Annotated in this window: 45 protein-coding genes and 1 pseudogene; 23 read left to right on the top strand and 23 right to left on the bottom strand. The window is 52.4% G+C overall.

Annotation, left to right across the window (positions count from 1 at the left end):
* The 3 genes from ACF8D4_RS02805 to ACF8D4_RS02795 all read left to right on the top strand — a co-directional run.
* Positions 1–729, top strand: a 729-nt coding sequence (locus tag ACF8D4_RS02805) for an IS4 family transposase (protein WP_392465359.1), incomplete at its 5' end; no start/stop codon positions are given.
* A 141-nt stretch (positions 730–870) separates the two neighbouring features.
* Positions 871–1,962, top strand: coding sequence for an efflux RND transporter periplasmic adaptor subunit (locus ACF8D4_RS02800; protein WP_044734007.1), 1,092 nt, complete (start codon positions 871–873; stop codon positions 1,960–1,962).
* Positions 1,962–5,081, top strand: coding sequence for a multidrug efflux RND transporter permease subunit (locus ACF8D4_RS02795; protein WP_208172116.1), 3,120 nt, complete (start codon positions 1,962–1,964; stop codon positions 5,079–5,081). Before ACF8D4_RS02800 ends, ACF8D4_RS02795 begins: the two co-directional genes overlap by 1 nt.
* An 83-nt stretch (positions 5,082–5,164) precedes the next feature.
* Here ACF8D4_RS02795 and ACF8D4_RS02790 read toward each other — a convergent pair whose 3' ends face one another.
* Both ACF8D4_RS02790 and ACF8D4_RS02785 read right to left on the bottom strand, forming a co-directional pair.
* On the bottom strand, positions 5,165–5,518 hold the full coding sequence (locus tag ACF8D4_RS02790; protein WP_025887599.1) for a DUF1428 domain-containing protein: 354 nt from the start codon (positions 5,516–5,518) through the stop codon (positions 5,165–5,167).
* A 209-nt stretch (positions 5,519–5,727) separates the two neighbouring features.
* Complete coding sequence (locus ACF8D4_RS02785) at positions 5,728–6,153, bottom strand: OsmC family protein (RefSeq protein ID WP_144132413.1); 426 nt, start codon at positions 6,151–6,153, stop codon at positions 5,728–5,730.
* A 301-nt stretch (positions 6,154–6,454) separates the two neighbouring features.
* On the opposite strand from ACF8D4_RS02785, the gene ACF8D4_RS02780 reads away from it, so the two are divergent.
* Both ACF8D4_RS02780 and ACF8D4_RS02775 read left to right on the top strand, forming a co-directional pair.
* Positions 6,455–7,207: a substrate-binding periplasmic protein gene (locus tag ACF8D4_RS02780; protein ID WP_392468296.1), complete on the top strand. Its 753-nt coding sequence runs from the start codon at positions 6,455–6,457 to the stop codon at positions 7,205–7,207.
* A gap of 60 nt (positions 7,208–7,267) precedes the next feature.
* Positions 7,268–7,690, top strand: coding sequence for a thioesterase family protein (locus ACF8D4_RS02775; protein WP_025887595.1), 423 nt, complete (start codon positions 7,268–7,270; stop codon positions 7,688–7,690).
* A gap of 31 nt (positions 7,691–7,721) precedes the next feature.
* Here the strand turns inward: ACF8D4_RS02775 and ACF8D4_RS02770 are convergent, their stop codons facing one another.
* Entirely contained in the window at positions 7,722–9,215 is a 1,494-nt protein-coding gene (locus ACF8D4_RS02770) for a bifunctional diguanylate cyclase/phosphodiesterase (RefSeq protein ID WP_025887593.1), read from the bottom strand.
* Positions 9,216–9,262: 47 nt separating this feature from the next.
* Positions 9,263–10,105, bottom strand: a complete 843-nt coding sequence (locus ACF8D4_RS02765; RefSeq protein ID WP_025887591.1) for an HDOD domain-containing protein — start codon at positions 10,103–10,105, stop codon at positions 9,263–9,265.
* 332 nt (positions 10,106–10,437) lie between these two features.
* Here ACF8D4_RS02765 and yegQ point away from each other — a divergent pair, with 332 nt between their 5' ends.
* Positions 10,438–11,874: a tRNA 5-hydroxyuridine modification protein YegQ gene (gene yegQ, locus ACF8D4_RS02760; RefSeq protein ID WP_392468293.1), complete on the top strand. Its 1,437-nt coding sequence runs from the start codon at positions 10,438–10,440 to the stop codon at positions 11,872–11,874.
* 129 nt (positions 11,875–12,003) lie between these two features.
* Here yegQ and ACF8D4_RS02755 read toward each other — a convergent pair whose 3' ends face one another.
* Together ACF8D4_RS02755 and ACF8D4_RS02750 are read right to left on the bottom strand one after the other, a co-directional pair.
* Complete coding sequence (locus tag ACF8D4_RS02755; protein ID WP_025887589.1) at positions 12,004–13,185, bottom strand: MFS transporter; 1,182 nt, start codon at positions 13,183–13,185, stop codon at positions 12,004–12,006.
* A gap of 85 nt (positions 13,186–13,270) precedes the next feature.
* The gene (locus ACF8D4_RS02750) at positions 13,271–13,939 is read right to left on the bottom strand and encodes an SDR family oxidoreductase (RefSeq protein WP_392465354.1); all 669 of its coding nucleotides are present in this window, start codon (positions 13,937–13,939) and stop codon (positions 13,271–13,273) included.
* A gap of 112 nt (positions 13,940–14,051) precedes the next feature.
* Between ACF8D4_RS02750 and ACF8D4_RS02745 the strand changes: the two genes are divergently transcribed.
* The 3 genes from ACF8D4_RS02745 (at position 14,052) to ACF8D4_RS02735 (ending at position 15,649) form a co-directional block, all read left to right on the top strand.
* Positions 14,052–14,990 (top strand): LysR family transcriptional regulator, encoded by a 939-nt coding sequence (locus tag ACF8D4_RS02745; protein ID WP_071237895.1) that lies wholly within the window; start codon positions 14,052–14,054, stop codon positions 14,988–14,990.
* Between the two features lie 199 nt (positions 14,991–15,189).
* Positions 15,190–15,441 (top strand): YfhL family 4Fe-4S dicluster ferredoxin, encoded by a 252-nt coding sequence (locus tag ACF8D4_RS02740; RefSeq protein WP_025009446.1) that lies wholly within the window; start codon positions 15,190–15,192, stop codon positions 15,439–15,441.
* 7 nt (positions 15,442–15,448) lie between these two features.
* The gene (locus ACF8D4_RS02735) at positions 15,449–15,649 is read left to right on the top strand and encodes a hypothetical protein (RefSeq protein ID WP_025009447.1); all 201 of its coding nucleotides are present in this window, start codon (positions 15,449–15,451) and stop codon (positions 15,647–15,649) included.
* 62 nt (positions 15,650–15,711) lie between these two features.
* On the opposite strand, the gene ACF8D4_RS02730 is transcribed toward ACF8D4_RS02735, so the two are convergent.
* Together ACF8D4_RS02730 and ltaE are read right to left on the bottom strand one after the other, a co-directional pair.
* Entirely contained in the window at positions 15,712–16,080 is a 369-nt protein-coding gene (locus ACF8D4_RS02730) for an acyl-CoA thioesterase (RefSeq protein WP_025009448.1), read from the bottom strand.
* Positions 16,081–16,246: 166 nt separating this feature from the next.
* Positions 16,247–17,263, bottom strand: a complete 1,017-nt coding sequence (ltaE, locus tag ACF8D4_RS02725) for a low-specificity L-threonine aldolase (protein WP_071237897.1) — start codon at positions 17,261–17,263, stop codon at positions 16,247–16,249.
* Between the two features lie 362 nt (positions 17,264–17,625).
* Between ltaE and ACF8D4_RS02720 the strand changes: the two genes are divergently transcribed.
* A complete protein-coding gene (locus tag ACF8D4_RS02720) occupies positions 17,626–18,267 on the top strand; it encodes a trimeric intracellular cation channel family protein (protein WP_025887582.1) in 642 nt (213 codons plus the stop codon).
* A gap of 59 nt (positions 18,268–18,326) precedes the next feature.
* Here the strand turns inward: ACF8D4_RS02720 and tpx are convergent, their stop codons facing one another.
* The 4 genes from tpx to ACF8D4_RS02700 form a co-directional block, all read right to left on the bottom strand.
* Complete coding sequence (tpx, locus tag ACF8D4_RS02715) at positions 18,327–18,917, bottom strand: thiol peroxidase (RefSeq protein ID WP_025009450.1); 591 nt, start codon at positions 18,915–18,917, stop codon at positions 18,327–18,329.
* A gap of 108 nt (positions 18,918–19,025) precedes the next feature.
* Positions 19,026–19,850, bottom strand: a complete 825-nt coding sequence (locus ACF8D4_RS02710) for a mechanosensitive ion channel family protein (RefSeq protein ID WP_044733996.1) — start codon at positions 19,848–19,850, stop codon at positions 19,026–19,028.
* A gap of 30 nt (positions 19,851–19,880) precedes the next feature.
* Positions 19,881–20,456, bottom strand: coding sequence for an OmpA family protein (locus tag ACF8D4_RS02705; RefSeq protein WP_052678492.1), 576 nt, complete (start codon positions 20,454–20,456; stop codon positions 19,881–19,883).
* Positions 20,457–20,669: 213 nt separating this feature from the next.
* On the bottom strand, positions 20,670–21,095 hold the full coding sequence (locus ACF8D4_RS02700; protein WP_025009453.1) for a PACE efflux transporter: 426 nt from the start codon (positions 21,093–21,095) through the stop codon (positions 20,670–20,672).
* 85 nt (positions 21,096–21,180) lie between these two features.
* Here ACF8D4_RS02700 and ACF8D4_RS02695 point away from each other — a divergent pair, with 85 nt between their 5' ends.
* The gene (locus tag ACF8D4_RS02695; RefSeq protein ID WP_025009454.1) at positions 21,181–22,065 is read left to right on the top strand and encodes a LysR family transcriptional regulator; all 885 of its coding nucleotides are present in this window, start codon (positions 21,181–21,183) and stop codon (positions 22,063–22,065) included.
* 63 nt (positions 22,066–22,128) lie between these two features.
* Here ACF8D4_RS02695 and ACF8D4_RS02690 read toward each other — a convergent pair whose 3' ends face one another.
* Entirely contained in the window at positions 22,129–22,686 is a 558-nt protein-coding gene (locus ACF8D4_RS02690) for a DUF4136 domain-containing protein (protein ID WP_025887570.1), read from the bottom strand.
* A 178-nt stretch (positions 22,687–22,864) separates the two neighbouring features.
* Between ACF8D4_RS02690 and ACF8D4_RS02685 the strand changes: the two genes are divergently transcribed.
* The 4 genes from ACF8D4_RS02685 (at position 22,865) to ruvX (ending at position 24,711) form a co-directional block, all read left to right on the top strand.
* Entirely contained in the window at positions 22,865–23,179 is a 315-nt protein-coding gene (locus ACF8D4_RS02685) for a hypothetical protein (protein ID WP_025009456.1), read from the top strand.
* A 181-nt stretch (positions 23,180–23,360) separates the two neighbouring features.
* Positions 23,361–23,690, top strand: a complete 330-nt coding sequence (yciH, locus tag ACF8D4_RS02680) for a stress response translation initiation inhibitor YciH (protein ID WP_025887568.1) — start codon at positions 23,361–23,363, stop codon at positions 23,688–23,690.
* Positions 23,691–23,717: 27 nt separating this feature from the next.
* Positions 23,718–24,278 (top strand): YqgE/AlgH family protein, encoded by a 561-nt coding sequence (locus ACF8D4_RS02675; protein ID WP_062793315.1) that lies wholly within the window; start codon positions 23,718–23,720, stop codon positions 24,276–24,278.
* A gap of 13 nt (positions 24,279–24,291) precedes the next feature.
* A complete protein-coding gene (gene ruvX, locus ACF8D4_RS02670) occupies positions 24,292–24,711 on the top strand; it encodes a Holliday junction resolvase RuvX (RefSeq protein WP_025009458.1) in 420 nt (139 codons plus the stop codon).
* Positions 24,712–24,829: 118 nt separating this feature from the next.
* Here the strand turns inward: ruvX and ACF8D4_RS02665 are convergent, their stop codons facing one another.
* The 7 genes from ACF8D4_RS02665 to ACF8D4_RS02635 all read right to left on the bottom strand — a co-directional run bounded on the left by ACF8D4_RS02665 (position 24,830) and on the right by ACF8D4_RS02635 (position 31,943).
* Positions 24,830–25,960 (bottom strand): aminotransferase class V-fold PLP-dependent enzyme, encoded by a 1,131-nt coding sequence (locus ACF8D4_RS02665; RefSeq protein ID WP_392468290.1) that lies wholly within the window; start codon positions 25,958–25,960, stop codon positions 24,830–24,832.
* 10 nt (positions 25,961–25,970) lie between these two features.
* Entirely contained in the window at positions 25,971–26,705 is a 735-nt protein-coding gene (locus tag ACF8D4_RS02660) for a tryptophan 2,3-dioxygenase family protein (RefSeq protein WP_071237900.1), read from the bottom strand.
* A gap of 175 nt (positions 26,706–26,880) precedes the next feature.
* The gene (gene hemH, locus ACF8D4_RS02655) at positions 26,881–27,894 is read right to left on the bottom strand and encodes a ferrochelatase (RefSeq protein WP_208138224.1); all 1,014 of its coding nucleotides are present in this window, start codon (positions 27,892–27,894) and stop codon (positions 26,881–26,883) included.
* Between the two features lie 34 nt (positions 27,895–27,928).
* The gene (locus tag ACF8D4_RS02650; protein ID WP_081737044.1) at positions 27,929–28,510 is read right to left on the bottom strand and encodes a glutathione peroxidase; all 582 of its coding nucleotides are present in this window, start codon (positions 28,508–28,510) and stop codon (positions 27,929–27,931) included.
* 39 nt (positions 28,511–28,549) lie between these two features.
* Entirely contained in the window at positions 28,550–29,659 is a 1,110-nt protein-coding gene (locus ACF8D4_RS02645; RefSeq protein ID WP_062793317.1) for a hypothetical protein, read from the bottom strand.
* A 124-nt stretch (positions 29,660–29,783) separates the two neighbouring features.
* Positions 29,784–30,896 carry a PilT/PilU family type 4a pilus ATPase gene (locus ACF8D4_RS02640; protein WP_025887558.1) on the bottom strand — a complete coding sequence of 371 codons (1,113 nt, stop codon included), beginning with the start codon at positions 30,894–30,896 and terminating at the stop codon, positions 29,784–29,786.
* A 9-nt stretch (positions 30,897–30,905) separates the two neighbouring features.
* Entirely contained in the window at positions 30,906–31,943 is a 1,038-nt protein-coding gene (locus tag ACF8D4_RS02635) for a type IV pilus twitching motility protein PilT (RefSeq protein ID WP_025009461.1), read from the bottom strand.
* A gap of 36 nt (positions 31,944–31,979) precedes the next feature.
* On the opposite strand from ACF8D4_RS02635, the gene ACF8D4_RS02630 reads away from it, so the two are divergent.
* The 8 genes and pseudogenes from ACF8D4_RS02630 to ACF8D4_RS02595 all read left to right on the top strand — a co-directional run bounded on the left by ACF8D4_RS02630 (position 31,980) and on the right by ACF8D4_RS02595 (position 39,019).
* On the top strand, positions 31,980–32,675 hold the full coding sequence (locus ACF8D4_RS02630; RefSeq protein ID WP_144220311.1) for a YggS family pyridoxal phosphate-dependent enzyme: 696 nt from the start codon (positions 31,980–31,982) through the stop codon (positions 32,673–32,675).
* Between the two features lie 132 nt (positions 32,676–32,807).
* Entirely contained in the window at positions 32,808–33,626 is an 819-nt protein-coding gene (proC, locus tag ACF8D4_RS02625; protein WP_144159109.1) for a pyrroline-5-carboxylate reductase, read from the top strand.
* Positions 33,627–33,649: 23 nt separating this feature from the next.
* Entirely contained in the window at positions 33,650–34,201 is a 552-nt protein-coding gene (locus tag ACF8D4_RS02620; protein ID WP_044733985.1) for a YggT family protein, read from the top strand.
* Entirely contained in the window at positions 34,201–34,488 is a 288-nt protein-coding gene (gene yggU, locus ACF8D4_RS02615; RefSeq protein WP_037467122.1) for a DUF167 family protein YggU, read from the top strand. Before ACF8D4_RS02620 ends, yggU begins: the two co-directional genes overlap by 1 nt.
* Before the next feature lie 62 nt (positions 34,489–34,550).
* Positions 34,551–34,985 carry a DUF4426 domain-containing protein gene (locus ACF8D4_RS02610; protein WP_025887551.1) on the top strand — a complete coding sequence of 145 codons (435 nt, stop codon included), beginning with the start codon at positions 34,551–34,553 and terminating at the stop codon, positions 34,983–34,985.
* A 219-nt stretch (positions 34,986–35,204) separates the two neighbouring features.
* The gene (gene rdgB, locus ACF8D4_RS02605) at positions 35,205–35,807 is read left to right on the top strand and encodes an RdgB/HAM1 family non-canonical purine NTP pyrophosphatase (RefSeq protein ID WP_025009467.1); all 603 of its coding nucleotides are present in this window, start codon (positions 35,205–35,207) and stop codon (positions 35,805–35,807) included.
* The gene (gene hemW / locus ACF8D4_RS02600; RefSeq protein WP_096141507.1) at positions 35,807–36,943 is read left to right on the top strand and encodes a radical SAM family heme chaperone HemW; all 1,137 of its coding nucleotides are present in this window, start codon (positions 35,807–35,809) and stop codon (positions 36,941–36,943) included. The genes rdgB and hemW overlap by 1 nt, the downstream gene beginning before the upstream one ends.
* 216 nt (positions 36,944–37,159) lie before the next feature.
* Positions 37,160–39,019: pseudogene (locus ACF8D4_RS02595) on the top strand (DUF885 domain-containing protein).
* 441 nt (positions 39,020–39,460) lie between these two features.
* Here ACF8D4_RS02595 and ACF8D4_RS02590 read toward each other — a convergent pair.
* The 3 genes from ACF8D4_RS02590 to ACF8D4_RS02580 all read right to left on the bottom strand — a co-directional run.
* Positions 39,461–40,408, bottom strand: coding sequence for a LysR family transcriptional regulator (locus tag ACF8D4_RS02590; RefSeq protein ID WP_025009469.1), 948 nt, complete (start codon positions 40,406–40,408; stop codon positions 39,461–39,463).
* Positions 40,409–40,723: 315 nt separating this feature from the next.
* On the bottom strand, positions 40,724–41,527 hold the full coding sequence (locus tag ACF8D4_RS02585) for a YggN family protein (RefSeq protein ID WP_071237907.1): 804 nt from the start codon (positions 41,525–41,527) through the stop codon (positions 40,724–40,726).
* Positions 41,528–41,640: 113 nt separating this feature from the next.
* Positions 41,641–41,823, bottom strand: a 183-nt coding sequence (locus ACF8D4_RS02580; RefSeq protein WP_392468284.1) for a hypothetical protein, incomplete at its 5' end; no start/stop codon positions are given.

The following is a 41,823-nucleotide window of genomic DNA, read 5'->3' as shown; positions in this document are numbered from 1 at the left end:
AATAACAGCCTGACGCTGTTTGACAGAGGCTTCTATTCGTTAGGGCTTTTGCACGCCTGGCAACAGGCTCAACCGAACAGTCACTGGCTGCTGCCATTGAAGAAAGGGACGCAATATGAAGTGGTACGCTCTTTAGGAAAACACGACCAACTGGTGCGGTTAACCACCACGCCTCAAGCCAGAAAGAAGTGGCCTATGCTGCCAGAGAATATTGAAGCCCGCTTACTGACGAAGACGATAAAAGGCAAGTCGGTTTCCATTTTGACCTCATTAACGGACCCATTGCGTTATCCGGGGGCAGAGATAGCGGATTTATATGCCCATCGATGGGAGATAGAAGTGGGCTATCGGGAGATGAAGCAGCATCTTCTGGAGAGTCGCTTTACGTTGCGTAGTCAATTGCCAGAGTTGGTTATCCAAGAATTGTGGGGGGTACTATTGGCCTATAACCTCATCAGATACAAGATGGTGTTGATGGCTAAGAGCTTACCGTCGTTACATCCGAACCAATTAAGCTTTAGAGATGCGTCGAGTTATATCATTTTTAAATTGACTCAGCTGTCATCTCAAACGCCTGGGAATGTCCCGAGAGATGTCTTGGACATAGTGCGTAATGCGAGGCAGTTCAAGCTTGATGGGAAACGGGATAGAGCCTATCCACGTGCGTTAAAAATGAGTAAAAACAAGTATCCCATTAAGCCTAAGAAAAATGCCGTTCACATTAAGTGAACGGCATTACGCCATCGGTCACATTTTCACACTGGAATTTGCGCTTTTTTACACTCATTTACCAGCTTTATGCTTGAGGCTCCCGTAAAATAGGCAACCTTCAGATCCTAGCGGATCTCTACCGGCATCAGATGGGACACAATGAAAAAACCTTATATCGGACTCCTGGTCCTTGGCCTTTGTGTGGCCGCCTATCTCCTCTTGACTCCGACGGCAGATAAAGCCGGCAACAAACCTGGCTCAGGCATGGGGATGGGCAAAGCCGCCGTTCCCGTAATTACCGCCACAGTCACAGAGCAATCCCTGGCGCAATCCCTGACTCTGATAGGCAAGCTGGAAGCAGAACGCTCGGTCACTATAGCGCCTCAAGTCGCCGGCAAGATAGACGCTATCGCAGTGCGCTCCAACCAGGAGGTGAAGGCGGGGGAACTCTTGCTGGTTTTGGAAGAGTCCAAGGCCAAGGCAGCGGTGATGGAAGCTGAATCTTATCTGGCCGATGAGCGGCGTAAGTTGGGCGAGTATGAAAAACTGATCGGCCGCAACGCCATTACCCAGACAGAAATTGATGCCCAACGCGCCAGCGTCAGTATCGCCGAAGCCAGGCTGGCCTCGGCCAGGGCCGAACTTTCCTACCATCATCTGCGGGCTCCCTTTTCCGGTACAGTGGGCCTGGTGGATTTCAGCAAGGGTAAGCTGGTGAGCCAGGGAACCGAACTCTTGAGTCTCGATGATCTGAGCTTATTGCGGCTCGATCTGCAGGTGCCCGAGTCTTATCTGTCGCAACTGAGTGTCGGCATGCAGGTACAAGGCAGCAGCAGTGCCTGGAACGGCCAACTGTTTCAGGGCAAGGTGGTTGCCATAGATCCCAGAGTCAACCCGGATACTCTCAATGTCAGAGTGAGGGTAGAATTCAACAATAAAAACAAACACTTGAGACCTGGTATGATGTTATCGGCCACCCTGACCTTCCCACCAATTCATCAGGCGGTAGTACCTGTACAGGCGTTGGAGTATTCCGGCACCAAGCGTTATGTCTATCGCATCGATGAAAACAGCATAGCCCACCGCACCGAAGTGCATTTGGGCGCCCGGGTCGACAATCTGGTGCTTATCACAGATGGCGTCAGCCTGGGGGATCGCATTGTGGTGCAGGGGCTGGTGAATATTCGTGATGGCGCCAGCGTCAAGCCCTTGACCGCCGAAGCAGTACAGCAGACCGGGGAGCTTCACTGATGTTGTTATCCGATGTCTCGGTCAAACGGCCGATCAGCGCCATAGTGCTGAGCCTGCTTTTGTGTGTCTTTGGTCTGGTGTCTTTCAGCAAGCTGTCGGTGCGGGAAATGCCGGATGTGGAGAGCCCGGTCGTCACTGTGATGACCACCTATGAAGGGGCCAGCGCCTCTATCATGGAGAGTCAGGTCACCAAAAACCTTGAGGATGAGCTGACAGGCATCAGCGGTATCGATGAAATCACCTCGGTGAGCCGCAACGGCATGTCGCGGATCACTGTGACCTTCAAATTGGGCTGGAACCTCACCGAAGGGGTGAGCGATGTCCGTGATGCCGTGGCCAGGGCGCAGCGCAGGCTGCCGGAAGAAGCCAACGACCCGATAGTCTCCAAAGACAACGGCTCGGGCGAGCCCTCCATCTATGTCAACTTGAGCTCCAGCGAGATGGATCGTACCCAGCTCACTGACTATTCCCGCCGGGTACTGGAAGATAAGTTCAACCTGATCACAGGGGTCAGCTCTGTGGATATCTCAGGTGGCCTCTACAAGGTGATGTATGTGCGCCTCAAGCCTGAGCAGATGGCCGGCCGCAATGTCACTGTGCAGGATATCCTTGCAGCTCTCAAGGCGGAGAATATGGAATCCCCCGGTGGTGAGCTGCGTAACGACACCACTGTGATGACAGTGCGCACCGCCCGCCTCTATCTGAGCCCTGAGCAATTCGACTATCTGCAGGTCAGCAGCGCAAACGGCTCGCCGGTTTATCTCAAGGATGTGGCCGAGGTGTTTGTCGGCGCCGAGAATGAGAACTCCACCTTCAAGAGCAACGGCATAGTCAACCTCAGCCTGGGGATAGTACCGCAATCGGATGCCAACCCGCTGGATGTCGCCAAAGATGTCTACAAGCAGGTGGATGCACTGCAAAAGTTTCTGCCGGCCGGTACCCAGCTATATGTGGACTACGACTCGACCGTGTTTATCGATCAGGCCATAGACGAGGTGTATTACACCCTCTATATTACGGCGGCGCTGGTACTGCTGGTGCTGTATATTTTCATCGGCCAGCTGCGGGCAACGCTTATTCCTGCTGTGACTGTGCCGGTATCGCTGATCTCGGCCTTTATGGCCGCCTACTTCTTGGGCTTTTCCATCAACCTGCTGACCCTGATGGCACTGATCCTGGCCATAGGCCTGGTGGTGGATGACGCCATTGTGGTGGTAGAGAATATCTTTCACCACATAGAGCGCGGGGAAGACCCGCTGCTGGCCGCCTACAAGGGCACCCGCGAAGTGGGCTTTGCCGTTATTGCCACCACGGCGGTATTGGTGATGGTATTTCTGCCCATCTCCTTTATGGAAGGCATGGTCGGCTTGCTGTTCACCGAGTTTTCCGTGCTGCTGGCGGTGTCTGTACTGTTCTCATCCCTGGTCGCGCTGACACTGACACCTGTGCTCAGCAGCCAGTTGCTCAAGGCCAATGTCAAACCCAACGCCTTCAACCGCGCCTTGAATCGCTTCTTTGCCGCGCTCGAGCTTAAGTATCGCGCCATGGTGGCCATTGCCATACGTCACAAGGTTGCGGCGCCCTTGGTGATCCTCGCCTGTATCGGCGGCAGTGCCTTGCTGGTAAACCATATTCCCGCGCAGCTGGCACCGCAGGAAGACCGCGGGGTGATCTTCGCCTTTATCAAGGGCGCCGAAGGCACCAGCTATAACCGCATGACAGCCAACATGGACATAGTACAGGACAGACTGATGCCGCTGCTGGGCCAGGGCGTGCTCAAGTCCTTCAGTGTGCAGGCGCCGGCCTTTGGTGGCCGCGCCGGTGATCAGACAGGTTTTGTGATCATGCAGCTCGAGGATTGGGAGGACAGGGATATCAACGCCGATCAGGCGCTGGTGATGATAGCCCAGGTATTGAAAGATATTCCCGATGTGATGGTGCGTCCCATGTTACCCGGCTTCCGTGGCCGCTCCAGTGAGCCGGTGCAGTTTGTTATCGGCGGATCCGACTATAAAGAGCTGTTCAAATGGGCACAGCTGCTGCAACAGGAGGCCAACAGCAGTGGCCTGATGCGCGGCGCCGATCTGGATTATGCCGAAACCACCCCTGAGCTTCTGGTCACGGTTGACAGACAAAGGGCGGCAGAGCTTGGTGTCAGTGTTGCCGATGTTTCGGAAACCCTGGAAGTGATGCTCGGCGGCCGCAAACAAACCACCTATGTGGACAGGGGTGAAGAGTATGATGTCTACGTGCGCGGGGATGAAAAGCAGTTCAGCAGCATGAGCGACCTCAGCCAGATCTATATGCGTACCACCAAGGGCGAGCTGGTTACCCTCGACAGCCTGGCGCATATCGAAGAAGTGGCCTCGCCACAGCGACTGAGCCATACCAATAAGCAAAAATCCATCACCATCAAGGCTAACCTCATGGATGGCGCCACTCTGGGAGAAGCGCTGGATTTCCTCGACGCCAAGGCGATTGAATCCCTGCCCGGTGATATCAGTATCAGCTATACAGGTGAGTCGAAAGACTTCAAGGAAAACCAGAGCAGCATGCTGCTGGTATTCGGTTTGGCTCTCTTGGTGGTTTATCTGGTGCTGGCGGCTCAGTTCGAAAGCTTTATCAACCCACTGGTGGTGATGTTGACCGTCCCCATGGGGGTATTCGGCGGCTTCCTTGGCCTGTGGCTGACACAACAAGGGCTCAACCTCTACAGCCAGATAGGGATGATCATGTTGATAGGCATGGTGACCAAGAACGGTATTCTGATAGTCGAATTTGCCAACCAACTGCGAGACAAGGGGCTGGCCTTCGAACAGGCGGTTATCGATGCCTCGGCGCGGCGTTTGCGGCCTATCCTGATGACCTCCTTCACCGCGATTGTCGGCGCGATTCCGCTGATCTTCTCCACCGGTGCCGGCTCTGAGAGCCGTATTGCCGTGGGAACCGTGGTGTTCTTCGGTATGGCGTTTGCGACCTTTGTCACCCTGTTGGTGATCCCGGCCATGTATCGACTCTTGTCCTATAACACCAAGTCGCCCGGCCATGTCAAAGACAGGCTCAATGCCGCTATCGCCCGGCAGCAGGCGCAGATAAACATAGGCTCAGCTTCAGATTGATTCTGCCTGGCTCAATAGAAAGCCTCAATAAAACACGGGATGCCAAGCGGCATCCCGTGTTTTATTGAGGAGTCAAAGAAAGGCTACTCCTTGAGCAGCATCTCAAAGCCGCCCCAGATCATCCTCTTGCCATCGAACGGCATATCGCCGAGAGTCTCGGGAACAGAAGGATCTGTCATGATAAACTGCATACCTTTATCGCGCGTGGCCTTGTCCGGCCAAACGATCCAGGAAACCACCACAGTCTCGTCGTCCTGGCGCTTTATCGCCATAGGCATGGAAGTAAGCTTACCTTCCGGGACATCATCCCCCCAGCATTCTACCAGCTCCAAAGCCCCCTGAGACTTGAACAGACCCGCCGCCCGGCGTGCATGCTCAAGATACTGCTGTTTCTTGGCGCTGGGAACCGGAGCAACCATCACATCGATATAACTCATTCTCGCCTCCTTTGCTATGTTATCCCTGAACTTGCATCTTCCCTTGCAAGTGTAGGAGGCGAAACGGCATTTTGCCGTCTGATTCAATGGCTATCTGTCAGCCTGTCAGTATTCACGGCAGCAGGCCTGGTTCAGCGCTTTACTTTATTTAGCCCAGGTTTGGCAAGGACTGACAGCGCTCAAGCCAAGAGCATTTGAAGCTTCAGGCATCAGACGCTTTGATGCTCTACTCTGGAGGCGCTCAACAGGTTGTCATGCACGGGACAACGATGGCAGACAGTATCGAGAAACTGCTGCTTTTGTTCTAGAGTCATGTCGGCGTCAATATCGGCATCCAGGGTAATACGGCGAAACCCGACAGGATCCTCGCTGACTTTCCCCAGCAAACCGTCGGAATTCATCTCGCCACGCACCTTGATATTCATCCCCCGGAGATCGATTTTCTGCTCTCTGGCTACCATTCTGGCAATGGCAGAAATACAGCCCCCCAGAGAAAACAGGAAGGTCTCAAGCGGATTGGCTCCTTCGTTACCGGCCGTCGGTTGGTCAATGACCAAGGTATGCTCACGCACCTGCGCTGTCACTTTCCAGCCTTTACCCATTTTGGTTTCAAGTTCAATAATCTTTTCTGGCATGGTACACCTCTATCCATTAGAAAAATTTCATTGAGAATAATCTAATGATATATAGAATGCAAACCACCACAATAATAAACGCCAACTGATTCACAATCGAAAACCCGGGCTTAGCGGCACTCGCTATGAGGGGATGCAATTTAAGCAAAAACACACACCCTTTGCGGAAGGTGTGGCCCGTGTATTTGCTGATTTCAGTGGCCTGTGATTCGACTCAGGGCACAGATGGGACTTGCTCGCATCTTCCCTAAGACTCAGGTACTATTTTTAACCTTTCCAAACCAGGCGACTCAATCAAAGGATGAGAATGAGATCTGGAATAATAGCTGTATTAACTTGTTTTATTTACATGTTTTCTTCAACACTGGCTTGGGCCGAAGCAGAGAAAAAAGTCTTACTCGCCGCCGAAGACAGCTGGCCACCTTTTGCCGACAGAACCGGGCAAGGCTTATCCCACCAACTGATAACCGCCGCTTTCTCTATTGAGCATATTCAAGTGGAAAGCTTGGTAGTGCCCTATTCCAGAGCCTTGATGATGGCCCGTAAGGGACAGGTGCAAGGGGTGTTCAATGTGACCCGTGAGCGCAGTACCGAGCCGGATTTTCTGTTTGGTGAAGAGCCGCTGTTTGTTGCCAATGCCTCCTTCTACTACAACAGAAATCGGCCACTGAATGCCCAAAATAAATGGCAGCTACCCAAGGGCAGCGTCGTTGGGATAATCAAGGGTTACGAATACGGCGATGAATTTGCCAAACTGAGCCGACAGTTACACTTGGTACCGGTAGCCAGCCAGGAGCAATTACTCAACCTCTTGCTGCTTAACCGCATAGATGCAGCCATTATGTTCGACAAGGTGGCCGAAGGTTTTATCAAACGTATGGGGGTTGAAGAGGAGATCCTACCGGCATTTTCCAATCACCAGAGCCGAATATTTCTGGCTTTTTCGCTGCAAAATGCCTCTTCTCCAAAGCTGGCCAAGGCACTGGATGAAGGACTGAGACAGATGAAACAAAGCGGTCAATACCAGCAGATCATCAGTAGCAGCCGCCTCTGAGCTGACCTTTGCCGGCGCGAGTGCTAAACTGCCTGGCGCGACTCAATTACAGGTATTTGCATGCAACTCAGCTTCAGCCCTTGGTTTCATTTTCAATTGCAGATCTACTACGAAGATACGGACTTTTCCGGTGTGGTGTATCACCCCAATTTTCTGAAGTACTTCGAGCGCGCCCGTGAACAGGTTATAGGTGCCAACGAACTGAAACACCTGTGGCATTCGGATGGAATAGGTTTTGCTGTCTATCGCTCCGAGCTCACCTGTCAGGAAGGGGTCGAGTTTGCCGATATCCTGGATGTCCGTACCCGTTTTGCCTTCGAAAGCAAATACCGCACAGTGTGGGAACAGGAGATCTGGCGCGAAAACGCCGCCAGGGCGGCAGTCAGTGGCCGGGTTGAAATGGTGTGCATGAATAGCCAGCGCCAGCTTTGCCCTATGCCGGCGACACTACTCGAACAGTTGGGGACACAGTTAAGGGCATAGCAGCAACAAGATTAGGCCTATAGCCAATAGTTCAGCTCACCGTCTTGGTTTGCATGCTGTGCTTGGCGTACCAGTATTCAAGCTCAGGCGCCGTCTTGGGTTTGGCGACAATATCACCCTGCAGCTGATCGGCCCCCAGGGAGATCAGCATCTGTTTCAGCGCCATAGATTCGACCCCCTCGACAGTGACCTCAAAACCCAGTGACTTGGCCATCTGGATGCTGGCACGCATAATATGCTTGGCATTGCTGTTGCTGAGCAACTCTTCATTGAACGCCTTATCGATTTTGACTTCATCTACCGGCAGATTTTTCAAATAGGCCAGCGACGAGTGCCCGGTACCAAAATCATCTATCGCCAGACGAATGTCCAGTTGCCGCAGCCGCTCCAGGATTTTTATCGCCTGCTCAAGATCGGCCATCAGGCTGCTCTCGGTGATCTCTATCGCCAGTACCTCACCCGGCAACTGATACTCCTGCAGTTGGCGTTCAATCTCCTGCAGCATGCAGCCGTTGTTGAGATCCTGCGCCGAAAGGTTAAGCGCTATCCGCACCTTGAAGCCACCGCTGCGCCACTTGCGCTGCTGCATCATCACCTGCTCCAGTGCCCACTGACTCACCAGGCCTATCATGCCGGAATACTCGGCCAGTGGAATAAACTCGGCCGGAGAAATGGTGCCGAATTTGGGATGTTCCCAACGGATGAGCGCTTCAACCTGGCGACAAAGGCCGCTGCTCACCTCTTCTTTGGCCTGATAAACCAGATACAACTGCCCAGTCTTCAACGCCTTGGGCAGGCTGTTGATGATCTCCAGCTCGCGCATTTGGATACTGTCTTCACCCGTCTGATAACCGGCCAGCAGATCACGACTATTGCGGGCTTTTTTCAGCGCCAGATCCAGGCGGCGCAACATCAGGCTGAGATCGGTATGATGGGCATGCAAATCCAGATAGCCCATCTGAATGCGGATACTCACAGGCGTACCTTCAATATCAAAAGGCACCTGTAACCTGCCCCGCAGCCGATGCAGATCTTCTTCTGTCTGTTGCTGCTCAAAGTACAGCAGAAACTCATCTTCATTCATCCGCGCCAGTAACCTGGGCGCCTGCTGCAATCCCAGCAGGCGGTCTGCCATCTGCTTGAGCAGCTGATCGCCAAAGGCAAAGCCAAACAGGTCATTGACGTAACGGAAACGGTAGATGTCCAGCAGCACCATGGTGCCCTGTTGCAGCGGCATCAAGGCGGTAACGCTGCGCTTGAGCCCTACCCTATTGGCAAGACCTGTGAGTTTATCTTTCCCCACAGGTGGCGGAAGGGCCTGCAGCAACTTCTCCAGGCTATTGACCAGCTCATAGAAGGCGACCGGCACCCAAGGCAGTTCAAGTGGTGCGCGCGCTTTTATCTGATTGTCGAGTTGTTTGCCGAGCAGCTTGATAAAGCGCCGCTCTTTTTGACGTTGGCGACGCCACAAAAGGAGAATAAACACTGTGATTAACGCGATAGAAAGCAACCATGGGCCTATCATCAAAGCGGTATTCTCCCGTGAACGACAAAGATGGGTTAATTCAATACTTACTCATAGCTTTGCTTGATTGAATGGTACTTGTCCAGAAACTCATCACTGCCTAGCAGTTCGGCACTGACGGGCAAGCCCCTGTCGACAAAGACTTCCAGACGCTGTTCAAGCTCGGCGCCGGCTCGCAACTCCCCGGCATAGAAGGCCGCCGAGCGAATGAAGTCCAGGTAAGTCACATGATCCGGCAGATAGGGCAAATCAGCCCAGCGCTCGACCACTTCCATCACATCCGGGGCAAAGTCCCAGCTCTTAAGTACCGCCCGCCCTATGGGCCCTTGCATCTTGCGCACCAAGGCTCTTAGCTGATCTATGCTGCCAAAGAGCTCCGGGTGAGCCTCGGCCTCGGTCAGTACCGGCAAGGCACCGATATTATGCACCAGCCCCGCCAGGGTTAAAGTATCATAATTCAGGCCGCTGCCCGGATGGGTCTTGTTATAGATAAGCAACATGGCGCCGGCCGCGGCGGTTACATCTATGGAAGTGCGCCACACCTCATCCATGACTTCCCACACCATCTCGTTGGTGGAGATGAACAACTGCTCCATGGCAATAGAGGTGGCGATGGATTTGATCTGCGCCAAGCCTATACGGGTTACGGCGCTGTTGATGTTTTCCGCAGGAATACCCCGGCTATAGAAAGCACTGTTGGCTACCTTGATCAAACGCGCCGATATGGCGGCATCCTGACCTATGATATCGGCAACTTCCCTCAGGCTTGAGTCGGGACGACTGACCACCTCCTGCACCCGCATGGCCACTTCCGGCAAGGTTGGCAGCACCAGGGTATCGTTCTTGAGTTTCCGCAACAAACCAACCAAGAGTTGATGTTCGGTAGACATGCACTCTCCAATGTAAAAAAACTGTTCAGATACTGTGACTCAGTATATCAGCAACCCCGGCAGCCGTGAGCGTAAAAAAACGCCAAGTGATATCAAGTTGCCGTAGTTGGCTACTGAAATCGACTGCCGGTCACTGTTTAATCGCCACCTTGTCCCAAATGGTACCAGAAGTCGCACCTTCCTTTGATAAGGCAAGGTTTCTTGTTGTTATGCCCGTTGTGATTGACAGCCAATGTTTGGGATATTTGCATACCCCTACTTTAATTAAGTAAAATGCCGCCCCTGCTGCCAAGTCGTGCAACCGCCGGACTGCCGTTAATTGAGAGTAAATTATGTTTAAACCAGAGCTTCTGTCTCCCGCCGGGACCCTGAAAAATATGCGTTATGCCTTTGCCTATGGTGCAGATGCCGTATATGCGGGCCAACCCAGATACAGCTTAAGGGTACGTAACAACGACTTTAAGATGGAAAACCTGGCTACGGGGATTCAGGAAGCCCATGCTCTGGGCAAGAAACTCTATGTGGTCAGCAATATCGCTCCCCATAATGCCAAGCTCAAGACCTATATCAAGGACATGGAGCCTGTGGTCGCCATGCAGCCGGATGCCCTTATCATGTCAGATCCCGGTCTCATCATGATGGTTCGTGAAGCCTTTCCCGAGCAGGTAGTGCACCTGTCGGTACAGGCCAACGCCATCAACTGGGCCTCGGTTAAATTCTGGCAGTCCCAGGGGATCAAGCGCGTGATCCTCTCCCGCGAGCTATCGCTGGATGAAATCGAAGAGATACGCCAGCGTTGTCCGGACATAGAGCTGGAGGTGTTTGTTCACGGCGCACTGTGCATGGCCTATTCCGGCCGTTGCCTGTTGTCCGGCTATATCAATAAACGCGATCCCAACCAAGGCACCTGCACCAATGCCTGCCGCTGGAAGTATGATGCTCACGAGGCCAAGGAAAATGAAACCGGCGACATAGTCGCAGTCAATCCGGTGCAGATAGAGCAGCCGACTTTGGGCCAGGGCCCAAGCAGCGATCAGATTTTCCTGCTGCAAGAAGCCAACCGTCCCGGCGAATATATGCCGGCCTTCGAAGACGAGCACGGCACCTACATAATGAACTCCAAAGATCTGCGCGCCATTCAGCACGTAGAGCGCCTGAGCCGTATCGGCGTGGATTCATTGAAGATTGAAGGCCGCACCAAGTCATTCTACTACGTGGCCCGTACGGCGCAGCTTTACCGTCAGGCCATAGATGATGCCGCAGCCGGAAAGGACTTCGACCGTAGCCTGATGAACCGCCTGGAAGGCTTGGCCCACAGAGGCTACACCGAAGGCTTCCTGCGCCGTCATGTTCACGATGAGTACCAGAACTATGAATACGGCCACTCTATCAGTGACAACCAGCAGTTTGTCGGTGAGTTTACCGGTCAGCGTAACGCCGAAGGCCTGGCCGAAATCGAAGTGAAGAACAAGTTTTTGCTGGGCGACAGCCTGGAGATGATGACACCGCAGGGCAACATCAACCTGACATTGGAAAGCCTGCAAAACCGTAAGGGTGAAGCCATTGAGGCCGGTTTAGGTTCGGGCCATACCGTCTATATGCCGGTACCGGCCGATTTGGAACTGGACTCAGCCATCTTGCTGCGTAACTTGCCGGAGGGGACGGACACCCGCAATCCCCATGCCGAAACAAAAGCCGAAACCAAAGCCGAAACCAAAGCCGAAACCAAAGCCGAAACCAAAGCCGAAACCAAAGCCGCAACAAAATAAACCAGGCTTGATTGAAAACAGAGAAAGGCTGCCTTGGCAGCCTTTTTTGTATGCTTTTTGCACACATTCACATTACCGAATACCACTGTGTTCTATATCGAATAATCTCCTGCTACAGGGCGAGGCTTATCAGGAGATCTCGGCAGCCGGTATACGGGCATTTTCACGGCGATTGGTCGCTGTGATAAACAGCAGGCCAATCACGGGAACCAAAATGGCAGCGAATGGGATCATATCGGCACCCACTTGGCTATCGAGCACCATGCCGCCGAGAAATCCGCCGAAGGCATTGGCCAAATTAAATGCCGAGATATTGGCGGTCGCTGCAAGCTCCTGACCATCGCCACCGTGATTCATGACCCTTAGCTGCATGGCGGGCACGTTGGCAAAAGAGGCGATACCGAAGATGAAAGTCGTCACGATAAACATCAGTTTGCTCTCAACCGTCAGGCCAACCAGCAGCAGAGAAACTATCATCGCCAAGGTCCAGAACACAGATGCCTTCTGCAGATCCTTGTCAGAGGAGCGCCCACCCAAGGTATTGCCCACAATCAAGCCGACACCCACCACAACCAGGATCCAGGTCACCGCGCTTTCACCAAAACCGGTAACATGCATGGCAATGGGAGCCAGATAGCCGTAGAGGGTCATGAATCCGGACCAGGCAAAGACGGTTATCGCCAGACTGAGCAGCAACATGGGATTTTTAAAAGCCGCCAGTTGCGCCCTGACATCTTTGGCCTGACTGCTGCCTGTGGACTGGATCACTGTCAGGATGAAAAACAAGGCAACCAGACCCAATGCGGCAACGGTCAGGAAAGTGGTATGCCAACCAAATTGCAAACCAATCCAGGTTCCTCCTGGGACGCCAAGCACATTGGCCAGAGTCAGGCCGGCGAACATCTGCCCCACGGCTCGGCCGGCCATTTTTTCGGATACCAGATTGGTGGCCACCACGGCCCCTATGCCGTAAAAAGGACCTTGCACCAGGCCGCTGACAATGCGGCTTATCATCAAGACTTGATAGTCAGGGGCAAATGCCGACAACAGGTTGCCGGCAATGAACAACACCATCAAACCGGCCAGAACTTTCTTTTTGTTGAAACGTGCCAGGTAGATGGTGAGTATCGGCCCACCAAATACTATGGCCAGGGCATAAGCACTGATGAGATAGCCTGCCTGCCCTTCGGTAATTGACAATGAAGCGGCCACCTGGGGAAGTATACCGGCGATAACAAACTCGGCTGTGCCTATGGCAAATGCTGCAAGTGTCAAGATCCAGACCTGCAGCGGCATTTTTTGCTTGTTCATAATGAAATTTCCTGAGCTTTGAACGATGTCGGCTTGGCGCAGACACCGCACTATTGTTGTTGGGAATCGCTTTGGTAAAAGACGCTTAGTTGAGCAGCGCCCCGCCGTCGACATCGATAACCACGCCCGTCATATAGGGGTTTTGCAGCAATAACAGGTAGGCCATGGCGATATCTGCAGTCTGGCCAGTCCTCTTTACCGGCAAGGCCGCTTCGGCGCGCTGATACATGGTGTTTCTGGCTTCGTCTGACATGCCATGGTGCGCTTGTGTGTCAGTCAACCCGGGACTGACGGCATTGACACGAATCGGAGCCAACTCCTTGGCAAGCACTCGGGTTACGGCTTCTAAAGCGGCATTGATTGCCGTTTTCACATAAGTCGCGGCAACCACTTTGCGCGCCAACATTCCGGAAGTCAGAGTGATGGAACCACCGTGTTTGATGTATCGTGCAGCCTGTTTGGCAGCATTTATTGCGCCCCAAAACTTGGTATCGAAGGCGGCTTTGGCCTGAGCCAGCTCAACATCAACCACCCTGCCTGCCGGAGCGAAGGAACCTGCGGTAATGATCAGGTGATCGAAGGCACCTACTGATTCAAAGAAGTGATAAACAGATTGCTCATCGCTGATATCCAGCCCGGTTCTACGACTCGCAACATGAACCTGTGCCCCTTCGGCCCTCAATTGCCCTGCGAGTTCTGCGCCTATGCCGGATGTTCCGCCTATAACCACATAAATTTGGTTGTCTGTTTGCATTGTGTCTGTCTCCAATTACTAAGATGGAGCCAGTATATTTGTTGGATAAATTTTGATAATTGGTTAGCATTTGAATTAATTATTCAGCTCAACCAAATAATAAGCGGGACAAGTGGACAAATTTGCAGACATGACCTTGTTTGTCAGTATCGTCAAGAATCAGGGCCTGGCCGCCGCCGGTCGGGAATTGGGCTTGTCGCCGGCGACAGTCACCGCCAGATTGCAATCCCTTGAGGAGCGCTATGGTGTCAAGCTGCTGAATCGCAGCACTCGTCATATCTCCCTCACAGATGCCGGCGCCCTCTATCACCAGGCCAGCCTTGAAATAATCAACAGTGTCAAAGAGACGGAAAACCTGTTGCAAACCGGTACCAAAGAAGTACGGGGGCCATTGAAAATCTCGGCGCCGCGGGACATAGGCAAACAATATGTGTCGCCGATACTGACGGCCTTTACTGAGCTTTACCCGGATGTCATCCCCTACCTCTATCTGAACGACAATCTCACCAACCTGGCCGAATCCGGATTGGATATAGTGATACGTTATGGTGAACTGGCCGACAGCAATCTGATTTCCCGCAAGCTGGCTTCCAGCAGAAGGGTTTTGTGCGCCTCGCCCGACTATCTGGCCAAAAAAGGCACACCCATTACGCCGCAGGATTTGGTCGGCCATGATTGCCTGGCCATGATCCGCAGTAATGAAGAGCTGAAAACCTGGCATTTTCAGGATGATGAAGGCTACAAGGCCATCACAGTTGTGCCCAAACGCTTCTCGGACGATGGTGAAGTGATCCGCCAGTGGGCGCTGCAAGGTGCCGGCATTGCCCTGAAATCAATTCTCGATGTACAGCAAGACATCAAGCAGCAACGTCTGGTTACTGTGCTGAATGGCTATATGAAAAACTTCAGTGCTTCCTCCTCGGCAACTGGGGCTGATTTGAATGTTATTTACTTGAGTCGACAATACCAACCCAAGCGCATTCGCCTGTTTGTGGATTTTTTGATTGAAAGATTTCGCACCCAAACCCAAGAAAGTTCGCTGTCGAATTGAGACTTCAGGCAGGCAAAGCCTCAAACCTATCTTTGCGGTGCCGCCCGGCTCACACTAATAGTGTTGCTCACAGGCACAGGCCCTGTGATAAAATCTGTGCTATGACTTAGTTTGGGCTGCACCTGCTACTGTTTTGTGCGCCAAGCGTTGACCGAAAACCTGCTCGGCAGGATAAGTAATTCCGAGGTAATACAAGGCAATGGCCTTAATCATTGATGACAGCTGCATTAACTGCGACATGTGTGAGCCCGAGTGTCCCAACCAAGCCATCACTATGGGTGAAGAGATCTATGAAATAGATCCGACGCGCTGCACCGAATGTGTTGGCCACTACGACAACCCAACCTGTGTTTCTGTCTGCCCTATAGACTGTATCGACAAGGATCCCGAACATCAGGAAACCCAAGACGAATTGCTGGTAAAATACGCTCAACTGACCGGCAAGCTATAAGGATAAAATGATGAAAACATTACTGCTTCTTGCTGCATTACTCAGTCTTGGCGCCTGTGCCGAGCTCAAGGAAACCGGCCGTACCATAGGCCATACCACCAGAGACGTGACCAAGGAGATAGGCCACACCACCCGGGATGTGACCCGTGAAATCGGCCACGCCTCCCGTGATGCCGCCAAATCAGTCAAGGAAGAATTGAAAGACTGAGCGCGCCAGCCAACCGGGCAAAGCTCAGCCTGGTTGGCAAGCGCATTCAAACATCAGAGTTATCAGGCGGCATTGGCCCGCATACCGTGAGGCACGGGCAAGCCGGCTTCATTCACATTGACGAAGACCATCTTGTCAATGCTGACAATAGGCGCCAGATTCAGTTTATTGCGCACTTCGCAGCGAATGGTGATGGAAGTATGCCCCAGGCTGATAAGCTCAAGGCCAAATTCAATCACATCCCCAAGCTTGGCCGGGGTCATAAAGTTGATTTCCGAGATAAGCTTGGTCACATGGCTGACACTCTTCATCTGGCATGCGGCGAAGATGGCCGCTTCCTCATCGATCCAGCTCATCAACTGTCCACCGAACAAGGCTCCCGCCGGGTTGAGATGTTCGTGTTTAACCAAACGCCGACTGTAGTATTTCATGTTTGCGTCCTCGCATTCGCCTGTGATTGGAATTCTCAATTGAACTAAAGCAAATTGGACGCCAAACATTCAATCAATATAATTCAATAAGTTACACCACACTTATGCTCATAACTGCCATTGCGATGCACCAGGATCACTCCTGCTGCACCGTAATGGACCGTGTTCAAACCTGGCTGAGCACCCGCTTGAAAGCCTGCAGAGTCTTATCGATATCGGCAGCGCTGATATCTTTGTGAGTCACCAGGCGTAGTTGCCGAGCGCCGCTGATACGCACTCCTTCCTGCAACAAGCCTTTGACCAGAGCTTCAATATCCACTTCATCGGCCAAAGTGGCAAACACCATATTGGTTTGTACCTGGCTCATATCCAGTGCCAGCTCATCCAACTGACTCAAACCTTCGGCCAAAGCCTTGGCATTGGCGTGATCTTCCGCCAAACGCGCCACCTGCTCAGTCAAGGCCAACTCAGCTGCAGCAGCCAGGATCCCGGCCTGGCGCATCCCGCCACCCAGCATCTTCCGCCAGCGACGCGCCTTATGAATAAGCCGCTCATCCCCGAGTAATAAAGAGCCAACCGGCGCCGCCAACCCCTTGGAGAGACAGATGGATACAGAGTCGAAATACTGGGTTATATCGGCTATCTCCAGTCCTTGCGCCACGGCGGCATTGGCCACCCGGGCACCATCGAGATGGATTTTCAAACCGTGATTGAAGGCCAGCTGCTGCGCCCTGGCCAGATATTCCTGCGGCAATACCTTTCCGCCTATGGTGTTTTCCAGGCTTAATAGACGAGTGCGGGCAAAGTGAAAATCATCGGGTTTGATGGCAGCACGAATATCTTCGAGCGCTATGCTGCCGTCGGCCTGATTATTCAGTGGTTGAGGCTGAATACTGCCTAACACGGCCGCGCCACCGCCTTCAAACTTGTAATTGTGGGCTTGTTGGCCACACAGGTATTCATCGCCCCGCTCGCAATGGGACATGAGTGCCAACAGGTTGGCCTGAGTGCCCGAGCTGGTAAACAAGGCACTGTCAAAGCCGAACATCTCGGCGGCCATGGCTTCCAGGCGGTTAACCGTCGGGTCATCGCCGTAGACGTCATCGCCCACCTGCGCGGCCGCCATGGCCTGGCGCATTGCGGCAGTAGGTTGGGTCACGGTATCGCTTCTGAAATCTATCATCTCTCCCCCATATCACATCCAGTTGCCCCGCATTAAGATACATGGGGCCAAAACACTCTAGCGCCGCTCGGCTTGACTGTACAGCACCAGGAGGGCAAAGCTAAATAACTGGACTTTTTACCAAACTGACACATCCAAACACCCCAAACAAAACGAGATAAAGATAAGCACACACACCAATCAGTAATCCTCATACCATATAAAAAATAAAACCATTTAAAATCATTAAAATACACAAACAATGCACAAAAAATACCAATCAACAATAAATAAAACTAATCCAAAAATTTAAATAAAATCACTATTAAACTGCGGTATTTTCCGGCAAAATTCTGATCCTTTGTTATTTTGATGCGAATATTATGCAAGAAGCTCAGTTTATCGCCATACTTTGGCTGATTGGTGTACTGGCCGAAGCAATGACCGGCGCATTGGCGGCGGGTAAAAAACAGATGGATCTCTTTGGCGTGGTAATTGTGGGGTGCGCTACCGCCATAGGCGGCGGCACGCTCAGAGACATGCTATTGGGTAACTACCCACTGATCTGGGTAGAAAACTGGCATTATCTGGTGGCTATCGGCTTTGCTTCTCTGCTGACTGTGATAATTGCCCCTGTAATGCGTTACCTGTCAAAGCTGTTTCTGGCAATCGATGCCCTTGGCCTGGCTGTGTTTTCCATTGTCGGAGCCCAAAAGACCCTGCTGCTGGGTTTCAGTCCCGTAGTGGCTGTGGTAATGGGGGTGGTTACCGGGGTTTTCGGCGGTATTATTCGCGACATTCTCTGTAATCAGATGCCGCTGATCTTTCGCAAGGAGCTGTACGCAGTGATCTCCATCATCACTGCCGGGCTCTATGTATTTTTGTCACAGTGGCAACTGGCCGAATGGATCAATCTCAGCCTGTGTCTCACTCTGGGTTTCAGTTTGCGGATGCTGGCCATCAAGTATCACTGGGCCATGCCAACCTTCGACTACCAAACCGGCTCAGATCCACATCTGGACTAAGTGAGCAGAGTCGCCCTCTAAAACTGAAAACGCCGGCACACAAGCCGGCGTTTTTACATTCAGCCCTTGCTGATTTCGCTCAAGGCCTTGAGCGCCGCGTCGTAATCAGGATGGTGAGACACATCTGCCACCAGCTCACGGTACTTGAGCTGGCCATTGGCATCTATAATAAATATCGCTCTGGCCAGCAAGCCTCGGTTAGGGATCAACAGACCATATTTATTACCAAAATCACGCCAGACTGAGTCTGATAATACCTTGATTTTATCGACATTCTCCACCTTGCAGAAACGTTTCTGGGCAAAGGGTAAGTCCTCACTGACTGTCAACATGACCACTGAATCATCAAACTTGCTGAACTCCTTATTGAATCTCTTGGTCTGCAGGGCACAGACGCCGGTATCCAGACTGGGAACCGCGCTGATAAGTACTGTCTTACCCTTGAAGTCACTTAAAGTCACTGGGGCAAACTTGTCATCCACCACCTTAAACCCTGGTGCAAGCTGGTTAAGCTCGGGCAACTTACCCATCAAGGTGACACTCTGGCCGCCCATTTTGACTTCAGCTGCCACTTTCCCTTCTGTCGCCATAGCCGAGGCGCTCGCCAAGGCCAATACACACACGGCACTCCACTTTGTCAGTTTCAACATAGTTTTCTCCCTCAATTCTGGTTCAAATTCATCCTGGCTAATATAACGCATTGTCAGAATACAGGTAAAAAAAGACCGGCATCAGCCGGTCTTTGTCCAAAGCTGAACTTACTTGGAAGGCAGCTCTTTGACATGCAGATCCATCTGAGGATATGGAATGCCAATGCCGTTTTCGTCCAGAGACTGTTTAATCTGCTCCATAAGTTCAAAGTAGACCCCCCAGTAATCAGCGGACTTCACCCAAGGGCGAACCACATAGTTAACCGAAGAGTCAGCCAGTGTGTGCAGACCCACAGTATAGCCAGGCTCTTTCAGTACTTTCTCGTGGTTATCGAGAATGCCTGTCAGTATTTGCTTGGTATGACGGATATCGGCATCGTAAGAAACCCCAATCACCAGATCGATACGGCGCTTGTCCATAGCAGAGTAGTTGGTGATGCTACCATTCATGATAGTGGAGTTGGGCACTATGATGACCTTGTTGTCCGGCGTTTTCAGACGGGTAGAGAAGATGGTGATTTCATCTACAGTACCGGCAACACCTGCGGCTTCAACATAGTCACCCACACGACAAGGGCGGAACAGTACCATCAAGACACCGGCGGCAAAGTTGGACAGTGAGCCCTGCAGCGCCAAGCCCACGGCCAAACCGGCGGCACCGAGAACTGCAACCAGAGAGGCAGTCTGAATGCCTAGCTGCCCCAAGGTAGCGATAACGGTAAATACAAACACCACGGCCCAAGCCATGTTGGCGACGAAGGAAACCACTGTCTGATCTATCTTGCGCTTGCCCAACATTTTAGCCGTGACTTTCTTGGCCACATTGGACAGATACTTACCGACAAAGAAAATGACAATGGCAAGCAGTATCTTGATGCCATAGGCCGCGATTAACTCGGGCGCTTGTTTGAACAGCCCTTCGAGATTTTCCATTGAAATACTCCCTTAAAAACCTTATTTAACTTACTTTTTTAAATCGACCACAAACTCAACCCTACGGTTAAGGCTGCGACCCGAGACACTAGTATTATCGGCGGCAGGCTGCTTACTGCCATATCCGCGGGTACTGAATTGCGCCCCCGGAAAACCATAATCTTCAATCAGTACCATTTTGGCACTTTCGGCCCTGGCTTCAGACAAAGGTTGATTTATGGCATCTGAACCGCTGATGTCGGCATGTCCTTCAATGCACAAGTTTACCTTATATTGATGAAGAAAAGCTTTCATTCTGGCAAGTTGCGGCCACTGAGCCAGGGGGATCTGCGCCGAACCCAAGTCAAAATACAGCCTTACTGGATTGGCTGTACCGCATTTGGGGGGATAGACACCACCTGACGTTGTCGGTAAACAGATATCCGTCAGGGAGACGGCCTTGTCCAAGACACAACCATTGGCGCTCACAGCTACCTGTGCCGGGGTATCGGGACAGGCATCTTTAGCGTCAGGGACACCATCACTGTCAGAATCTTCCCAGGCAAGTACAGCGCTGCTCAGCAACAGCAGAGGAATAAACCCCGCCAAGCCCAAATAACGGTTCACTCAGGCCTCCCTAACTATCAATCCTTCATCTGTATAGATGAGTTCCAGGCAGAACACAATCCGCCGCCGGTTCACTTGGCTTTAGTGCGCCAAGTCACAGGTCACTTGCTAACGCATTGTATAATCGTCTGTAATTTTAGCCAAGATAAACCAGTATCTGCGGTAAAGAGTCGCTACTACAGCAGAAATCTCCTACATATAGTTGCCTTTTTATTAAACACCTTGCTGATATGGGCCGACATACTTGAGCCGCAAACTGTCATAGAACCAGTTAAACAAGGGGTTGTAGCAAAAGAAGAACACCAGAATACCGGCCTCGATAAAGAAAGCGTTGAGCAAGCTGGTTTCCAGCGCCCAAGCAATAGCGGGAACCGTCACCAGAATGAGTCCGCCTTCAAACCCCAGGGTATGCAATAACCTGAGCCCAATACCACGGGCATCACGGTTATTGCCATAAAGCCGGTCAAACCCCAGGTTGTACAAGTAGTTCCACACAATGGCACACAAACTTAAGAAAACACTCACGCCTGCCATGGTGCCCACTGCGCTGCCTGTGGCCCAGGAGGCAACCGGGATTAATAGAATAAGGGCTATGGCTTCGAATAGCAGCGCCTGAAAAATACGTTCTTGAGTAGTCATGCTTATTTCCATTCTGATTAACAGGCCGCGGATTATCATCTATCATCAAGATACATAAAAGTTAGATACCATCACCAATAGTGATATGTTAACCACAGAACAATTAGAAGCTTTTGTCGCCAGTGTCGAGACGGGCTCCTTTTCAGCCGCCGCCAGACAACTGGGTAAAGTGCAATCCGGTATTAGCCAGCAGATAATGAATCTGGAGCTGGATACCGGGCTGCAACTCTTTGACCGCAGCGGTCGTTATCCCCAATTGACCGCGGCTGGGCATCACCTGTTGCCCTACGCCAAAGCCGTGTTGGCTCAGCACCGCAGATTGGCTCAACAGGTATCCGGTTTGGGCAGTGACACATCAATGGAAGTGATTCTGGCGGTTGATGAAGGGATCCCCTACAACCGCCTCGGCGATCTGCTCAGGCAACTGGAGCTAGAGTTTCCGCAAATTTGCCTGAGTTTGCTGTGCGCCTCGAGCAAAGATGTGATTGCTCTGGTCAAGGAAGGCAAAGCCACTGTGGGCCTGCTGTTTAGTGAACCGGTTTACCCCGAAACCCTGGACTTTGAAACCATAGGCACTGTGACTTTTGAGTTACTGGTCAGCCCCAAACACCCCTTGGCCGAGATACGTGCCATGCATACGGATATTCTCAAACTGCACAGACAACTGGTCATAGGCAGCAAATACTCGAGTAATTTCTGGTTCGATCAGGTGCACTCGCCGGATGTTTGGTTTGCCGACAACTATTACGTCCTGTTGGAGCTGGCCAAACAAGGGTTTGGTTGGGCACTGCTGCCAAGGCCTTTGGCTCAGGAAGCAATGAGTAAGGGGGAATTACAGGCCGTAAAGCTGGATTTTGAAGTAGGCGGCTGGCAGGCCAATGTGGATGTACTCCAGTCATCGGCCAGTCAGGTGTCTAGAGTCAATGTCAGAATGCGGCAACTACTGCGTGAACTGCTTAAAAAACAATAAAGCGGCTTTATGCCGCTTTATTCCAATATTGAATTCCCACATTGTGCCCGTGTGGATCAGAGGTTATTTTTCCACCTTGGGCGGGAAGTTGCTCATTACACTGGCTACCGCCTCGTTAACCTTGGCAATTCGCTTTTGCGGAGTATCGCTATCGCGAATAGTGTCAGCCACTGAGCCACGCCAGATGAGCTTGCCGGACTTGGCGTCGACCAGATCCACAATCAAGGTACCGACTTCATATTCGCGTACTGTGGTTTGGGTCTGCATATTGCCGCCCCAGCCCCAACCCGGCCCCCAATATGGGTTGTAACCATAGTTGGTGTTGAAAGTGTCGACATTGATTTTCTTGTCTACCTTGGTCAGATAGTTAACCAGGATATCGGCGTTTTCCTTGGTAGCAATCTGCAGGCCCTTTTGTGCCAACTGCCGATCCAAGGCATCACGTACTCGCTGATCCATCAAACCATCCAGATGATAGCTGGTGTCTTCGGATTGCTTTTCCACCCAGGCATAACTCTTGTACTGGCTGAAGTTCACACCCGGGTCATAATCCCAGCCAGTATTCAGTGTACTACAAGCACTTAGCACCAGTGCCATTGCGGCTGTTATCAGATACTTCATCGAAATTTCCTCGTTTACCCAGGCCAGGAAACGGCCATAAAAACCCATGAAATCAGCTTACATTTCAATCTTCTGCTCTACAACCGAATTTAACAAAATTTAGTTTACCGATTCAGCTTGACTTCAGCATAGCACCAAATGATAATGATTATCATGTAGATTAAATAGTGAATGACTCATGCTTTGGTATCTCGCATTCTTTATTATTGCCAGTGGCGTTTTGCTGACTCGAAATTCTCTGCTGCAACAGGCGCAGGAACTGGCCGGAATAGGCAGCATCAATCAAGCCAGGCGTTTGCTTATCCTGCCGCTGCTCATTCTCGGTTGGCTCGGTGCCAGATTGGTCGAGCAACAGATTTCACCTTTTGATCTGGCCGCTTTCGGCTTCGTCCTGACGACACTGACACTACTGGTGCCCAAGCTAAGAATACTGATGCTGCCCTGCGCCTTTTTATCTGTGGTGGCAGTGCTTGGCGGAATACTGCTTTCCTGACATCTTCTTGTGATTGCCGGCTTCCAAGCCGGTGGCTGATATTGTTCCCTGCACAATTTCAGTTTTTTACCAGCCACCTTAATGGTGGCTTTTTTTTGATTTCAGCGGCTTGGAGCAAGCCATTGGGCGCTTAGGCTAAATCTGCTAGACTGCGCCCATAAGCCATAGATCAGCATCAACAATGAAAACAGATCCCAATGTCAGTTTGGTATACAGTACCGACAAAGGCCGTATTAGCCAGCCCAAGGAACAAGCCACAGTCCCGACATCCGATGGTATCGTCCGGATCCACAAGGACAGCAAGGGCCGCAAAGGCAAAGGTGTTTCAGTAATCAAGGGGCTGGGACTGGACGCCAAGGCGCTGAAAGATCTGGCGCAAAAACTCAAGAAGCAATGCGGTTGCGGCGGCACAGTAAAAGCGTTCGACATCGAGATCCAGACCGACAATCGTGAGCAACTCCAGGGCCTGCTGGAGAAGCTGGGCTACAAGGTGAAGCTGGCCGGCGGCTGACAGGCAACAAGTACCAGGAGCAGTATGATGGACAGTTTGCAAAATCATTTTCTTATCGCCATGCCTTCGCTCGATGATACTTTCTTCGAGCGTTCGCTCATCTATGTGTGCGAGCACGACAGCAAGGGCGCCATGGGACTCATGGTCAATCGTCCCATAGGCATTGAGGTTGATGAGTTACTGCTGCAGATGGAGCTGGCAGAAGAGGTATCTCTCAAGCCTTCAATAGACAACAGCGTACTGGTAGGCGGTCCGGTGAACCCGGAGCGGGGCTTTGTACTGCACAGCAGTCAACCCTATTGGGCCAACAGCACTGCCATCAATGACGAGATAATGTTGACCAGCTCACGGGATATTCTCACCTCTCTTGGCACCTCAAAGGCGCCGGAGCATTTTCTGGTGGCGCTGGGATACGCTGGCTGGAGCCGCCACCAGCTGGAACAGGAACTGGCGGAAAACAGCTGGCTGACCATTCCCGCCACACCCGAGATACTGTTCAATACTCCCCATGAGCATCGCTGGCTCAAGGCCACCCAATCACTGGGATTCGATATCTGGCAAATGTCCAGCCAGATGGGACACGCTTGATTACAGAGGCAAAATGACTGCAAAAACCGTACTGGGCTTCGATTTCGGCACCAAAAGCATAGGCATAGCCATAGGTCAGCAGTTGACCGGCAGTGCCAGCCCACTGACATCCATCAAGGCAGTGGATGGTATTCCCGATTGGCAGCAGATAGCGGCTTTAATCGAAGAATGGCAACCGGATCTCGTGGTGGTGGGACTGCCACTCAATATGGATGGCACAGAGCAGGAGATGACCCAGAGAGCCCGTAAGTTTGCCAACCGTATTGCCGGGCGCTTCGGTGTCAAGGTGGCCACCCAGGATGAACGTCTGACCACGGCCGATGCCAAGGCCAGATTATTTGAACTCGGTGGCTTCAAGGCGCTGACCAAGGGCCAGATCGATGCCGTCTCTGCTGTGCTGATCATCGAAAGCTATTTCGAGAACCAGTACTGAAACCTCTGCGGCTTAAAGACCCCCGGGGAGTTCAAGCCGCAGCTGGTCCAATCTTATTTCGGCTTCCTCAGGAATGAGTCTCATCTGGATCGGCCCTAGATCCTGCCCCCACAAGCTATCAGGGCCTTTTGCCGGCCAACTGTCTGAGCCCCTGCAGCAAAACCTCCATATCCTCACCATCGGTATAGATATGCGGCGAAAAGCGAAAGCCAAATCTTGGGCGCAAGTCTGTCTTGATCCCCAATCTGTTGAACACTTGCTGCGCCGCCTGCCTATCGGCGAAATCGACTACCACAGTGCCACTGCGCTCGCCGCTGATATTGGGCGTCACCACCTTGAGTTCATGACTCAGGGCACAATCCAGGATCCCCTGCCTCAGGCGCTGATTGTGTTGATAAATTTGACTATCGCCGAAAGCGCGCAGCTGCTGTAGTGACGCCGCTGCCAGCATGTAAGGCAATACGGAAGGCGTGCCCCCCCAAAACCTTTTTGCTCCCTTGGCATAGCGGAAGTCATGGATATCGAACTCAAACGGCGCCTCATGGGAGAACCATCCCAGATCCACAGGCTCCAGCGTCTGGGCCAACCTATCGCTGAGCCATAAAAAGGCCGCCCCCGGGCCAGCGCAACACCATTTAACGCAGGACCCCAAGACAGCATCAGCCTGCCACTGCCCCAAATCTATCGGTATGACTCCGAGAGACTGGGCAATATCCACCACAGTCATTACTCCTAAGCTTCGGGCCAAAGCGCAAATTTCACTCACTGACTGTAACTGACCGGTTTCAGAAATGGCATGGGTGATAAAGGCCAGCGCCACATCCTCTCCCAAAGCCTGTTGCCACTGACTCAAAGACACCAGCCCGGCTTGCGGCTCAAGCAACTGCAGGCGGTAGCCCTTCTTCTCGGCCTGTTGCAGTACAAACCCCATGGAGGGGAAATCCAGTTCAGTGGCCAAGATCCGCTGACCGGGCTTGGCATTCGGCAGGGCGCCGACCAGCTTGGATAAAGCCGAAGAGAGATTCAGCTGCGGGCAAAAGCCACTGGCGGGAACTCGGGTAAAAGCCGCAAGTTGCTGCAAAAACAGCTCAACCCCCTCGAGCCACACAGGCCAGGCGTCACCGCCTTGATGCTTCCAGGCGCCGAGAAACTCGCTGACCGCAGCTTCGCAGCCCTTTGGCATGGCGCCCACAGAGTGGGACAAAAAATAGTGCCCTTCGGGCAGATGAAAACGCGATTTCAACGACATTCCAGGCTCCTCAGTCGGCAATCGAGTCGCGTTTGACACCGTAAACACCGCCCCAGATATCTGTCATCTGACCGCGAATTTGCCACAGTTTAGGGAAAAACTGCATCTTCATACCTGAGTTAAGGATTTCAGTGCTGCGCCCCTTCAGCGACATGCTGTCTATGCCTATGCTTCTGTGGATGAGTTTGATGTGATGGTAACGGAAGTGCTGAAACAGCTGGTCGTACTCTATCATGGCCTCGGCCACCATATAGCTTTCATCATGACGGTATTCACTGTTGTATATCTGCTCGACCGTCAGCCCCTTTTGCTCAAGGTAGACTCGCTCAAAGGTGAGCCACAGCGGCTTATAAAGCTGCAACAGGGTTCTGAATCCCGGTGATTCCTGACCGCTGCCGTTGCCCAGTTGCAGTCGAATGGCCTGATAATCCTTGATGGACATAGTGTCGAGAATACTCAGTTGCTCGATAAGAAACCCCATCGCCTTATGTACCCTGGCAAACAGGGTCAACACCTTGAAGGTCTCCCCTGCGGCCATACGCTCATCAATCTCCAGCAGGGTGTAACAGATGAGCTTCATCCACAACTCCTCCGACTGATGCACTATTTGAAACTGCAGCTCATCGGCGTTACACAGCTGCTCATAGGGCTTCTGACAGCTGAGCAATTTGGGAGTATTGAGGTACTTTTCATAATCCAGTCGACCCTCTCCGGCCATGCTGGCATATATCTGCTCGCGATCCATGATGCCTTATCCTTATTATTGTTTTGTTAACCATAAATTAACATTCAACTTGCCAAGCTAAGGCATAGCGTGGCAGGCAACAAGGGCAGCGAAGCGATCCGCAAAGAACAGCAGTGTCAAATATTGTTGGCAGGGCTGCCGGACTGCAGCCCTGATTAGGGGGGAGGAAGAATGCTTACAGATAGGGACGAACCAACTCCGCCATCATCTCTATATGGCGCGGTCTGTCGTTGAGCGCCGCTATATAGCGGAATGACTTACCACCGGCCTGTTCGAAAAACTCACGGTTCTGCCCGGCAATCTCCTCCAGAGTTTCCAGGCAGTCGGCGCTGAATGCAGGACAGGCAACGGCTACATCTGTGATCCCCTGCTTTGGCAGAGCCATCATGGTTTCATCCGTGTAAGGGCCCAGCCATTTGGCCTTGCCGAAACGAGACTGGAAGCTGCTGATCACATCATCCTCTGCCAGCCCAAGACGTTCGGCCAACAATCTTGAGGTCTTGATACAGAAGCAGTAGTAAGGGTCGCCCAGCTTGAGATTCCGCTCCGGCATACCATGGTACGACAGCACCAGTTTCTGCGGTTTGCCGTGTTGGGCAAAGTCTGCTTCGATGGACTCGGCCAGCGCATCGATAAACAGCGGATTATCGTGGTAGGTATGGATAAAGTGCAGCGACGGCAGGTAACGCCATTGAGTCAACTCTTTGGCTATGGCATCAAATGCAGAGCCCGTGGTAGGGCCGGCATATTGAGGATAAAGCGGCAGCACAACCAGTTTATCAACCCCTTGATTGTGCAGGCGTTTGAGCACATCGCCCACCGCCGGGTTGCCGTAACGCATCGCCAAGGCAACTTCGGCTTCAACGCCTTCGGCCTTGAGTTTTTCTGCCAAGGCCTGGGTCTGGCGCTCACTGATATCCATCAGTGGCGAGCCCTTATCAGTCCACACCTCACGGTAAAGGGCCGCCGATTTGGCCGGCCTGACCCTGAGAATAATGCCATGGAGAATAAGCTTCCACAGCGCCTTGGGGATCTCCACCACCCTGGGATCGGAGAGAAATTCGGCCAGATAACGCCTCACCGCCGCGGGTGTCGGTGCGTCCGGCGTCCCCAGATTCAACAGCAATATCCCGGTTTTACCACGCCCGGCGTGGCCCTTGTCTTTATCAAGACCGATAAACTTAGCCAAAATCACCTCAGATAGAAAACGAATAAGTCAGATATTAAAGCACAGATTCAATCGCTTTGATCAATTCATCACTATCGGGTTTGACTCTGGAGTTAAAGCTCTGCACCTGTTTACCGTCGCCACTGACCAGGTACTTGTAGAAGTTCCACTTGGGCGCGCCGGCCTGCTGCCCCAGATAGGCAAATACCGGGTTCACATCACTGCCACGAACCGCAGAGGTAGCCACCATGGTAAAGGTCACGCCATAGTTGATGTAGCACACCTTGGCGGTATCTTTCTCTTCGTTTTCTTCCTGGAAGAAGTCATCGGATGGGAAACCTATCACCACCAGCCCGCGCTCGCGGTAGTCCTTATGCAGGGCTTCAAGCGCTTTGAATTGAGGCGTAAAACCACAATTGCTGGCGGTATTGACCAGAAGCACAGGTTTACCTTGGGTGAGTTCACATAGGTCGACAGACTCCTGGGAATGGAGCTTTCTCAACTTGATATTGAGGTAATCGGGGCACTGACCGGCAACAGCCGCCGTGGGCGCTAAAGCCAATGCTGTAAAAGCCAGCCTCTTCAATGCAGGCCCGGTTAAATTCAATCTTGCCAAGGGCTTGAACACCTTCACCATAACACCTCCATTTGTTTTTATTCTTACCAGCTTCAGCCGTTAAAAGTAGAAGCCAACATTGATATTCAGCCTTGAATGCCAGCTGCTGTCGCCTTCGGCAATACCTATGCCGGGGCCGTTGACAAACCACATGTTTTTACCGGCGATCCAGTCCACGTAGGAGTAAAACTTACCGGCGCTGATGGCGCATCCTGTGACATTCTGCACCGAATCATCCAACCCGGTACCCGAGGCAAATACCTGGCTGTAGTCGTTATAACAGTTGAGCTGAGTGATAGGGCCCCAATCAACATCTATGGTGCGCGAAAGGTTAAATGTGAGCACATCGGCCTCGGCCGCTATCTCAAACGGGTAGGCAAAGGCCGACAGTGCCAAACGCTCGCCTGGCATGTCATAGTCATAATGCAGATACTGCACCTGAGTCTGCCAGGCGTGCCAATCCATTTGCCAATGGGCTGCTACCGCCAAGCCATCTGTGTCTTCACCGGCAACGGCGCCGGCCATTGGCTTGTAGTCCAAACGGCTATATTGCACAGAAGCGCCCAGTTTATGGGCAAACTCGCCATACTTCAGGCTGCGCTCGACTCTGGCGTTAAACTGCCCTGCCTCTTCATAGGGGGCGTTTTCTGTGGTGGCGACATCGAAGGAATAGCGCTTGAAGCGGCTACCGTCGCCATATTCATCATTGGCAAACCAGGCGAGATCGTAGCGCCAGCCGTCCTTGTTGTACTGCCAGTGAATACCAGCATCATAGTCGTCTTCAAAGCCGAGATAATAAGTCGCGCCGAACCAGAAGGAATGAGCCGCATAGGGCAGCAAACCGAAAGGCACCTGGGTGACCCCGAGGCGAATGTCCGAGTTTTCTGAAAAGCGATAGCCAAAGAAGGCATGCTGGATCACATCCTGATCCTGATACCAGCGGTACTGAGCCGACGCGAACAGTTCTCCGTTATCGTATTTGACATCGGCGCGAAACAGCTCGAACTCCAACTTGGCATCGTCATCATAGTCTTTCCAGCCATAGTTGACTCGTACCGCCCCGCCGATATCCAGCTCGTCGGAAACCGGCACGGCCGCGGCCGGCAGAGTGAAACAACCGGCCAGAGCCAGACCCAAAGCTGAAAATAAAGTGGTTTGCTGCAATTGCATTCCCCTTCCATCCTTTTCACAAAACAGGCGCAACACAATAACAAAAAGATAGCTCTTTTTCGAACAATCCACTCAATACAAACAAAAAAGGCGTCATTCCGACGCCTTTTGCAGTGCTTTCCCACTAATCCATATCCAGGGTAACTCCCTCCATGAAACCTGAGTTGCCGGTGTCATTGCTGTGGAGTTTAATCATGAGTCGCAGGTCGTTTGGCGAGTCGGCATGATGCAGTGCATCGGCGTAGCTGATCTCCCCTTCACAGTAGAGCTTGAACAACGCCTGGTCGAAGGTTTGCATCCCCTGCTCGTTGGACTTGGCCATGGTATCCTTGAGCACGTGCAGTTCGTTCTTTTGAATAAGACTGGCCACCCTGGGGGTGTTGATCAGCACTTCGATGGCGGCGCGCCGGCCGCTGCCGTCCACCTTGGGCACCAACTGCTGGGCCACAATACCGCGCAAGTTAAGCGACAGGTCAAATAGCAGTTGTTGGTGCTTACTCTCTGGCACCAGGTGCATGATGCGATCCAGCGCCTGGTTGGCGTTGTTGGCGTGCAGGGTTGCCATACACAAGTGGCCGGTTTCGGCGAACGACAGGGCAAACTCCATGGTTTCCTGGGTACGGATCTCACCGATAAGGATAACGTCCGGCGCCTGGCGCAATGAGCTCTTGAGCGCCGCATCAAACGACTCGGTATCTATACCCACTTCCCGCTGGGTGATAATGCTCTTGCCGTGTTGGTGAACAAATTCCACCGGATCTTCGATGGTGAGTATGTGTCCCCTAGCATTAGCATTACGGTAACCGATAAGTGCCGCCAGCGAGGTGGACTTACCCGTACCGGTTCCCCCGACCATGATCACCAATCCGCGCTTGCTCATTACCAAGTCTTTGAGAATGGGCGGCAGGTACAGCTGCTCCACAGTAGGGATCTTGGTTTCGATACGCCGCATCACGCAGCCCGCCGACTCCCGTTGCCAGAAGGCACTGACCCGGAAACGCCCCAGCTCTTTGGCGCCCACGGCAAAGTTACATTCGCGGGTCTCGTGAAACTCCTTTTTCTGCTCCGGCGTCATCAAAGACTCAACAAACTCCAGCGACTGCGCCGGGGTAAAGGCGTTTTCCGCCAGCGGCCTGAGTTCACCGTCCACCTTGGCACTGGGAGGAAAGGCGGCGGTAATAAAGAGATCCGAGGCCTTGCGATCCACCATGGCTTTGAGAAAAGGTCTGACTTCCATGGGAACTCCTTAGAAATTCGCTTGTTTGTTGGAGCTCTTGGCCATGGCATCTTCCCGACTGATCAAGCCGCGATTCACCAGGTTCTGCAGGCTCTGCTCCAAGGTTTGCATACCATGGGCCATACCGGTTTGGATAGCAGAATACATCTGTGCCACCTTGTCCTCACGGATAAGGTTTCGGATAGCCGGGGTTCCCATCATGATCTCATGGGCCGCCACCCGGCCGCCGCCAACTTTCTTGATCAGGGTCTGGGAGATAACCGCCTGCAACGACTCAGACAACATGGTACGCACCATGTCTTTCTCGCCTGCGGGGAATACGTCAACCACACGGTCAATGGTCTTGGCCGCCGAGGTGGTGTGCAAGGTACCGAACACCAAGTGGCCGGTTTCTGCCGCGGTCATCGCCAGGCGTATGGTTTCCAAATCCCGCATCTCACCGACCAGGATGACATCCGGGTCTTCACGCAGGGCGCTTCTGAGGGCGGCGTTAAAGCTGTGGGTATGGCGGTGCACTTCCCGCTGGTTGATAAGACATTGCTTGTTTTGGTGCACGAATTCGATAGGGTCTTCAATGGTGAGAATATGATCGTGACGGTTCTCATTGACGTAATCTATCATCGCCGCCAGGGTGGTACTCTTACCCGAACCTGTGGGGCCGGTTACCAGCACCAGGCCGCGAGGATATGAAGCGATTTTCTTGAAGATTTCCGGCGCGCCCAGTTGTTCCAAAGTCAAAATGTCGCTGGGAATAGTACGAAAAACCGCTGCGGCGCCGCGGGACTGATTGAAGGCATTGACACGAAAACGCGCCAGATTGGGAACTTCAAAGGAAAAGTCGATTTCCAGAAACTCTTCATAATCCTTACGCTGCTTGTCATTCATTATGTCGTAGACAAGTCTGTGAACCCCTTGGTGATCAAGCGCAGGGACATTAATCTTTCTGACCTCGCCGTCGACGCGTATCATGGGAGGCACACCGGCCGACAGGTGCAGATCCGAAGCGTTATGCTTTACACTAAAGGCCAATAATTCAGTGATTTCCATAGTTTGGGATATCCGTTCAACCAAAAAGTTTACATCATGACAACAATAGCAGACAGACTGGCGCTAGCCCAGCGCAGGATAGCTCAAGCGGCGCAAATTTCGTCCCGAAATGCAAGCGAGATCAAGCTGCTGGCTGTCAGCAAGACCAAGCCGGTCGCCGACATTGAACAAGCTTATGCCGCCGGGCAACGTTGCTTTGGCGAAAACTATGTCCAGGAGGGGCAACAGAAAGCCATGGAACTGGCGCAGCGCTGTCCCGATATAGAATGGCACTTTATCGGCCCGCTGCAATCCAATAAATCAAGAATTGTCGCCGAGCACTTCCATTGGATGCACACCCTGGAGCGGGAAAAAATTGCCCGCCGCCTGTCGGAGCAGCGCCCAGAAGGCATGCCACCACTGGAAATCTGCATCCAAATCAATGTTTCGGGTGAAGATTCCAAAGCAGGAATAGCAACACAGAGCGAGATGTTTCAGTTGGCAAGCCTGGTGGACTCATTGCCCAACCTCAAACTCAGGGGACTGATGACAATTCCCAGTGCCGGTGAAGGCCCAAGGCTTGAGGCGGAGCTGTCGCACATGCAGCAACTGTTTGCCGAGCTGAAGCTCAAGTTTCCACAGGTGGATACCCTGTCCATGGGTATGAGTCAGGATCTTGAGCTCGCCATAGCCAAGGGCTCTACCATGGTCAGAGTCGGTAGCGCTATTTTCGGCGAGCGGAACTACGGCTGATAAACCAGTCAATAAGATCTGAGATTGGCCGCTGAGACCTTGTTTTTGATAGTATTGGCCCAAATACTAATATCTCCCGCACGGTCAAACCCGATGCGGGATACACTCCAATCACAAGTGACAGGGGACAGCATGGCTCAAAAGAAAATCTGTTTTATCGGCGCCGGCAATATGAGCCGCAGTATCATCAGCGGGCTGGTGGGCAGCGGTTATCCGGCTGAATTGATCCAGGCCAGCAACCCAAGCACAGGTAAACTCGATGCCCTCAAGCGCGATTTCGGCATCCTCACCACCACAGACAACCAAGCCGCCTGTGACTGGGCCGATATCATAGTGCTGTCGGTCAAACCGCAACTGATGCAGCAGGTGTGTGAGCAACTGGCAACACTGCCGCTGGCCGACAAACTGTTTATTACCATAGCGGCAGGGATCCCGGCCGCCAGATACAATGACTACTTCGGCCAGCAGATTAAGCTTATCCGCACCATGCCCAACACCCCAACCCAACTTGGCTATGGCATGACAGGCCTTTATGCCGCAAGTGGGGTTGAGCAGGCGGATAAAGATCTTTGCCAGCAGATTATGGCCAGTGGCGGCGAGACCCTGTGGGTAGACAAAGAAGCGGATCTCAATTTGGTGATCGCCTTGGCGGGCAGCTCTCCGGCCTATTTTTTCCTGTTTATGGAAGGCATGATGGATGCGGCCAAAGAGCTGGGGCTGGATGAATCCAAGGCTCGGTTACTGGTGCAGCAGGCGGCTCTGGGGGCCTCACAGATGGTGATTCAAAATCCTCAGCTGAGCGCCGGCCAACTGCGGCAGAATGTCACCTCCAAGGGCGGTACCACCCATGAGGCGGTGGAAACCTTCCAGCGAAGTGATCTCAAGGGACTGATCAAGCAAGCAATGAATAACTGTATTGCCAGGGCTGAAGCCATGGCCAAAGAATTCTAAACGACCCAAGGGCGAAACTTTTCATGAATGAAGCATTGATTTACCTGATTACAGTCGTATTCGACCTCTATTTTATGGTAGTCATACTGAGGATCTGGCTGCAGCTGGTGCGGGCAGATTTTTATAACCCCTTCAGCCAGTTTATCGTCAAGGCCACCCATCCTATTGTGGCGCCCATGCGGCGGATACTGCCCTCCATAGGCAGTCTGGATACGGCCTCTGTGGTGCTGGCACTGCTGGTGGTAGTCGCCAAAATACTCTTGCTGACTCTGATGGCGGGCGAAGACTTCAACCTGGTTGCAACCTTGATTTTTGCCCTGGTGTCCTTGTTCAAAAAGGCCGGGGTATTGCTGTTCTGGATCCTGATCATTCGCGCTATCCTCAGTTGGGTCAGCCAGGGACGCAACCCGATTGAATATGTGATGATGCAGTTGACCGAGCCACTGCTGGCGCCCATTCGCCGCTTCCTGCCGCCCATGGGTGGGCTGGACTTGTCGCTGCTGGTGCTGATGGTATTGATGAATTTCGTCAACATACTGTTGGCCAAGACGATTCCTTTCTGGGCCATCGCTTGATGAAAGCCGTTAGCTGGGAGCAGCAGGATCTGCTGCTCAATCTCTATATCCAGCCCAAGGCCAGCCGGGATCAACTGGTTGGCCTGCATGGTGAAGAGTTCAAGGTGGCCATTACCGCGCCACCTGTGGACGGCAAGGCCAACGCCCACCTGACCAAGTATCTGTCCAAGGCCTTCAAGGTGCCCAAGGGGCAGATAGCCATAGTCAAGGGAGAACTGGGCCGCCACAAGCAGGTGCGTATTGAAGCGCCCAAGATACTGCCCGCTGAAATCGAGGCCTTGCTCTGATGCCATGGCAGCAGACAAGGGACTATAATCAATTCAACACACTTAACCTCAGGTAAAGCATTATGTTGCGCAAATTTTTGACCCTGCTTTTGTGTCTCGGCTCTCTGGCCGGTGTCGCCCAAGCCGAACAGAAGCAGACCGTCGGCCAGTTCGATATTCACTATATGGCGCTGGGCAGCACCTTTTTGACGCCATCCATCGCCAAGAGCTACGGCATAGAACGCAGCCGTTACACGGGTATCATCAATATCGCCGTATTGGATACCAGTGAAGAGGGCAATCCGGCAGTACCGGTCGAGATATCCGGCCTGGCCAACAATCTTATCGATGCCAGAATGCAATTGAAATTCCGCGAAATTCGCGAGGGTGATGCCATCTACTATATTGCCGAGGTGCCCTATCGCGACGATCAAGAGATTAACTTTCAAATCCTGATAAAACACGGCAACGAGCTCAACACCACTCTGGCGTTCAAACAGAAATTCTACGTCGATTGAGCAGCACATTCCGTCAATAGAGCGCCGCCGAATGAGCGGCGTTTTTTATGGCCGCCCCGAGTGGATATTGACTGCCGACTTAGAGAAACGACAACAGCCATTAGGGCTCAAACCTTCCACGGCTCTACTTGTTTTCGCACCTTTTCATTGTCGCTGAGTGAGTAAACTCTTTTGCAAAATGATACTATTGCCGGCATTGCGAAATAAGGAAAATCCAAGATGAAACAGATAGTGCTTGCCAGTGGCAACAAGGGAAAACTCAAAGAATTCGCCGAGATGTTCAACGCCTTCAATATTGAGGTGTTGCCACAAAACCAATTCGATGTGCCTGAAGTGGCGGAAACCGGCACCACTTTTGTTGAAAATGCCATTATCAAGGCGCGCCATGCAGCCGAAATCACCGGTCTGCCCGCTATTGCCGATGACTCAGGCCTCGAAGTTGATGCTCTGGACGGCGCTCCCGGCATCTACTCCGCCCGTTACAGTGGCGCCAACGCCACGGCCGAAGGCAATTACAACAAGCTGCTTGGCGCCATAGAGGCAACGCCAGCCCCCCGTACTGCCCGTTTCCAGTGTGTACTTGTGTATATGCGTCATGCCAAGGATCCGACTCCCATCATCTGCCAGGCCGCCTGGGAAGGGGAAATAGGTTTTGAACCCAAGGGCGACAATGGCCATGGTTATGATCCCGTATTCATTCCCTGTGGTTACCAGCAAACTGCCGCCGAGCTCAGCAGTGATGAAAAGAACCATCTCAGCCACAGAGGCAAGGCACTGAAATTGCTGCTTGAAGCCTTCAAACAACAGGGGATCCTCGGCTGATGCTGACGCTGCCACCGCTGAGTCTCTATATTCATATTCCCTGGTGTGTGCAGAAATGCCCTTACTGTGATTTCAACTCTCACGGAAAACAGGGTGAGCTACCGCAGCAGGAATATGTCGATGCCCTGCTTGGCGATCTCGACGCCGACCTGCACTATGTTCAAGGCCGGCAACTGCACAGCATATTTATCGGTGGCGGCACCCCCTCCCTGTTTGATGCTGCCCAGATAGGCAGGCTGCTGCAAGGCGTGAACCGGCGCATTGCCTTTGCCGATGACATAGAGATCACCATGGAGGCCAACCCAGGCACCCTGGAACATGATGACTTCAGCGCTTACCGCGCCGCAGGTGTCACTCGCCTCTCCATAGGTGTGCAGAGCTTTGCCAAAGACAAGCTCAACCTGCTGGGGCGAATTCACGGCAAGGATGAAGCCGTCAACGCCGCCAAAGGCGTTGCCGCAGCCGGATACCAGAGCTTTAACCTGGATCTGATGCACGGTCTGCCGAACCAGAGCTTTGAAGAGGCCATGGCCGATATCGACACGGCGGCGGCGCTCAATCCTCCGCACCTGTCCTGGTATCAGCTCACCATAGAGCCCAATACCCTGTTTCATTCACGCCCGCCGCAACTGCCGGACGATGAAGCGCTTTGGCACATCTATGAACAGGGCCAGCAAAGACTTGCAGCCCTTGGCTACCAGCAGTATGAAATATCCGCCTACGCCAAACCCGGTTTTCAGTGCCGCCATAACCTCAACTATTGGGAGTTCGGTGATTATCTGGGAATTGGTTGCGGCGCCCACGGCAAGCTGACGCTACCGGAGCAGGACCGCATAGTACGCACGGTAAAGATAAAACATCCAAAGGGTTATTTGGCCACAGAGGATTATCTATTTGAGGTAAGTGACGTGCTGCCGGAAGACAGGGCGCTGGAGTACCTGATGAACAGGCTGCGACTGATGAGCCCCATCCCCTGGAGCGAATTTGAAGCGCGCACCGGCGTTGCGGCCAACACCCTGGATAAAGGCATGCAGCAGGCCGCCGAGCGTGGGCTGGTGGAGATCACTCCCGGTTACTGGAAGCTCACCAACAAGGGGCATATGTTCGTCAACGATCTGCTGTCGCAGTTCTGTTAACTCCATCTCTTATTAGCCTCCTCTTGCTGCTGCCAAAGCGAAAGCAGCAAGAGGAAATATTTTCTAACATTTACGCCAATACTTAATTACCGTATTTCATTAGGATTAACTTCTTTAGACGCAAATGAGCCATAGCAATCGCGGTTTCTGTGCGTCTTTCCTGACTCGGGCCATCGTCATCCGGCCTGCCATTGCCAAGCAAAAAGGAAGTTGTCCATGCCGATAACCATAAGAAAAAGTCTGTTGACGCTGGCCCTTGGCGCCGTTTTAAGCAGCAGTTATCCCCTTCTCGCCCAAGCCTCTGTCTCCGGGCAGAGTAACCAAGCATCAAACCTGGCTCCTGAGGTCATCAAGGCCGAATCCGCCAAAGCCAACGCCCTGTTTGAAGCCATCTTTAACGAAGATGTCGCCGCCAGCCCGGTGCGGCAGACCTTTCTTGGTATCAAGACAGATTACGGCAAATGGGACTCACTGGGAGATGCGGCCGATTATGCCGCGCTTGCTCGCGCCAAGCAGCAGCTTGAGCGCTTGTCGCTACTGGATCCGACAAAGTTGGACTCACAGAGCAAGTTGAGCCTGGAGCTGTTGACCGCCAAGCTGCAACGCCAGATCCGCGATGATAAGTTTCGCCACTACAACTACCCGGTCAACCAGATGTACGGCATTCACTCGCTGGTACCTTCATTGTTGATAAACCAACACTCGATAGCCGACGAAGCCGATGCCCGCGCCTATATCAGCCGTATAACCGGGGTTCCTGAACTGTTCGAGCAGCTGATTACCGCCCTCGAGGTTCGCGCCGAGGAAGGCATAATCGCCCCCAAGTTCGTATTCCCCCACGTACTTTCAGACAGTCGCAATATTATTCATGGCGCGCCGTTTGATGGTGAGCCGGACAGCGCCATCTGGGCCGACTTCAAGAGCAAGTTGGCAAAACTCAAGCTGGATGAAGACACCCAAGATAAACTGCTGGATCAAGCCGCCATCGCCCTCAAAGAACAATTGAGGCCAGCTTACTAAAAGCTGATTGCCTATCTCGAAACCCTGGAAAAACGGGCCGACAGCAGAGATGGTGTCTGGAAATTCCCGAGCGGCAGCGCCTTCTACAACAATGCCCTGGCCAATACCACCACCACAGAGATGAGCGCCGATACCATTCATCAATTAGGGCTGGACGAGGTCGCCAGGATCCACGGCGAAATGCGCGCCATCATGGACAAAGTTGGCTTCAAGGGCGATCTCAAAGCCTTCTTCGAGTTTATGCGCCAGAATGAGGGCTTCTACTTCCCGGACAATGACGCCGGCCGCCGGGCCTACCTGAGAGAGGCCACCGCCCTTATCGATAACATGAACTCGCGCCTGGATGAAGTATTCAAGGTAAAGCCCAAAGCGCCTTTGATAGTCAAACAGGTGGAAGCCTTCAGGGAGAAGTCTGCCGGCAAGGCTTTCTACAACCAGCCCTCGGCCGATGGCAGTCGTCCGGGAACTTACTATGCCAACCTCTATGACATAATGGCTATGCCCAAATACCAGATGGAGGCACTGGCCTACCATGAAGGGATCCCCGGGCATCACATGCAGATAGCCATAGCCCAGGAACTGGAAGGACTTCCCAGCTTCCGTCGCTTCGGCTCTTACACGGCTTATATCGAGGGCTGGGGACTTTACAGTGAGTACTTCCCCAAGGAGATGGGGCTTTACAGCGATCCCTACTCAGACTTTGGCAGATTGGCGATGGAGCTATGGCGCTCCTGCCGTTTGGTGGTGGATACCGGGATCCATGCCAAGAAATGGACTCGAGAGCAAGCCATAGCCTATTACATGGACAACACTCCCAATGCCGAATCTGACGCAGTAAAAATGGTTGAGCGGCACATAGTTATGCCCTCGCAGGCAACCGCTTACAAGGTGGGGATGAACAAGATACTTGCGCTTAGAGCCTACGCCAAGGAGGTGCTGGGTGAGCGTTTCGACATTCGCGCCTTCCACACCCTGGTATTGCAAAACGGCCCCTTGCCGCTGGATGTACTTGAGCAGGAAGTAAAAGACTGGGTGGCCGCGCAAAGCCAGGCTTGAAACTGAATCAACTGCCGCTCCCGTGAGCGGCTTTTTTATGCGCTTGATTCCGTTCTGAAAACAGGCATAAAAATACCCCGGCCACCTGGGCCGGGGTAAACCAAAATCAGGATGATGGTTTTAAGGCCGACATTGTTTTAGTTCGAAAACCTGGGTCGGCATTGATAAGGGCTTAACACTCTGTGTTGAACCAAGCAGTCTACAGCAGGAGGGGTCAGTCCCACGGCACACCCGTATGTTGGTTCCACCCGAATCAACTGCAACCATTGTATTTATTTCAGAACAGACTGCAACAAGATTATTAAAAACCTTTAGGATTCACTAAACAATAAAGCGATAAAAAAACCAACAAAACCTCAATATCTACATGATATAAAAACAAAAAACACCCAAGCGGAACTTGAGTGTTTTTCATTGTTCTATTATAAGAACGATATTTCTTTATTTTTCCTGACGCAGGGCAAACAGATCTGCGTATTTTTTGTCCCAATAGGGTGGTGTACCTATGTGATCCTTAATGAACTCGATAAAGGCACTCACCTTGGGAGCCAAGTGTTTACGTCTTGGATAAACCGCCTGCAGCGGCAGATGATGGGTCAGTTGCCAATCGGGAAGTAGAGGAACCAGAGTGCCTTTTTCTATTTCATCTTCCAGCAGATAACTGGCGAGATAAACCACCCCAAGCCCACTGACAGCGGCAGACTTGAGCGCCGGCGCATTGTCGACTCTGAAATTACCCGAAACCCCTATCTCACAGTAGTCATCGCCCTTCTTGAATTGCCAGACGCTGTGCTCATGCCATTCACCGTGGTAAACCAAACAGTTGTGCTCCACCAGCTGCTCCGGCCGGGCCGGCATACCGTGGGCCGCAACATACCCGGGGGATGCCACCAGCAGGAACTGACACTTCATCAGCGGGCGGGCCACCATACCCAGAGGCAGTTGCTCTGACATGGTCAGCAGCAGATCCAGGCCTTCACTGACCACATCAACCTTATGGTCCAACAGGCTCACCTGCAGCTCGAGATCCGGGTGACGGGTCATAAACTCGGGCAGTGCCGGAATAATATGCATGGTGCCGAACGACTGGGAGATCCCTACCTTGAGCACGCCTCGGGTGGCATCATTGAGGTTGTGCACACTGGCCACCGCCTGATCCGCATCCCGCAGCAGTTCTTCCCCCTGCACATACAGCAGATTACCGGCTTCGGTGAGGCTTAAGCTACGGGTCGTTCGCTGGATCAACTGGATCCCGAGTTTATGTTCAAGATCGGCAACCTGGGTACTGACCTTGGATTTGGATATTCCAAGCCTGCGCGCCGCGGCACTGAAGCTGCCGGCACGGGCGACATGAGTGAAAATAGCGATAGGTTCTAACAGTTCTAACATGAAAGTCGCCTTAAGCCGTTTACAACACTGGTAAAAGCTTTCCTGGAAAAGCGACGGGCCTCACCGTCAAGACCCCAAAATGGGGTGTGGGCTGCCGGGTTTTGGAAAGCGCACTGGGTAGAGTCACTGAGTCCTGACTTGGGTGTCAGTTTTATTATTTTTGCGAAGTATACCAATTCTTTCTTATTGACTCTAACCCAAGGATAGCCTTGAGCCAAAAAAACCGCCGCAGTGATGGCATAATCGACAGACAACCAATAAAAAACCCCTGTATCAAGGGAGGGGAAGATACAGGGGGAATCACCAGCTTAAATCTTATTGCTGCAGTTCAACCTTGCCGGACAGTACCTGGAATTCGCCCAGTTCAGGGATCTGCTTGCGTAACTTGTCTTCCAGCACCACCAAACGTTGGAAGTTGTCGCAAAGCGCGTCGGCTCTCTGCTCCATCTCCTGGGCGCGGGACTCCATTTGCACTTCAATATCCTTGCCCATCTTTTCCATCTTCTGGCTGAAGGCATTGATCTTCTCATCAAAGGTTTCGCCCTCACCTGACATCATGGCGCTGCCCATGGCCATCATCAAACTGCCTAGCGACTGCTGTACCAGTTGCTCTATTTCTTTGGAAAACTCATCACCAAAGGCGTTTTCCAGCGACTCTTCAGTGGCCCCGAGGAAGTACTGGTCACCATTGCGATGAGCCACTTCATAGACTCGCTGTTGCAGACTGCCCATGGTTTCATCCAACTTGGCACCGGCGGCATCACCCAAGAGTGGTGTCAGAGCCATGCTCACGGCCTCGCTCGCCATGGTGACGGCATCTTCCACCAAAGAGATAACTTCGGGTAACTGCTGAGCCATGGCATCCGAGTACTCGTTGACAAGCTTGCTCTGCTCGGCATTCAAGGCCACTTCTTCACCTTCCACATAGAGGCGGCCCGGCTCAATTCGATAGTGTTCTTTCCCTTGATTACTGACACTCAGCTTCTTGGGTTCCAGTGAGATGTCGTAGTTGAGTGACATCTCGCATTGCTCATCTCTTGGCTCAAAGTTGATCGCCATAGCAGGCGCAGCCGCAAACAGTGCACACACCAAAGATATTCCACCAATCGCTTGTTTCATTCTGTCTTCCCTCTCGTTTTAATCTGCCGAGTAAACTTGGTTACCACTTATGGCTCAGAATAAAGCAGACTTTGTGCCAAATTTATAATTAACTGATACTAAAAGATTTAATGTCAAGCAAGGCAGCAGAACATGAAAATCCACCATCTAAGAGTGGCAAATTTTGCCAACTTGTAGCCGTTATGATGAATAAGACACAAGAAACCAAAGAAAGGTTTAACAGGGAATACTCTGGATGGCCAATACTGTTCCTTTTCTTCACTGCATTCGGGATTAAAAGCCATAATAGCCGCTGT

It is taken from the genome of Shewanella sp. YQ_9, from assembly GCF_043103185.1.
Classification (GTDB): domain Bacteria; phylum Pseudomonadota; class Gammaproteobacteria; order Enterobacterales; family Shewanellaceae; genus Shewanella; species Shewanella algae.
This window is presented reverse-complemented; position numbering and strand designations above follow the sequence as displayed.

Coding starts and splice junctions, on each gene's coding strand:
- ACF8D4_RS02685 (WP_025009456.1), top strand. CDS start 22,865: ATGCTTTGGTATCTCGCATTCTTTATTATTGCCAGTGGCGTTTTGCTG.
- ACF8D4_RS02690 (WP_025887570.1), bottom strand. CDS start 22,686: ATGAAGTATCTGATAACAGCCGCAATGGCACTGGTGCTAAGTGCTTGT.
- ACF8D4_RS02740 (WP_025009446.1), top strand. CDS start 15,190: ATGGCCTTAATCATTGATGACAGCTGCATTAACTGCGACATGTGTGAG.
- ACF8D4_RS02730 (WP_025009448.1), bottom strand. CDS start 16,080: ATGAAATACTACAGTCGGCGTTTGGTTAAACACGAACATCTCAACCCG.
- ACF8D4_RS02675 (WP_062793315.1), top strand. CDS start 23,718: ATGGACAGTTTGCAAAATCATTTTCTTATCGCCATGCCTTCGCTCGAT.
- rdgB (WP_025009467.1), top strand. CDS start 35,205: ATGAAACAGATAGTGCTTGCCAGTGGCAACAAGGGAAAACTCAAAGAA.
- ACF8D4_RS02635 (WP_025009461.1), bottom strand. CDS start 31,943: ATGGAAATCACTGAATTATTGGCCTTTAGTGTAAAGCATAACGCTTCG.
- ACF8D4_RS02695 (WP_025009454.1), top strand. CDS start 21,181: ATGTTAACCACAGAACAATTAGAAGCTTTTGTCGCCAGTGTCGAGACG.
- ACF8D4_RS02765 (WP_025887591.1), bottom strand. CDS start 10,105: ATGTCTACCGAACATCAACTCTTGGTTGGTTTGTTGCGGAAACTCAAG.
- ACF8D4_RS02585 (WP_071237907.1), bottom strand. CDS start 41,527: ATGAAACAAGCGATTGGTGGAATATCTTTGGTGTGTGCACTGTTTGCG.
- ACF8D4_RS02630 (WP_144220311.1), top strand. CDS start 31,980: ATGACAACAATAGCAGACAGACTGGCGCTAGCCCAGCGCAGGATAGCT.
- ltaE (WP_071237897.1), bottom strand. CDS start 17,263: ATGATAGATTTCAGAAGCGATACCGTGACCCAACCTACTGCCGCAATG.
- ACF8D4_RS02780 (WP_392468296.1), top strand. CDS start 6,455: ATGAGAATGAGATCTGGAATAATAGCTGTATTAACTTGTTTTATTTAC.
- ACF8D4_RS02775 (WP_025887595.1), top strand. CDS start 7,268: ATGCAACTCAGCTTCAGCCCTTGGTTTCATTTTCAATTGCAGATCTAC.
- ACF8D4_RS02735 (WP_025009447.1), top strand. CDS start 15,449: ATGATGAAAACATTACTGCTTCTTGCTGCATTACTCAGTCTTGGCGCC.
- ACF8D4_RS02640 (WP_025887558.1), bottom strand. CDS start 30,896: ATGGAAGTCAGACCTTTTCTCAAAGCCATGGTGGATCGCAAGGCCTCG.
- ACF8D4_RS02755 (WP_025887589.1), bottom strand. CDS start 13,185: ATGAACAAGCAAAAAATGCCGCTGCAGGTCTGGATCTTGACACTTGCA.
- ACF8D4_RS02710 (WP_044733996.1), bottom strand. CDS start 19,850: ATGGAAAATCTCGAAGGGCTGTTCAAACAAGCGCCCGAGTTAATCGCG.
- yggU (WP_037467122.1), top strand. CDS start 34,201: ATGAAAGCCGTTAGCTGGGAGCAGCAGGATCTGCTGCTCAATCTCTAT.
- ACF8D4_RS02790 (WP_025887599.1), bottom strand. CDS start 5,518: ATGAGTTATATCGATGTGATGGTTGCTCCGGTTCCCAGCGCCAAGAAA.
- ACF8D4_RS02660 (WP_071237900.1), bottom strand. CDS start 26,705: ATGGATCGCGAGCAGATATATGCCAGCATGGCCGGAGAGGGTCGACTG.
- tpx (WP_025009450.1), bottom strand. CDS start 18,917: ATGTTGAAACTGACAAAGTGGAGTGCCGTGTGTGTATTGGCCTTGGCG.
- ACF8D4_RS02795 (WP_208172116.1), top strand. CDS start 1,962: ATGTTGTTATCCGATGTCTCGGTCAAACGGCCGATCAGCGCCATAGTG.
- ACF8D4_RS02770 (WP_025887593.1), bottom strand. CDS start 9,215: ATGATAGGCCCATGGTTGCTTTCTATCGCGTTAATCACAGTGTTTATT.
- yciH (WP_025887568.1), top strand. CDS start 23,361: ATGAAAACAGATCCCAATGTCAGTTTGGTATACAGTACCGACAAAGGC.
- ACF8D4_RS02665 (WP_392468290.1), bottom strand. CDS start 25,960: ATGTCGTTGAAATCGCGTTTTCATCTGCCCGAAGGGCACTATTTTTTG.
- ACF8D4_RS02750 (WP_392465354.1), bottom strand. CDS start 13,939: ATGCAAACAGACAACCAAATTTATGTGGTTATAGGCGGAACATCCGGC.
- ACF8D4_RS02700 (WP_025009453.1), bottom strand. CDS start 21,095: ATGACTACTCAAGAACGTATTTTTCAGGCGCTGCTATTCGAAGCCATA.
- ACF8D4_RS02720 (WP_025887582.1), top strand. CDS start 17,626: ATGCAAGAAGCTCAGTTTATCGCCATACTTTGGCTGATTGGTGTACTG.
- ACF8D4_RS02610 (WP_025887551.1), top strand. CDS start 34,551: ATGTTGCGCAAATTTTTGACCCTGCTTTTGTGTCTCGGCTCTCTGGCC.
- hemW (WP_096141507.1), top strand. CDS start 35,807: ATGCTGACGCTGCCACCGCTGAGTCTCTATATTCATATTCCCTGGTGT.
- ACF8D4_RS02590 (WP_025009469.1), bottom strand. CDS start 40,408: ATGTTAGAACTGTTAGAACCTATCGCTATTTTCACTCATGTCGCCCGT.
- ruvX (WP_025009458.1), top strand. CDS start 24,292: ATGACTGCAAAAACCGTACTGGGCTTCGATTTCGGCACCAAAAGCATA.
- ACF8D4_RS02785 (WP_144132413.1), bottom strand. CDS start 6,153: ATGCCAGAAAAGATTATTGAACTTGAAACCAAAATGGGTAAAGGCTGG.
- ACF8D4_RS02800 (WP_044734007.1), top strand. CDS start 871: ATGAAAAAACCTTATATCGGACTCCTGGTCCTTGGCCTTTGTGTGGCC.
- ACF8D4_RS02620 (WP_044733985.1), top strand. CDS start 33,650: ATGAATGAAGCATTGATTTACCTGATTACAGTCGTATTCGACCTCTAT.
- ACF8D4_RS02645 (WP_062793317.1), bottom strand. CDS start 29,659: ATGCAATTGCAGCAAACCACTTTATTTTCAGCTTTGGGTCTGGCTCTG.
- ACF8D4_RS02650 (WP_081737044.1), bottom strand. CDS start 28,510: ATGGTGAAGGTGTTCAAGCCCTTGGCAAGATTGAATTTAACCGGGCCT.
- proC (WP_144159109.1), top strand. CDS start 32,808: ATGGCTCAAAAGAAAATCTGTTTTATCGGCGCCGGCAATATGAGCCGC.
- yegQ (WP_392468293.1), top strand. CDS start 10,438: ATGTTTAAACCAGAGCTTCTGTCTCCCGCCGGGACCCTGAAAAATATG.